Source organism: Acidobacteriota bacterium, assembly GCA_034211275.1.
Taxonomy (GTDB): Bacteria; Acidobacteriota; Thermoanaerobaculia; order Multivoradales; family JAHZIX01; genus JAGQSE01.
Genome location: JAXHTF010000022.1, coordinates 1 through 56,045 on the forward strand (window position 1 = coordinate 1; position 56,045 = coordinate 56,045).

The window sequence follows — 56,045 nt, forward strand, 5'->3', positions numbered from 1 at the left end:
GCATCCCCAGCAAATTGGGGCGTTACGAAGTGATGGAGGAGCTGGGCAAGGGCTCCATGGGCGTGGTGTACCTCGCCCGGGATCCGCTCATTGGCCGGCTCGTGGCGCTCAAGACCTTCCACGCCACCCACAATGTGGCGGACGACGAGCTGGAGCAATTCCAGGCTCGCTTCCTGCGCGAGGCCCAGAGCTGCGGGATTCTCAACCATCCCAACATCGTCACCATCCACGACATCGTGGTGCCGGCGGACGGTGGCGACGTCTTCATCGCCATGGAGTACGTCCGGGGCACCAATCTCAAGCAGCTCCTGCACCGTTCCGGGCAGCCGGCCCTGGAGTTCACCTCCGAGATCATCGGCCAGATTGCCAGCGCCCTGGATTACGCTCATTCCAAGGGCGTGGTGCACCGCGACATCAAGCCCGCCAACATCCTGCTCACCGCCGACAACGAGGTGAAGATCACCGATTTCGGCATCGCCCTGCTCAACACCTCCAATCTGACCCAGGCGGGGCAGATGTTGGGTACCCCCAACTACATGGCGCCGGAGCAGGTGCGGGGCGAGGAGGTGGGGCACCACGCGGACATCTTCTCCCTCGGCGTGGTGCTCTACGAGATGCTCACCCGCCGCAAGCCGTTCCCCGGAGACAACCTGACGGCGGTCACGTACCGAATCGTCAACGAGGCCTTCGAGCCGCCGGAGCGGTACATCGGCGCGCTGCTGCCGGGGCTTCGTTCGGTGCTCGAGCGGGCCATGGCAAAGGCGCCGAGCGACCGCTATCAGAGAGCCGGCGAGCTGGGGGAGGACTTGCGCCGAGTGTTGCCCGTCACGGTGAAGACCGGGGTCGGGGAGCAGACTCAGGATTTGATGGCGGAGACCATGGCGTCGGTGATCTCGGCGCCGCCGGAGAACTTCGAATTGCCGGAGGTCTCGCCCCCGCCGCCGGATCCCCCGGGCACTTCCGACACCAGACCTTCTGAGGCCGGGTCTTCTGAAGCCGAGTCTTCTGAAGCCGAGTCTTCTGAGGTCGGGCCTTCCGAGAGCGGGTCTTCCGACGGGCAGCCCGACGTCGCCGTGTCCGGCACCGACATCCTGCCGGCAGCGGATCCCGACAGCCTCGAGCCGCCGGCGTTGCCGGACCTGCCTCCGCCACCGGCCATTGACGGGGCGGGCAAGAGCCCTTCGTCCCGGCGGGCTGGAGCATCCAGTGCGGGGGCATCCAGCTCGGCGCCTTCCAGCGCGGCAGACGAGATTCTGCGGTCCATTTCGGATCCTTCCTCCTCCCCCCGGGCCTTCGGTGGGAGCAAAGAGGACGACTTCGACGATTCCGGCACCGCTCCCCCGGCCAACGCCCCCCCGGTCTCCGCCACCGCGTCGCTGCCCGGTGGCCTCGGCGGCCGGCGCTCGCTCTTGCTGGCCGGTGCGGTGGCGGTGGTAGCGGTGATTTTGTTGGTGCTGGTGATCAACGGTTTGCGCGGCGGTGGTCCGGATCCCGAGGAAGCCTATGCCGCTCAGCGGAGCCAGGCCGAGCAGACCCTCGAGCAGCTGATGGCGGAGGGCGCGGCGTTGCTCCAGCAGGATCGCGTGGACGAGGCGGAGGAGCGTTTCGCCGAGGCCGCGGAGCTGGCGGAGCAGCGGCGCAACGTGGTGCGCGGTGAGTACCGCGACCTGCTGGCGGAGGAGAACCGGGATCGGGCGGCGCTCCGGGCCACGGAGCTGGAGTCCTTGACCGGCGTCCTGGAAGTGAGCGCACGGCAGCGGGAAGAGGCAGACCAGCGGCGCCTGGCGTTGCATATTTCCCAGACTCGCCAGAGCCTGGTGATGGATCGCCTCGAGGAAGCCCGAGCGGCTTTGGATGAAGAGCGGTACGGTGATGCTTTCCGCGCAGCGCAGGCGGTGTTGGAGGCGGACCCCTCCCGCGCCGAGGCCTACGACGTGCTGGCGGCGGTGCAGCCGGAGCTGAGTGTGTCCCAGCCGGAGCCGACGACTCGCCGGGTCGCCCCGCCGCCCCCACCGCCGCCTCCTCCCCCCGAGCCCCAGTCGACGGAGCCCGTCACCACCACCGCTCAGCTCCCTCCGCCGCCGTCCCGGCCGGCGGTGAATCACGCGACCCTGTGGGTAGAGCTGATCTCCGACCTACCCAAGGGCGTGCTGCTGATCTACATCAACGAGGATCAGCTGATGCGGGAGAGCTTCCGCTTCACCGAGAAGTCCGGTGGCTTCTTCAGCCGTTCCAAAAGCTACACCGGCCACCTGGAGCGTAGCTTCAAGGTGGATACCGGGACCAACTCCCTCAAAGTCTACGTTTCCGGCGCCCGCAACCGTCCCACCGAGGTCGAGCAGCTGGACGCCAACTTCCCCGCTGGCAGCGAACGCCGTCTGATACTCCAGGTGGACGAGGACGGAAACCTCAACGCTTCCCTGCGCTGAGGTGGGGGGGCTATCCCAGCGGCCCCACGAGGGGTTGAAACCCCTCGCTACTCTACAGCGGCCTCCCGTCGGGAGGACGCCGCCCGCACCCGCCCCGGAGCCGGCTACAAGCTGGTGCTCCCAGGGGAAAATCCACAGTTGGGCTGGCTCCGACGCTCCAGCGTCGGAGCAACCGGGGGACGCTCTAGCGTCGGGGGGTGGGGGGCTAGCCCCCGTTTGAGACCTTCGGCGGGGGCTCGTGGACGAAGACCTCCCCCAAGCCTTCCACCTGCGGCTCCAGCGCTTCCCGAGGCCCAACCAGCACCACCACGGCGCGCTCGGGCTGGAGGTATTGGCGGGCGAGGGTGAGGAGATCCTCGCGGGTGGTGGTCTCGATCTCCCGCAGATAGCGCTCGTAATAATCGGCGGGAAGGCCATAGAGGGCCAGGGCGCTGAGGCGGGCGGAGAGCTCGTCGATGGTCTGGAGCTGGCCGACGAAGGCGCCGCGAAGATAGCTCTGGGTGTCCGCCAGCTCTTCCTCGCTGACCAGATCTTCCTGAATACGCCGGATCTCGCCCAGGGTCTCCCGCACCGCCGCGCCGGCAACCTCGGTTTCCACCGCCGAGGAGACCTGGAAGGGGCCGGGGCCGAAGCGGCCGATGAAGCGGCTGTGGGCGCCGTATGTGTAGCCGTGGCGCTCGCGCAGGTTGAGGTTGATGCGGCTGGTGAACTTGCCGCCGAGAATGGCGTTGAGCACCTGCAGACGGAGATATTCGGGGTGGGTGCGGGAGATGCCGACGTGGCCTACCCGCATCTCGGTCTGGGCCGCTTGGGGGCGGTGTACCAGGTGGATCTCGACGCCGTCCAGAGAGCGGGGCCCGATCTCCGGCATGGGGGGTGGCTGGTGCCGCGGCATGCTGCGGAAAGCGCTCTCCAGGTGCTCCACCAAGGCGTCGGGATCGAGATCGCCCACCGCAACGATGGCGGTGCCGGGGGCGGTGACGTGGCGGCTGTAAAACCCGCGCACGTCGCCGCCGGTGATGGCCTGGGCCGAGGTCTCGTCACCGATCAGCGATCGTCCGTAGGGCGAGTCTCCGTAGATGGCGGCGGAGAAGCGCTCCTGGGCGAGGGACGAGGGGTCGTTGCGGCGCTGCAGCAGATCTCCCAGCCGCTGCCGGCGCAGGCGCTCCAGCTCGTCGGCGGGAAAACTCGGTTCGAGGACCAGCTCCGCCGCCAGGTCCACCGCCGTGGGCAGATCCTTGGCCAGCGCCGAGGTGCTGGCGTAGATGGCGTTCCAGCCGGCGCCGGTGATCAGGCTGCCGCCCAGCTGTTCCACCAGCGCGGCGATCTCGGTGGCGCTCCGCTGGCGGGTGCCCTCGTCCAGCATGCCGGCGGTGAGGGTGGCTAGCCCCGGCAGCTCGGCAGGGTCGTACTGGCCGCCGGCGGGAATGTAGAGCTCCAGGGTGACCATGGGGACCCGCGGCAGGCGGGCCAGCAGCACCTGGATGCCGCAGCTCAGCTCCCGGTGCTGGAACGGGGGGAAGGAGAAGGGGCGCACCGGTCCGGGTCCCGGGGGCTGGGAACGGTCTACGGGGCGGCCGGCGGCGGTCATGATGGGCTCATCGGTCAAGGAAATCTCGATCTACTGGCAGATTGGGTGGGCGAGTTGCTCCGTCGTCGGGTTCGTCAGGTTTCGGGTACGTCAATCGGAGGGAACGAAGGTCAAAACCACCCGCTGCTCCGGCTGCAGATAGCGGCTGGCGAAACTCTGCAGGTCCTCGGCCTCGAGCTGGAGGTAGCGTTCCGGCTCCTCCCGCAACAGCTCCGGGTCGTCGAAGTAGGTGGTGAGCTCGGAGAGCCGATCCGCCCGGCCGTCCAGGGCCTGCAGCTCGCGGTAATAGCCGGTGAGCTTGTGGTTGCGGCAGCGCTCCAGAGTGGCTGCGCTCACGGCCTCCGACGAGAGGCGTTGCAGGTGCTCCGCCAGAGCCTCTTCCAGGGCTTCCGGCTCGACTCCCGGTTTGCAGGTGGCGACCAGGTAGCAGGTGGCGGCGATCTCCGTGGGCAGCACGTAGGCTCCTACGTCCTGAGCCAGCTGGCGGCGGTAGACCAGATCCTCGTAGAGCAGGCTGGCTTTGCCCTGGGCCAGCGCCGAGGTCAGAAGGTCGGCGGCGTACCAATCGCGCTCGCCATAAGCTGGTACCCGATGGCCCAGATAGACCCGCGGCAGCCGCACGTCGTCTTCGATGCGCTGGCGCTGTTGGCCGTTCTGGGGTGACGGCGAGGTCTTCACCGGCGGCGGCTCGGGGCCCCGCGGAATGCCGCCGAAGAAGTGCTCCACCTCCATCAGCGCGGCGTCCGGATCGAAATCGCCGGCGAGGGTGAGCACCGCATTGTTGGGAGCGTAGTAGGTGCGGAAGAAGCTCTGGACATCCTCGAGGGTGGCGGCGGCGATGTCGTCCATATAGCCGATGACCGGCCAATGGTAGGGGTGGTCCTTGGGGTAGAGGAGCTCGTGGAGCCGTTCGTGGGCGATGCCGTAGGGCCGGTTGTCGATGCGCTGGCGTCGCTCGTTCATCACCACGCTGCGCTGATTCTCCAGCTTCTCCGGGGTGATGGCGGGGAGCAGGAAGCCCATGCGGTCCGACTCCAGCCACAGCCCCAGGCGCAGGAAGTGGGAGGGCAGCGTTTCGTAGTAATTGGTGCGGTCGTACCAGGTGGAGCCGTTGACCAGCCCGCCCACCTGCTGGATGTAGCGGAAGTGATCGTTGGTGCCGACGTGCTCGCTGCCCTGGAAGAGCATGTGCTCGAAGAGATGGGCGAAGCCGGTGCGTCCCGGGCGCTCGTTCTTCGAGCCCACGTGGTACCAGAGGTTGAGGGTCACCAGGGGCAGGGTGGTGTCCCGGTGCAGCACGACCTGCAGCCCGTTGGCCAGTCGATGCCGTTCGACGGAAAGATTCTGGACTAGAGGAGAAGCGACAGTACTCATAGTGGGAGGGGCCGGTGCGACGGCCGCTAGCCGGCAGTCTATTGGCGGCTAGCAGGGGTGTCAACCGCCGGCACGCCCCATCCGAGGATCTGGCCGGGGCCTTCGAGATCCCGGCGGGGCTCTTGACTTACGCTCTTTTACCGCCTACCATGCAGCCATGGCCAAGAAGCAAGCCCGCTACCTGACCGAGCGCCAGAAGGCGATCCTGGAGTTTATCGAAGACTTCCAGGGTCGCAAGGGCATCGCCCCCACTCACCGCGAGATTTGTGAGCACTTCGGCTACTCGTCCTACGGCACCGTTTACAAGCATCTGAAGCTGCTGGAGCAAAAAGGCTATCTGACCCGTGACTGGAATCAGAAGCGCGGCATCCAGCTGGTGGAGGAGCCGTCGGAGGACGAGGCGCCGGACCTTCCCTTTCTGGGCCGCATCGCCGCCGGCCGCCCCATCGAGGCGATGTCCGGCAACGAGCGGCTGGAGGTTCCGCACCATCTCCTGAGCCGCCGCACCGGCGATCATTACGTGCTGCAGGTGGTCGGCGACTCGATGATCGCCGAGGGTATTCACGACGGTGACCTGGTGGTGGTGCTGCGGCGGGAGAAGGCCGAGGCGGGGGAGATGGTCGTGGCTCTGGTCAACGACGAGGCGACCCTCAAGCGCTTCTACCCCGAAGGCGACAAGATCCGCCTGCAGCCCTCCAATCCCGCCATGGATCCGATCTGGGTCGCCGCCCGGGATCTCACCATCCAAGGCGTGGTGGTGGGTCTGATGCGCAAATACCTCTGATTCCAGCGTCCCAGCCCGCGGTGACTTTTGCCACGGGCTGCTAGCAATGCCGAGGCCCCAATACTAGGAGCGGGGCGGATTCGAGCTAGGATGCTGCCGATCTTCCCGAACGGTGTGCGTCGGCGGTGAAATGGTGTATCTTTGGCGGACCGCACCGGCAAAAGATCCGTTGTTTTAGCAAGTCGGGCAACGAAGACGGATGAGAGATTACGGGTATGGATCTTGACGCGCTACTGAAGTTCATGACCAAGAAGGGGGCTTCGGACCTTCATCTGAAGCCGACCCGTCCGCCACTGCTGCGCATCAACGGCAAGATCATCCCCATCGACCTGGATCCCCTCAAGCCCGACGACATCGAGGAGATGCTGCTGCGCATCCTCACCCCGGTGCAGAAGAGCCGGCTGGAAGAGAATATGTCCATCGATCTCGGTTACGGGGTCTCGGGCCTGGCGCGATTCCGCGGCAATCTCTACATGCAGCGCGGCACCCTCGCCGCCTCCTTCCGGCGCGTGCCCTACGACATCCTCACCGTCGAGGATCTGGATCTGCCGGACAGTCTGATCGATTTCTGCAAGGTCCCCATGGGCTTGGTGTTGGTCACCGGCCCCACCGGCAGCGGCAAGTCGACCACCCTGGCCGCCCTGATCAAGCACATTTCGAGCCATCAGCCGAAGCACGTCATCACCATCGAAGACCCGATGGAGTTCCTGTTCACCGACGGCATCGCCACCATCTCCCAGCGCGAGGTGGGGACCGACACCACCAGCTTCAAGGAGGCGTTGCGTAACGCCATGCGCCAGGATCCGGATGTGATCATGGTCGGCGAGATGCGTGACGCAGAGACCGTAGCGACGGTGATCACCGCGGCGGAGACGGGGCATCTGGTGTTCTCCACCCTGCACACCAACAGCGCTCCCCAGACCATCGACCGCATTCTGGACAGCTTCCCGGCGGATCAGCAGGGGCAGGTGCGAGCGCAGCTGGCCCAGGTGCTCAAGGGCGTGGTGTCCATGAAGTTGGTGACCCGCGCCGACGGCGGCCGGGTGGCGGCGCTGGAGATCATGAAGGCCTCGCCCAAGATCTGCCGCATGGTGGAAAAGGGGGAGACCTCTCAGATCCACGAAGAGCTGGAGTCGTCCGTCGGCTACTACCGCATGCAGTCGATGAACCAGAGCCTCATCGCGCTGCTGGCCTACGGCACCATCACCCTCGAGGAGGCGATGAAAGAGTCGCCGGACCCCGAGGATCTTTCCCTCAAGCTGCGCAAGATGTTCCCCAAGATCGAAGAACAGGGAGGCGAAATGGCAACGTCTGACTTCTCGCAAATCGTGGAGCTCCAGGAGTTCCGGCGTCTGTACGAAGAGCAGGAGGAGAAGGTCAAGATCCGCCTCGGCGAGAAGGACGAGGTCATCGAGCAGCTCAACAGCCGCATCGCGGACCGCGACCAGCAGATGGAGGCCCTGCGCCAGCAGATCCAGTCGCTGCAGGAAGAGCAGGAGCGCATGAGCAACGACTACGGCCGCCTCAAGCAAGAGGCCCAGGAAAAGATCGACAAGCTCATGGAGCGCATCCGCCAGCTCAACCAGCGCTTGATCAACGAGCCCGAGTCCGGCGGCGGCAAGAAATCCGGCATCTTCCGCTGATCTGATTTCCCGCTTCCGCGCTCCCTTTTCACGCCGCCTGCAGCGATGCGGGCGGCGTTGCGTTTGCTTGCAACCCCCTTTGAGAGCTAAGATTTCACTTTAGGGTCATGGCTCTAACTATCGACGATGTCAGGAAAGTTGCCTCCTTGGCACGTCTCCGTTTGGACCCTCAGGACGAGCAAGCCATGGCTCGGGAATTGGGTACCATCGTGGAGTACATCGACCTGCTGAAAGACTACGACGCGCCGCCTCCGCCGCCCATGGATTCGCCGGTGGAGGATCTGGAAGCCGATGACCCGTGGGTGCTGGACGATCAACCCCGATCGTGTCTGCCCCGGGAGCTGCTGCTGGCCAATGCGCCGGCGGCGGTGGACGGCCAGGTCGCGGTGCCGAGGATGTTCGCCGACCGGGGAGAGGATCAGGATGACTGAGCTCTTCCGATGCTCCGCGGAGGAGCTGGCCCGGCGCGTGCGCTCCGGATCGCTCAGTGCCCGGGAGGTTGTGGCAGCGCACCTGCGCCGCACCGAAGCGGTGGAGCCGCGGATCCACGCCTACCTGTGGCTGGATCCGGAAGGGGCCCTGCGGCGGGCGGACGAGCTCGACCGACGGCTGGCGGCGGGGGAGGATCCCGGACCGCTGGCGGGAGTGCCGGTGGCGATCAAAGACAACCTGGCCTTGGCGGATGCACCCATGACTTGCGCCTCGCGCATTCTCGAGGGCTATACCGCTCCGAACCATGCGGCGGCGGTGGAACGTCTGCTGGACGCCGGCGCCGTGGTGCTGGGCAAGACCAATTTGGACGAGTTGGGGATGGGCTCCTCCTGCGAGTATTCCGCCTATGGGCCGACCCACAACCCGTGGGCGCTGGAGCGTTCGCCGGGAGGATCCAGCGGCGGTTCGGCAGCGGCGGTGGCAGCGGGAAGCGTCCCCCTGGCGTTGGGTAGCGACACCGGCGGTTCGGTGCGTCAGCCCGCCGCCTGGTGCGGCCTGGTGGGTCTCAAGCCGACCTATGGCCGGGTTTCCCGGTGGGGGTTGGTGGCCTTCGCCTCGTCGCTGGATCAGGTCGGCCCCCTGGGACGCTGCGTACGCGATGTGGCCCTGGCCCTGGAGGTTATGGCGGGACCGGATGATCGGGATGCCCGCAGTGAGACGCCGAGCTCGACCACGGGCTCAGCGGGAGAGGACTTCTTGCGCGGATTGGAAGACGGAATCGACGGCCGGCGCTTCGGCGTCATCCGGGAGCTGCCCCTGAGCCAGGGGACGGCGGGGCAGGGCTCCGCTAGCACCCCGGGGGAGCCTCTCGACCCGCAGGGCGAGAAGATCTGGCGGCACAACCTGGCGCAGCTGGAGGCTCTGGGCGCCGAGGTGGTGGACGTCTCGGTGCCGGCGGTGAACGCCGCCCTGGCGATCTACCACGTGCTCGCCAACAGCGAGGCCAGCTCCAATCTGGCGCGCTTCGATGGCGTGCGCTACGGCGGCCGCCGCCCTGAGTCTCGGGAGGCTGGCGGCGGCCAGGGGGAATCTCTCGAAGAGCTCTACCTGCGCAGTCGTAGCGAGGGCCTGGGGCGGGAAGTGCAGCGACGGATTCTACTCGGCACCTTTGCTCTCTCGGCGGGGTACCGGGAGGCCTACTACGAGCGAGCGCAGCGCGTCGCGGCGCTGCTGCGGCAGCAGATGGAAGCGGCGTTGGAGATGGTGGACTTTCTGGTCTCTCCCACCACCGCCACCGCGCCCTTTCCGCTGGGCTCGCGCACCGATGAGCCGTTGGCCATGTACCTCGCGGACCGCTTCACCTGTCCCGCCAGCCTGGCCGGATTGCCGGCGGTGGCGGTGCCGGCGGGGAGCGACGACGCCGGGCTGCCGCGCTCGCTGCATCTGGTGGGCCGGCGCTTCGGGGAGGCCGAGCTCTTGAGCGCCGCCCGCGCTTTCGAAACTCAGGTCGGATGGGAGGTGCGTCCTGCGCTGGCCGATGCTGCGTAAGCCGTCCCTCCGTCGCCTGCAGCTGCCCGGGCATTCGCTCTGGCTGTGGGCGCTGCTCGGGCTCTTCGCCGCCCTGCCGGCGTGGGGAGACGAGGTGCGGGTGCGCCTGACTGCTGCGGAGGGATCCCAGGCGGCCGTGCTCTCCGACGACAACGAGGTCTATCTGGAGGTCCAACCCTTGCGAGGGGAAGGCTTGCTAGCGCTCTGCCGGCGGGTCAGCGGCACCAACGACGTGGCGCCGGCGGTGCGCGAGGCCAACGGCGGTCAGACTCGTCTGCTCGCCGGTCACTCGTACCGGGTGCCGCTGGAATTGCTGTCCCAGGAGTACCGGCGGAAGGTCTTGCAGGCGCTCTTCCCGCAGGATCGGGCCCATCCCCAGGGTTGGAAGCATCGGGTCCAGCGCTTCCGGGACATGCCCGCCGAGACGCTGTGGAGGGTGGCGGAGCGCTTTACCGGCCGGGGCGCCAACTACACGGCCATCCGCGCCGCCAACGCCTTGCCGGACAACGATGTCGACGCCGGGCAGGAGCTGCTGATCCCGGCGTCCTTGCTGCTGCCGCCGTTCCATGCGGAGGTGGTGGCCGCCGGGGGGCCGGTGGCGCTGGACCCGCGGCCCCGGGAGCCCAGCGTGCAAACCGCCGCAGCCAGCGCTTCAGCGGTGGCGGTGCCGGCGGTGCAGACCACCACTTCGCCCAAGGTTTCGGAGGCGGTGCCCGCCAAGGTGACGGTGCCGGAGCCGCTGGCGGTGCCGGCGCCCAACGTCAAGAATTCGGATCAGGCGCAGCTGCAATATGGCAAGGACGCCCAAGGGGAGTACGCCGTTTATCGGCTGAAGCCCGGGGAGGCTCTGTACTCCAGCGTCGTGGTGCGCTTCACCGGTCGTATCTACGCCGTGGACGTCAACGCTCTGGCGGCGGACATCGCCCGCCGCAACGGCGTGAAGGATGTCACCGACATGCCCATCGGCTTTCCGGTGAAGATTCCCTTCGACGTCTTGCAGCCGGAGTTCTTGCCCCCGGGCCATCCCCGGCGGGTGGAGTACGAGGCCAATCTGCGCGCCAGCGCTCGCTTCAGCAATCCGGTGCGCTCCACCGACCTGGCGGGAATCACGGTGATCCTCGACGCCGGCCACGGCGGCCGGGACATGGGCACGTCGAAGCTCGGAGTGTGGGAGAGCACCTACGTCTACGACATCATGCTGCGCCTCAAGCGGCACCTGGAAACCTACACCTCGGCGCGAGTCTTCACCACCACCCGGGACGGCGACCATTACCGCATCGACGATCGCGACGTGCTGCCCTATTCCCGGGAGCACGTGGTCCTCACCGACCCACCCTATGACCTCAAGAACGGCGACAGCCGGGTGGGGGTGCATCTGCGCTGGTACCTCGCCAACAGCATCTACCGCCGAGCCCTGGAGCAGGGCAGCAAGCCGGAGGACGTGGTCTTCATCTCCATCCACGCCGACTCTCTGCATCCTTCGCTGCGTGGCGCCATGGCCTACATCCCGGACGCGGAGCTGCGCCGCGGCAGCTTCGGCAAGAGCGGCACGGTCTACACTTCCCGCCGGGAAGTGCGGGAGGACCCGCGGGTGAGCTACACCTGGCGCCAGCGCACCCAGAGCGAGGGCCTGTCTCGGCAGCTGGCGGAGGAAGTGATTCGCTCCTTCAGCGAGCGCAATCTGGCGGTACACCCCCAGAAGCCGGTGCGCCAGCAGATCTATCGCGGCCGGCGGCCGTGGGTGCCGGCGGTACTGCGTTACAACGCGGTGCCCGCGGAGCTGCTGTTGGAGGTGGTGAATCTGGCCAACGACCAGGACCGCAAGCTCCTCCAGAGCCGCATCTTCCGCCAGCACGCCGCTACCGCCATCGCCGACGGCCTGCGCAGCTACTACGGCACCGGCTCCAGCGCCACCACCGTCGCCACTGCCGGGCGCTGATGGTTCTGCAGCGGCGGGAACTTTTTTTGCCGGCGTAGAGTCCAAGTCTCCAAAGGCCGGTCGTACCGGTGAGTAAAAAGAAGAACATGGAGGCCGCCGAGACATCCGCCGCTCCCCTGGTCCAATCCGATTGGGATCTGGTCCAACGGCATCGGTACGGAGATCCGCAGGCTTTCGAAGAGGTCTATGAGCGCTATGGCCAAATGGTGTTCAATCTCGCCTACCGCATGTGCGGCGATCGGGAGCTGGCGGCGGATCTGACCCAGGACAGCTTCCTGCGGATCTTTCGCGCGGTGGATCGTTTCCGGGGGCGTTCGAGCCTCAAGACCTGGATCTACCGCGTCGCCCTCAACGTGTGCCGCAGCCGCCTGCGGCGCAAACGGTGGAACCTCCAGCCGCTGGCGGAGGACGACGGGCCGGGGGTGGAGCTGCGGGATCCGGGCCGCGGGCCGGAGCAGCGGGCCATCGCCCGGGACCAAGGCCGCCGGGTAGCGCAGGCGCTGCTTGAGGTGCCGGAGGTCTTTCGCTCGGCGGTGGTGCTCTGCGACCTCCAGGGCTTGAGCTACGAAGAGATCGCCGAGGTACTCGGCATCCGCTTGGGCACCGTGCGCTCGCGCATCGCTCGGGGCCGGGATCGGCTGCGGGTGATCCTCGAGCGGCAGCAGGAAGAGGACGACGCCGGCGAGGAGACGAGATCATGAGCCGTCATGCGACAGCTGCCCAGCTCTCGGCCTATCTGGACGAGGAGCTGCCACCGCCTCAGCTGAGGCTGGTGGAGGATCATCTGGAGGAGTGCCCGGACTGCCGGCGCCAGCTGGAAGGGCTGCGGCGGGTCGTGCGGGGGCTACGGCGTCTGGAAGATCTAGCCCCGCCCCCCACCCTGGGCCAGGATCTCGCTCGCCGCATTCGTCTGGAGCCCCAGCCGCGGGATCTGCTCCAGCGCCTCGAAGGCCGCATCCAGAACACCCCCATGCAGTCCACCGTGGGTTTCACCTTCGCTCTGGTCTTCTCCCTGGCGGTGATTCTCTTCCTGTTTCTGAATTGGGTGGATGAGCGGCGCCAGACTCATCAGCCGGTGCTGGTGGCCCCCTCCGAAATCCTCGACGCCGAAGACTTCACCTTGCCGGAGGAGCCGGTGCCCACCCGCACGGTGAGCGCCGCGTCGGAGGAAGCCCAGCGCTGGATCGCAGCGGCACCGGAGCTGGGGCGCCTGTTGGACCGAGGCGTGCCGGTGACCTGGACTTGGGAGGGAGAAGTGGTGGAGATCGTGCCGGCGGCGGTTGGCGACGAGCAGGCCGGCGACGGGGAGGCAGCGCGGGGAGCGCCGGAGGGGGAGTAGGAGTCTCTCCTGTTGCCGTCCTCAACGCTCTAAGTCGTTGAAAAATATGGGACCAACAAGTGGGTCCCCCGTGTTGGTTGCTTACCCAATCGGCTCAGCAGAGCCTCAGAGATCGCTCTCCTGCACCGCCTCGATGGATTCCACCGTGTAGGTGGTGCCGCCGGCGGTGGCCTCCTCGCCTTCCTTCTTGCCCAGCAGCGCCTTCGCTAGCTCCGACTCGTAGGACACGATGTGCTTCTCCGGCTCGCTTTCCCACGGGCCGAGGATGGTGAGGGTGCGCTCTTCGCCGCCGTCGGTCTTGAGCTTCAATCGGGTGCCCACCCGGACTTCCGACGACTCGCTGAAGGAGAGGTCGATAGGTTGCACTCGGGAGAGGTCGTGGTTGAGCCCCGCGACCCGCGCCGACAGGTATTCGTGGCGCTGGCGGGCGGATTTGTATTCGAAGTTCTCCCGCAGGTCGCCCATGGCTCGGGCTTCCTCGATGGCTTTGCGGTTGGCCGGCAGCTCGACGCTCTTGAGGTGCTGGAACTCCTTGCGCTTCTCCTCGATCTTGTCGCGGGTCGCGTAGAGCGGCGCCTCGGTTTCCTTGCGCAGGGACGAGAAGCGCAGCTCCAGAGCGCTGGTCAGTGCGCTGCGCTGGTACTCCTCGAGGCCGGGAGCCCGGTCCACGGCGGTGGCAGCCTGCTCCGCCTGCCCTTCCTCCAACATCGGGATCAGCCGCGGCACCGTGCCGCCGCTTTCGAAGAGGGGCATCAGCCGCGCCGCTCGATAGGAAGCGAAGTTGTCGTCCTGGAGCGAGATGAGCAGCTGCTTGAGGAAGCGGAGGGGGTTGCGCTGGCGCAGCTCCTCGTTTTCCACCGCCCGCTCCGCCATCCATACGAAGGCCGCCGGATGCTTGCGGGGCTGACTCAGCACCTGTTCGAGGAAGCGGTTGAGCTCCTGGGGATCTTCCTGCCCCAGGCTCTCCGTCAGCCGGTCCAGCAGCCGAGGGTCTTCCTCCTGCAGCAGCCAATGGGCGAAGACCTTCGGCCAGTCCTCTCGATGCTCCTGCACCAGCTCGGCGGCTCGCTCCCGCAGGTTGCGGTCTTGGACCTCGGCGATGCTCTTGTGGGCGGTGTCGGTGCTCAGGATGTCCGGGGCGCCCCAGGGCAGATCGTCGGGTAGATCGCCGCCGCGCTCCAGGGCCAGCCAGATCTCTAGGGCCAGGCCCGGCTCCTGCATCAGGGCACCGTTGCCCGCCGCCGCCAGGGAGCGCACCATCCGTTGCTTGAGATCTTCGTCGCGGTCTGCGTTGCGCTTGTAGAGGTCGACCTTCTCCCGTGGCGGGGCGGATTCGAAGGATTGCCACACCGCCTCGAAGGCGTGGGCGCTGGTGGCGGCCCAGCGGTACGAAGCGCGGCCGCTGGTCTCGGTGATCACCTGCGGGTGCTTGCGCGCCGCATTCCACCAGGAGGTCCAGCGTTTGGGGGTGACGACGCCCGTCAGATCCTGCTTGATCTGAGCGGCGGTGCGCTCCTCGTTGTAGCTCTGGAGCACCAGCCGCAGGAGCTCCGGCGGATCATCCTTGGCGAGCTTCTTGAGCTGGTCCGGCTCGTCCATCTTGCGCCGCAGGATGTGCCCTTCGGTGAGGGCGATGAGCATCTTGGCAGCGGCTCGGAAGCCCACCATCAGTCCCGGATGCTTGGGGAAATCCACCTTGAAGGTATCCAGCTGGAGATTGATCTCCTGGATCTTGCCGGCGCCCTTGCCCTTCATCAGCACCACGGTGCCGACGTCGAAGCCCATCAGGGACTCGAGCCGCTCCGCCTTCTCCCAGGTCTTGGAGATATCCCGGATGGCTTTGTTGAGACCGAGCTTGTCGACCATCAGCTCGTACATGCTGTGGTCGCCGTGGATCTCTTTGAGCGTGGCTAGGATGGCTCGGTGCATTTCCTCGTCGTCGTAGATCAGGGCCCTGGCCCGGCGCAGCATCTTCAGCCGCAAGCGCCACAGACCGCGGTCGCTGATCTGGTCGTCGAGGAGCTCCAGCAGGGTGCGGGCGCGATCCGCCTGCCCCTGGCCCTGAAGAGCCCGGGCTACTCCGATGAAGTAGTCCAGATTCTCCGGGTCCCGGCCGCTCTGGGCCAGCCACTCGTCTTCAATGGAATCGAAATCGCCCTTGGCGATGTAGTTCTGGGTCGTCTTGGAGATGGCCATAGCAGTGCATGAAGATAGCAGACTTGGCGGCGTCGTGGCAGGCGGTAAAGTAATGAGGTGAAATCAAGGGAGTCCAGAGACCGCGCCGGGGCGGACCAAGAGCCGCGTCATCAAGAGGGTTTGGAGGAGTTGCGGGCTTTCATCGCCGGCGACTTGGAAGAGGCGGATGTGCCCCTGGTGCGGCGTCTGCTGCGTCATCCTTACGCCGATCAGGAGCTCGTGGAGGCGGTGATGGCACGGCCCCGCTTGCTCACCAGCTACAAAATACGCCGGGACATCGCGCGCCATCCGAAGTCGCCGCAGGTGCACGCCATGCGCTTCTTGCCCGGGCTGTACTGGCGAGATCTCCTCGAGCTGTCGGTGGATACCCGCCTGCTGCCGGTCCTGCGCCGGAGCGCCGAGCGTCAGATCCTGGAACGGTTGCCGGGGCTCAGCCTGGGGGAGCGCATGGCCATCGCCCGGCGCGCCGGCCACGGCCTGCTCATGCACCTGCGCCACGATGGCCACCAGCGGGTCATCGCCGCCATGATGGAGAACCCGCGCATGACCCAGGGCGTGATCATGCCCTTGGTGGCCAGCGATGGTGCCGCGCCGGAGATCCTGCGCCTGGTGGCGGCGAATCGTCGCTGGGGCCGCTTGTACATGGTGCGGCTGGCGCTGGCGCGCAATCCTCGCACGCCGCCGGTGGTGGCCTGTGACCTGCTCTCCGGATTGCGCAAGAACGATATCCGGGCGGTGAGCGGGAATCAGCGTCTGGCGCCCCAGGTGCGCCGCCGTGCCAAGCTCCTTCTGGGTGAGGGCTGAGGGTTTTTTGGGCCCGCTCTTCGGTCGTGGGGTCCAATTCGCCTCATCGTCGTCGGTACAGTACAATTCCTTAGATTACGGGGGCTTACGAGACGGCCCCACCACGTCGAGATTTCGAACCGCTTGAAGTGAGGATATGACCAGCGCAGAGCGCTCCAACACTCGGCAACCGCCTTGGGTAGGTCCCGAGTCGGAAGGGACGACCTTCGGCTCCTGGCTCCGTCAGCAGCGAGAGGTCCGTCAGATCGGCCTGCGGGAGATTGCCGACAGCAGCAAGGTGAGCCTGCGATACCTGGAGGCCTTCGAACAGGATCGCTTCGACTTGTTGCCAGCCTCGGTTTTCGCCAAGGGTTTTCTCCGCCAATACGCCGAATATGTAGGCCTCGACGGAGACGAGGTCATCAACCACTATCTGTGGGCTCGCCAGGAGGGTTCGCCGAGCCTTCCCGAGGAGCGCGTGGAGGAACGTCCAGGGCCGAGCCCGAGCGCCCGGGAGTCCCGCGGGCTGTGGCCGGTGCTGCTCATCGCCTTCCTGGTGCTGGCGGTGATCGTGGCGCTGGTGCTGCTGCTGGCGGAGCGCGATCGGGATCAGCCCGTCGAGCAACAGCCCCGCCAGGCGTTCGTGCCGCCGGTGTCGCCGCCGGTGCCGGTGTCGCCTCCCGTGGAAACCCCTGGGGAGCCAGACTCGGCGGCGGAAGCGGCGGCCCAGGAGCCCGCGGTGCCCCTGCGGGTGACGGTGGAGTTCATCCGCGACTGCTGGGTGGAGGCGGTGGTGGACGGCGACCAGCGCATCGCCCGGGAGTACTCCCAGGGAGAGTCCTTGCAGATCGACGCCCAGGAGCGGGTGGTCTTCCGCAAGCTGGGCAACGCCGGCGGGGTGAATCTGGAGGTCAACGGCGAGCCACTGCAGCTGGACGGCGTCGACGGCCAGGTGCTGTCCAATCTCACCATCGATCTGGAGACCGCTGCGGCCTTGGGGGTCGCGGAACCGTCGGAGGCGACGCCGTGAGCGCGCATCCGCTGGTGGAGCAGGTTCGCTCCGGATCCAGCCGAGAGCTCCAGCTGATGGCCGCCAGCGGATTGCTGCCGGTGGAGCCCCACGAGCTGATCCCGTTGCAGGTGGACCTGGCCCGCTGCCCCGACACGGAGATCGCCGAGGTCGCGGCCCGTTCGCTGCGCGAGCTCGACGGCAAGGTTCTTTCGTCCTTCCTGGCCGAGGACGCGTCCCCCCGAGAGCTCGGCTATTTCGCCTTGGAGGCCTCCGAGCACCGCGTGTTGGAGACCATCCTGCGGCGCCGCGATGCGCCACCGGAGCTGCTGGTGGCGGTGGCGCCGAGCCTCGAGGAGGATCTGCAGGAGGTGCTTCTGCTACGCCAGGACATCATCGTCGAGCATCCGCAGATTCTCGATGCCCTCACCTCCAATCCCAACCTCAGTCGCTACAGCTCTCGGCGCATCAAGGAGTATCGGCAACATCTGTTGCCCAAGGAAGCTCCGGAGAAGCCCAAAGAGAAGCCCGGCAAGATCGAGGAGGCCACGGACGAGGAGGTCAAGGAGGCTCTCGACGCGGCGCGGGCGGAACGGCCGGAGGGAGTGGACGAGGAGGTGGAGGAGACCACCGGCCTCACCGACGCCCAGATTCGCAGTCTGCCGACACCGGTGCGCATGAAGCTCACCCGCGGAGCCAGCCGAAGCCTTCGGGGCCTGTTGCTCAAGGACCCCATCTCCGTGGTGGCACTGGCGGCGTACCATAACAACAATTTTTCCGATCAGGAGATTGAGCAGGCTTGTCTGGGGCGCAATACTCACGAGGACGTCTTGGCGGCCATCTCCCGGGACCGGCAGTTCGTCACCCGTTACGCCATCGTTTTGGCGCTGGTCAAGAACCCTCGGGCGCCGGTGGGCAACGTGGTGCGGCTGATGCCCCGGCTCTCGGTGCGGGACCTGCGGGATATCCGCAAGGATCGCAACGTTCCGGACCCGGTCCGCAAGACCGCTGATCGACTGTATACAATCAAAGTAAGCTAGGTAACGTCATGGCGACGAACTATTATTCGATTTTGGGCGTTCCAGAGAACGCCACCGGCGAGCAGATCCGGAGCCGATTCTTGGATCTCGCTCGGCAGCTGCACCCGGACCGCTTCCAGGGCGAGCGCAAAGAACAGGCGGAGAGGGACTTCCAGGCCATCACCGAGGCCTTCAACGTGCTGTCCAGTCCTACCCGTCGCCGGGAACACGATTTGGAGCTGGCGCGGCCGGCGGCGAGCTCGACCCCCGGTTCTCCCGAGCAGCTGCTGAAGGTCTACATGCAGCGAGGCGTCAAGGCCTACAAGGAGAGTAATTTCTCCGCCGCCGCCGACAACTTCGATCACGCCACCAAAACCGATCCCACCAACGCCAAGGCTTTCTTCCACCTGGCTTTGGCCTGCGGCAAGGAACGCCGTTGGCTGAGCCGCGCGCTGCAGGCGGCGCGCCGGGCTTCCGAGCTCGAACCGTTCAATTCCAAATACTCCAAGCTCGCCGGCAAGCTCTTCGCTCAGGCGGGCAATCTGGAGCAGGCGGAGCACTACTATCTGCTGGCGCAGAAATGGGGCGAAGAGGATCCCGCCGTGACCGAGGCCTTGGAAGAGGTCCGCCGCAAGGCGAAGAAAGGTCGCTCCGGCCTCTTCGGGATGGGGAGCTGATGCTGCAGATCAAGGCCTGTGGCCTTTCGGACGTCGGCCTGGCGCGAGCCCACAACGAGGATTGCTTCGGCATCGATTCGGAGCATCGGTTGGCGGTGGTGGCGGACGGCATGGGTGGCCACAGTCATGGTGAAGTGGCTTCCCGCATCGCGGTGCAGTCCATTCGCTCCTACGTTGACGAGCACCTTGGCAACCATCATTCCCGTCCTCCCGAGGAGACGGGGGAGTGCAGGCATGCCGAGCTGCTGGAAACCGCCGTGCGCGACGCTCACCAGAAGGTTTTGGGGGCGATTCGGGAGGATGGCGCCCTGTACGGCATGGGGACTACGGTGGTGGGCTTCTTGCTCTGCGGGACCACCGCTGCGGTGGCCAACGTCGGTGACAGCCGGGTCTACCGCATCCGCGAGGGCCGGCTGGAGCTGCTGACCCAAGATCACACCTGGGTCAACGAGCAGGTGGTGGCCGGCTTCTTGTCGGCGGAGCAGGCGCGGGTGCACCCGCTGAAGAACGTCATCACCCGAGCCCTCGGCGGCGACAACGAGATCAAGATCGACATGCTCGAAGTGACGACCCAGCCGGGAGATCTCTACCTGCTGTGCTCCGACGGCCTCACCACCATGCTCAGCGATCCGGAGATCCAGTCGGCTCTGGAGGACCGCCGGGGCTTGGAGCCCACCTGTCGGCTGCTGGTGGACGAGGCCAACGCCCGCGGCGGCCTGGACAACGTGACGGTGGTGCTGGTGGAGATCGAAGAGAGTGTCGACGACGCCGACGCCTCCGAGGCCCGCACTGCTGAAGTCGTCACCGTCGACGACTGATTCTCCGCCTCAGTTACCCCTCCGAGTCGTCCCCGAAGCTGTAGCCGGAGCGGGCGCTCACCTTCCACTTCGGATTCTTCAGGCTCACCTTGACCTTCTGATAGCCCTCCTTGCCTTCCGGATGGCGGCTGCGGTAGCTCAGCAGGTAGTAGCCGTTGGTGGCCTCCGACACGCGCCGGAGGGGCTTGATGAAGTTGCTGTGGGTGAACATGTACTCACCACCGGTGTCCGCCGCCAGGTGACTCATGGCGTCCTCCAGGCTGTGGCGCACGTTGGGCGGGCTCAGATCGATGGTGTAGACGGCCACGTTGGCGTCGTTGAGGGCGTGCATCATGGGCGGGTAGTAGCGGGTGTCCGGAATGTAATTGCCGAAGCTGTCGAGCTCACCGAAGCCGAGGGTGAAGAGCAGCAGGTTCTTGCGGCCCTGGATCGGCTCGGTAGCTTCCGCCAGCACCCGCAAACCCTTGTAGATATTGCCCGTGGCCTTGCGGAGCTCCTTGCCCGAGGGCATGTTCCCGGCCAGAGCGGGTCCTTCGTCGCCGTCCTGGCGGGACGGCCAGTTGGCACCGTCGGAACCCTTGACGGCGCGGTCGATGGCGGAGAGCAGGGCCTTGCGGTCCTGGGTGAAGTCCTGGTGCAGCTTGAGCTTGACGTCGTAGCTGACCACTGCCACCCAATCTCCCGGCAGCATTTCCTCACGCACCCAGTCCTGGCTCTGGCGGCCGGCGTTGAGCTGGCGCTCGACGATGCGGAAGGCACTGCCGCTGTTGATCCGCTGGTCGTGGAAGAAGAGGATGAAGTAGCGGTCCGAGGGCTGGTCGTCGACGGAGACACCGGCCTCCGCGGCGCCCTCGTCGTCGGGCTCTACCAGGCGGTTGCTGTAGAAGCTCACCGAGTCCAGCTGCACCGGCTCACCGTCTTCCTCGACGACGAAATCGTCCGGCTGGAGACCGAGGATGACGTTGCCCTTGCGGTCGGTGACCAGAGCGTCGAGGACGACCTCGGTGACGTTCACCTGCTCTTCGAAGGTCTCCTGAGGCGCTGCTTCCGGAGCTTCTTGAGCGACGGCGGCGGGAGCGAGGACCAGGGTGCTCAGAAGCGCTAGAAGGAGAGCACCGAGGGTCGGTCGAAGTAGGGGGGAAGAATTCTGAATTGCGCGCATGAATGGACTCCTTTCCTGACTATCTTCTCAAAGAAGTTGCAAAGACCGGGCCAGGTGGGGCGTGTCCTGGGTTCAGTCCACTCCAGCGTGGGAGCTTGGAAACGAGGGGTTTGGTAGGGCCCAGCGCGTAGGAAGTAGGGCGGCGCTGTCCTCCCTCGGGGACGCGGAGAGCCACGAACAGGTCGCCGAGGGCTGTCGGGAGAGGATCAGGTGCGGTAGAAGCCACCGGCGGCGGCGAAGCCGCGGAGGGCGTCGGAGGGGCGGAAGCGCTCGCCGACGACCCCCGCCAGGCGTTCCAGGCCTCCCACCACCGAGTCCAGGCCGCGGTGATCCGCCCAGCGGCATAGGCCGCCGCGGAAGGGCGGGAAGCCGGCTCCCAGGATCATCGCCAGGTCGAGGGTCTCGGGGCTGTCCACCACTCCTTCTTCGAGGCAGCAAGCGGCTTCGTTGATCATCGGCAGGATCAGGCGCTCGGCGGCGTCGTCGAGATCCGGGTCCGGATCCCGGGCACCGAGACCGAGGTGGCCGTAAACCTCCCCATCGACGGTGCGCTTGCCGCCGGAGCCGTGACGGAAGAAGCCGCGGCCGGACTTTTCCCCCAAGTGGCCGGGGTCCAAGAAGGTCTCCTGCCAGCGCAGCTTGGGCATGTGCACCCGCTGCGGATAAGCCTCTTCCAGATGCTCCGAGACGGCAGCGGCGATGTCCAGCCCCACCCGGTCGAGAAGGGCGAAAGGACCCATGGGGAAGCCCCACTGCAGCAGGGCGCGGTCCACCGCTTCCACCGGCCAGCCCTCGGCGATCAGCCACAGGGACTCGGTCAGGTAGTAGATGAGCACTCGGTTGACCAGGAAGCCCGGACTGTCCTGCACCGCTACCGGCGTCTTGCCCAGCCGGCGGACGAAGGCTGCGGCTCGCTTCAAGGCCTCCGGGGCGGTGTGGCGGCCCGCCACCACCTCTACCAGTGGGATGCGGTGCACGGGGTTGAAGAAGTGCAGCCCCAACACTCGCTCCGGTTCCGGGATGGTCTCGGCGATGGCGTCGATGGACAGGGACGAGGTGTTGGAGGCCAGCAGGGCATCCTTCGACACCGCCTCCGCCAGCTGCCCGAAGACCTTCCGCTTGACCTCCAGCCGTTCGGTCACCGCCTCGATCACCAGGTCGGCACGGCGGAAGCCCTCCAGGTCGAGGGTGGGCTGGATGCGGGCCATGGCCTCCCGGGCCTCGGAGCGAGAGATGCGGCGGCGCTTCATGCGGTTGTAGACCAGCCGGGAAGCGTGGGTCATGCTCTGCACCAGGGCGGCGGGGCTGCGGTCCAGGATGCGCACCGCCATGCCTCCGGAGACCGTCACCTGGTGGGCGATGGCGCCGCCCATCAGGCCTGCTCCGACGACTCCTACCAGCCTTGGGGCGGGTCCCGCCGCCGGCTCCGTTCCGTGGCTCTTGACGCCCTGGGTGAGGGCGAATACGTGTTGAAGGTTCTTGCTCACCACGCCGGCGGCGAGCTCTCCCAGGGCGCGGGCTTCGGCGTCGAAACCGGCGGCGGGGCCCTCCTCGACGCCGATGCGGATCACTTCGATGGCCCGTAGCGGTGCCGGATATTTGCCGCCGGTGCGGGAGAGGGTCTTCTTGCGCGCCTGATCGAAGACGATCCGCCGACCCAGGGGGTTCTTCTCCAGCAGCAGCTCCCGCAGGTCCCGGTCCGCCTTGCGCGGCCGCCGGCCGTGGATCACCTCCAGAGCGAAATTCCGCACGTGGTGGAGGAAGTCGTCGTGGGGCAGGAGCTCGTCCGCCAGCCCGACCCGCAGGGCCCGGGCACCGCTCAGACTCTTCCCCGCCAGGATCAGGTCCAGAGCGTCCGTCAGGCCCACCACCCGGGGCAGCCGAACACAGCCGCCCCAGCCCGGAAGGATGCCCAGGCGTACCTCCGGCAGCCCCACCCGCAGATTCTCGTCATCGCTCACCAACCGGAAGGTGGAGGCGAGGGAGATCTCCGTGGCGCCGCCCATGCAGGTGGCGTGGATGGCGGCGATGGTGGGGAAGGGCAGCTCCTGCCAGGCGCGGAAGAGCTCCTGGCCGGCGCGGGCGCCGCGTTCGCCCTCCTCGGCGGTCTCCAGCCCACCGATGAGCTCCACGTCGGCGCCGTGGCAGAAGGATTTGGCCTTGCCCGAGAGCAACACCAGGCAGCCGATGTCGTCCCGCTCCCGGAGCTCCTCGATGCGCTCTCCCAGCTGCTCCAGAGCCTGGCGGGTGAAGAGGTTGACCGAGCTTCCGGGCAGGTCGAAGCATAGGGTGGCCAGACCGCTGGAGGCTACCTCCAGGCGGAAGATCTCCTGCGCCGACTCCGAGGCCTCGGAAGCTCCCGTCACCGTTTCTCGGCGCGTTCGTACATGGCGTCGATGCGATCACCATGCTTCTGGTTCACGATCCGGCGCTTGACCTTGAGGGTGGGGGTCATCTCGCCGCCCTCGATGCTCCACTCCTCCGGCAGCAGCTCCCAGGCGTGGACGCGCTCGTACTTGGCCAGCTTCTGATTGACCTCTTCGAGCTCGTTGCGGAACAGCTCCTGCACCGGCTCCTGAGCCAGCAGAGCTTCCATGTTGCTGGAGTCGAGCCCCTTGGCGGTGGCCCATACGGCCAGAGCTTCGAAGTCCGGCACGACGAGGGCTGCGAGGAATTTGCGCCGGTCCCCCACCACCATCACCTGGCCGATGTAGCGGCTCGCCTTGATCGCGTTCTCCACCGGCGCCGGCGCCACGTTCTTACCGTAGGCGTTGACGATGATCTCCTTCTTGCGGTCGGTGATGCGCAGGAAGCCTTCCTCGTCGATTTCTCCGATGTCGCCGGTGTGGAACCAGCCCTCGCTGTCGATGGCCTCAGCGGTGGCCTCCGGCAGGTTGTGGTAGCCCTTCATGATGTTCGGGCCCTTGGCGAGGATCTCGCCGTCCTCGGCGATCTCCAGGGTCACTCCCGGCAGCGCCTTGCCGACGGTGCCCATCTTCACCCGCCCCGGGGCGTTGACGCTGAGCACTGGCGAGGTCTCCGACAGGCCGTAGCCTTCGTAGATGGGAATCCCGGCGCCCCAGAAGAACTCCGCCACGTCCCGAGCCAGCGGCGCGCCGCCGGACATGGCGTAGACGAAGCGTCCGCCCAGGCGCTCGCGGATCTTGGAGAAGACCAGCGTGTCCGCCAGTCCCAACTTCAGGCCCAGCAGGCCCGGCGGGGCTTTGTCCTGGAGGCGGTAGGGGAGAGCCTCGTGGCCCACGGAAACCGCCCAATGGAAGATCTTCTGCCGCAGGGCCGGCGCCTTGGCGATATTTTCCTGCACTTTTGCCAGCACTTTTTCGTAGACCCGAGGGACGGAGACGAAAATGTGCGGCCGCACCTCCTGGAGGTTCTGCGCCACCGCCTGCACTGATTCGGCGTAGGCGATGGTCACGCCGCGGAGAAAGTAGAAGTAGTCCACCGTGCGCTCGAAGGAATGGGAGAGGGGCAGGAAGGAAAGCGCGGTGTAATCCCCCTGGATGTCCAAGACCTCCAGCGAGCCCTTGATGTTGGACACGATGTTGCCGTGGCTGAGCATCACGCCCTTGGGGTTGCCGGTGGTGCCACTAGTGTAGATGAAGGTCGCCAGATCGTTGGGCTGGTTGAGGGCAGCGCGCTGTTGGAAGTCTTCGGCGCTGGCCCCCTCGCCCCGCTCGAAGAGCTGATCGAGGGTGGTGGCTCCGGAGATCCCGTCTCCGATGAGCACCAGCTGCTCCATGTTGGGCATGCTTCCCTTCTGGCTCTCGAGACCCTGATAGCGCTCAACACCCTCGGCGAAGACGATCTTCGAGCCGCTGTCGTTGACGATGAAGGCAGCCTGTTCCGCCGTCAAAGTGGGATAAACCGGTACCAGGACCGCACCGATGCACACCGAGGCAAAGTCGACGATGGGCCAATGGGGGCCGTTCTCCGCCATCAGCCCGACCCGGTCGCCGCGTTCGACGCCAGCGTCCACCAGGGCTTTGGCAAGGCGTTGGACCTTGTCCACGACCTCGGCGGTGGACAGCGGGACGAACTGGCCATCCACCTTGTGTAAAAGGCATTCGGTCTTGTCGTGGTCGGCGGCGGTGAAGAAAAGGTCGGACAGAGTTTCGAGCGGCATGGAATGGAATCCCCTTTCTGCGCTGCGTTCTTCCGGACTGCGTGTCTCCGGACTGTGTGTCTCCGGACTGCGTGTCTCCGGACTGCATTCTCCCGGTGGGCCGGGCTTCTGGTTGCCGGGTCTGGGCGGGTGCAGATCTCGGCTAGTTTATACCCCGGGAAGCCCTTCGGGACATGCCGCGGAGCGGCAAAGTCACTTGGTTTTTGCCACAAAGCGGCATGCTAGTGGTATCGTATCTTCCTTTCAATTCGGCGCGGCCCTCCCAGCGGACCGTCCGAGGGGCGGCGCCATGACGTGGAGAGATGGCTATGTCCGGTACGCGGATTGAAGATTCCACCACCCCTTCCCGAGCTCCCGACTCTTCCTCAGACTCGGAAGGTCAGGCCCTCTCTGGTCTGCGCGAGGCTATCGACGGCCTCGATCGGGAATTCATCCAACTACTTTCTCGCCGCATGGAGCTGGTCCGAGACATCGGTGGCTTCAAACGCGACAATCCTCTGGCACCGCTCCGGGACGAAGATCGCGAGCACGAGATCTTCCAGGTCTGGGCCAAGGAGGCGGAAGAGGCCGGGTTGAGCCCGTACTTCGTGGGGCGTGTGCTGCGGGAGGTACTCAACTACTCGCGCCGCGACCAGGAGCGCCAGCTCCACCGTCCCCACGAAGGAGCCGCCACCGCCGCCGTGCGCGTAGGCTACCAGGGGGCCCCCGCCTGCTACAGCGACATGGCCATCACCAAGCACTTCGCCAGCCGCGACGCTCAGCGGCTGGAGCGGGTGGGCTACCCGGACTTCGGAGCCGCGGTGGATGCGCTGGAAAGTGGGCAGATCAATTACGCCCTGCTGCCCATCGAGAACACCGTCGCCGGCAGTATCAACGAGGTCTACGATCTGCTGGCCCACCGCCAGATCACCATCGTCGGTGAGGAGGTGTGGATGGTGGAGCATTGTCTGCTGGGGCTGCCCGCCGCCAAGCTCGAGGACATCGAGCTGATCCGTTCCCACCCGGTGGCCCTGCAACAGTGCACGAAATTCCTCGGTGGTTTGGTGGGCGTGCGTCAGGAGTCCTACTTCGACACCGCCGGCGCCGCCCAATCGGTGGCCCACCAGAAGAGCCTCGCTATCGCCGCCATCGCTTCCGAGGAGGCTGCCCGCTATTGGGGTCTGCGGGTGCTCCGGCGGGGAGTCTCCGATCGCGCTCTCAATCTCACCCGCTTCCTGCTCATCGGCAAGGAACCGGAGCCGGTGGATCCCCGCCGGCCGGCCAAGACCTCCTTGGTGATGGTGCTGCGGCACCGCCCCGGTGCGCTGGTGGAATGTCTCAAGGTCTTGGAGGACCACGGCGTCAACCTGACCAAGCTGGAGAGCCGGCCGCTGCCGGAGAAGCCTTGGGCCTATCGCTTCTATGTCGATCTGGAGGGCCACGCCGAAAACGACGCGGTGGCCTCGGCGCTGCACGAGCTGCGGCGCCACACCAACCGCATGAAGATCCTGGGCACGTACCCGCGGCATATTGACGAGTGGGAACAGGTGGAGACTCCTCGGGGCGAAACAGCCAGATCCGAGGCTGCCAACTCCGAGACCCCCAGCTCCGAAGCTCCTGAGGAGAGCGCCGAGGGCGAGCAGACCACCGGGGCTTCCGTCGCGGTCCCAGCGGACGTTCCGCCGCCCGCTGCCGAGGCCCCCGCCGCTGCTGCGCCGGCGCCGACCCTGCCGGAAGGTGCCTGCCCCATTCCTCAGAAACCGAAGGGGCGCAAGCTCATCGAGCCCGCCTTCGAGGGCGAGCGTCGCCCGGTGCACGTCGGCCAGGTGGAGATCGGCGGCGACCGCTTCGTGCTCATCGCCGGTCCCTGCGCGGTGGAGAGCAAGCAGCAGATTCAGCAGTCGGCGGCCATTGTCCAGGGCGTCGGCGGCCGGATTCTCCGCGGCGGTGCCTTCAAGCCCCGCTCGTCTCCCTACTCCTTCCAGGGCTTGGGCTTCCCCGGCATCGAGCTGCTGGCGGACGCCGGCCACGCCTACGAGCTGCCGGTGGTCACCGAGGTGCTACAGCCGGAGGACGTGCAGCAGGTCGCCGACGGCGCCGACATGCTGCAGGTGGGCGCCCGCAACATGCAGAATTTCTCCTTGCTCAAGGAAATCGGCAAGTGTCACAAGCCGGTGCTCCTCAAGCGCGGCCTCAGCGCCACCATTGAGGAGCTGCTGATGGCCGCCGAGTACATCATGGCCGGGGGCAACCACCAGGTGGTGCTCTGCGAGCGCGGCATCCGCACCTTCGAGACCGCCACCCGCAGCACCCTCGACGTCAGCGCGGTGCCGGTGCTCAAGGAGCGCACCCATCTACCGGTGATCGTCGACCCCTCCCACGCCGCCGGTCGCCGGGATCTGGTGATTCCCCTGGCCCTGTCGGCGGTGGCGGTGGGCGCCGACGGTCTCATCGTCGAGGTTCATCCCAACCCCGACGAGGCCCTGTGCGACAAGGACCAGGCCCTCACCGAAGAAATGCTCCAGGATCTGGTCAACGGCGCTCAGCCGCTGATCAAGGCCCAGGGCCGGAAGTTCTGATTCCGCTCTTCCCATCGAAGCAGAGCAAGGCGGAGGCCCTCGGGGGCTTCCGCCTTTTTTGCATTCTGGAATCCAGTTCGACGAGTTAGGCTTCATGGCTACTTGATATTTTGTGTGGATAGGGAGTCTTTTGTTCCCCTCATCCGAACGTGATATCAAGTATCGTCTTGATGCTTCGTGTGGATGAGTGGTATGGTCTTACCCTTAACAAGACGAGATATCAAGTCATGGAGCCAACCACTCGATTCTTCCGATCCCATCCAGTCTTCAATCTCAACGAAGCCCAACGTGGCTTGGGGTTGCAGGGAGAGAAGGCGACGACTCTGGAGCGATTGAAATACCACCTCGGGCGGGGTCGGATTCGCTCCGTGGCTCGGGGTGTCTACGCCACGGTGCCGGCTGGCGTAGATGTTGAGGGTTTTCATGCTGATCCTTTTCTGGTGGCGGCGGCGGCCCGGCCGGACGCGGTCTTCAGTCATCATGCAGCCCTGGAGCTCCTGGGGGCTGCCCGCTCTGCATGGAGAGAGGTGACGGTCTACACCAAGCGCCGGCGGCCACCGCTGGATCTCCGAAGCGCGCGGATCCGCTTCTTGGATCATCCCAAGGCCCTGGTGGAGGCAGGGCAGGAGGAGCTGGGACTGCGCCGGATGAGTAGGGAGGACCGAGTCCTGCGGGTGACGGGGCCGGAGCGTACGCTGGTCGACGGCTTTCGCCAGCCTGCCCTTGCCGGCGGAGTCGAAGAGCTGGTCGGTTCGGCGGCCAGCTTTCCCGTCCTCGATCTCGACTTGTTGGGGAAAGTGCTTGCGGCCTACGACTCGAAGAGTCTGTGGGCGGCTGTCGGTTGGTTCTTGGAGCGCTACCAAAACGCCTTCTACGTCCCCGACACCTACCTGGAAGAGCTCGAGAAGCAAATCCCTGCCTCACCTTATTACCTGGCTCGTGGAACACGGGGCGGGGACTTGCAGGGCCGCTGGAATCTCATCGTGCCGGAAAGTGTAGGAAGCGGCAGAGAGCCCGATGAGCCTTGAGCATCTGAGGCTCGAAGAGCTCGTGGCCGAAACCGGATTTCGGCCTGAGACCCTAGAGAAGGTGATCCGCCTTGGTGACTTGGCAGGGGATATTCACCGTCACCCTCTTCTTGGAAGGGTCCTGGTGCTCAAAGGGGGGACGGCGCTCAACCTGTGTTTCGGACCCCCGCAAAGGCTCTCCGTAGATCTGGACTACAACTACGTAGGAGCCTTGGATCGGGCTGCTATGCAGGAGGCTCGGCCGGAGGTGGAGGGGGCGCTGGAGGCCTTGGCGGAGCGCAAGGGGTTCCGCCTTCAGCGCTCGCCTCGAGACCACGCCGGCCGCACTTTGTATCTCGGCTATCGTTCCTCGATCGGTGTTCCCGATCAGGTTCAGGTGGATGTCAATTACCTGTTTCGAGAGCCGTTGGTTGTGACTGAACAATGCTCTCTATGGCAGCCAGGTCAGCTAGAGCGGCCCGCAACTCGGATCGTCGGTCTCGAAGAACTCTGTGCCGGCAAGATTTGTGCGTTGCTGAGCCGTCGGGCTCCTCGGGATCTCTATGATGTCGCGTTCCTGCCCTCGAAGGTCGGGGAGCTATGGCACAAAGCCCGGTTCCGGAGATTCATCGTCGCTTTCTCCTCCATCCTCACCCATCCGATGAGCAGTTATGGGTTGGAGCGTCTCGACGAGATCGATGATCAAAGTGTCGAGTCGCAGCTCTTGCCGATGCTCCAGCAGGGGCGGTCCATCACCGCAAACCGATTGCGGGAGATGGCCCGCGATGCGCTGGAGCCGATCTTGGACCTTTCACCACAGGAACTGGATTTCGTGCAACGTGTGCAGCAGGGCGAGCTTCGTCTGGAGTTGCTCTTCGATCCCGCGGACGAGATAGCGGATCGCTTTCGGCGTCATCCTGCCGTGCAGTGGAAGATCCGCAACGCGCGTGCTCATCAAAAGCGGGGAGTTTGAGCCGTGCCCGCTCGCAGGGTGGGCGAACGCACAGAGCCACTGGCTGGCTCGCCTGCAGCTGAATGAGGTGGAAGAACAGGAAGATTGGTCGGGGCGAGAGGACTTGAACCTCCGGCCTCACGCTCCCGAAGCGTGCGCTCTACCAGGCTGAGCTACGCCCCGACTCTTGAAATCTGGCTGGGCGAGGAGTTGCTGATGCCTCAGAGGCGGCCCCCTCGCAGCGTGGAAGCGAGAGAATAACCCCTGGTGGGGCAGTGGTCAAGCTCTTTGGTTGGTTTCTCGGATCCTGGTGCCCATGCTCCGGCGTGGACACTCCGGCGTGGACACTGTGGGCTCTCGTTCCTGAGGCGATCCCCCGCCCACGACGCTGGAGCGTCTCCCCTGGCTCCCACGCCGCAGCGTGGGAGCGAGAACCTGTCGTTGAGCTGTGAGCTTCCCCCTCTACCGGCAGGTGGGGTGGGCGGCTGGGAGAGGGGGATCGAGGGGGTGAGGGCCACTTTCACCAGGGCCCTCTCTCCGCACGCCAGGAAGTCACGCCGGCAGCTTCTCCCAATCCGAGTCCGGGGCGTCCATGGCGATGGCGAGGCCGCCGTCGGAACCGACGTAGACCGGGTCCTTGACCACCCGCACGCGGCCGCCACCGATTTCCTTGAGCTCCTCCTGGAGCCGGGCGCCGAGGCCGGAGATGAGGGCGGTGCCGCCGGAGAGGATGATGTTCTGGCGCACCTTCGCCTGATACTCCGGCTCCACTCGGCCCATGAGGTCGACCATGGTCTCGGACACCGGTGGCAGCAGGCTTTCGCAGGCGTAGCGCATCTCCTCGGTGATGTCGAGATCCGTGGGGCGTCCGGCTACCGGCACGTTCACCATCACCGGCTTCTTGTTGTCGCCGACGAAGCTGTGGTTCTCCTTCCACTCCCGCACCATGTACATGGAGAAGCGCGCTTCCGGATGATGCTCCCGGACGCCGGTGGCCAGCAATTCGTCCACCGAGTCGCCGGCGTTGGTGAGGGTGCGCTGGTCCTCCTCCCGAGGGTAGCGGCCGTTCATCACGCAGAAGTCGGTGGTGCCGGCGCCGATGTCCACCACCATGGAGTGCAGCAGCTCCTCCAGGCCGTAGGCGACGGCGAAGGGCTCGGAGACGATGATCAGGCTGTCCACCAGCCCCTTCATGGCGTTGCGCAGATTCTGCTTGTTGACCCGCAGCGCCTCCGCCGGCACGCCCACCACCGCGCGCACCTTGCGCTCGCTACGGCTTTCCTCGGTGACTCCCACCAGCGCCAGCAGGTGCCGCAGGAGCTCGCGCACCGCCTGGTCGTCGCGCTCCGAGCCTTCCTTGATCAGGCCGCGCTCCAGGGGGCGGTGGAGATCGAGCATGGGGCGGTTCTCCAACGCCTCGCTGCCGATGAGGACATCGCGCTTGAGGACCTTGCGGGCCACCATGTCCACGGGCCAGCCGACGTAGCTCTCGACCACGTGGCGTTCGCCGGTGGAAGCGGAGACGGAGCTCCGCGAGGTGCCCAGGTCGATTCCGACGTGGAGGTCTCCGTTACCGTTCTTATCGCTCATCAAGCTCTCCTAGAAACGTCTGTCGCCGGCTAAAAAGCGGCCAGGGTAGGGGTCTGGGTCAGAGATTCTTTGGCTAGGGCGGGCTGATCTTCAGCTCGGGCGGCGCTGGCGGCCTGGGGTAGCGTTTCCGCCAATGGGGAGTCCGGTGGTGTGGGCTCCGCTTCCAGGGTGCGGGCATAGGTCTCGATACCGTCCACCAGGGCGCGGGCGATGAATTCCCGATAGCGCGGCTTGGCCAACATCTTCGCTTCTTCGGCGTTGGACAGGCAGGAGACTTCCACCAGCACCGCGGGCATCTCGGAGGACACCAGCACCACGAAGGGAGCGGTTTTGACGCCGCGGTTCTGGAGCGCCGGGTTGACCCGCCGCAGGGAGAAGAAGAGCTCTTCCTGCACCGCTTCCGCCAGCCGCCGAGACTCGTCCTGGCGGACCCCGGCGTAGACCTGCTCCACCAACTGACGGAAGTCCGCCAGGGAGTAGCCGGAGCCCCTGTTCTCAGCGGCGGCCTTGCGGTTCAGGTAGGGATCGTCGGTGGCACCGAGGAAATACGTCTCGACGCCCCGTACTTCCCGCTCTTCGATCCAGTTGACATGGATGGAGACGAAGATGTCCCCTTGCTCTTCGTTGGCGAAGCGGGTGCGGTCCTGAAGCTCCAGGGAGCGGTCGTCGTCGCGGGTGGTGAGCACGCGGAAGGAGCGCTGTTCGAGCATCCGCTGCAGCCGCAGGGCGATGTCGAGGGTGAGCTCTTTCTCCTGCAGGCCGCCGGGGGCGGTGGTACCGGTGTTGTCGCCGCCGTGGCCGGGGTCGAGGATCACCGTACGCACCCCGAGGCTGAGCACCGAGGGCTCGATGGGGCGAGGCTCTGGCAGGTTGAGGAATTCGACCGGTGGCTCCGCGGCGGAAGGCTGGCCTTCGCTGGGGCCGCCCGCCGTGCCCGGGTCCATGATCTGAGTGATGATGACGGTGTCCTCCGGCGAGGACACGGCGATGGACAAAACATAGGACGATGCGCCCAGGGCCATCAGCGGCAGCAGGACGAAGAGCAGACGCCGGATACGGAGTGCTAGGGGGGTGGTGACGCGGCGGCGCGGAGCTCCCGAGAGGGTGGCCAGGTTGTCCTCGATGGCCTGACGCAGAACTTTCTGTTTGAGTCGCCGGGAGCTTGCCATGATCTTGAGCTGCTAGATCTCTCGTCTTGAGGGCAGCTTGAGGGCCGTAAACCCGGATGATGACCGGCGAATTCCGGTCTGCAAATGCCCGGGAACCAGCGGCTTGGAACGCTGCCAAGGACTGAGAATGCTAGCACAGCAAGGGCTGCCAAGCGTCAGGCAGAGGGCGGGATTCCCACCCCTTGAAGGTTGAGAATCGGACTGGATGAGTGTCTCGGGAAGTCTTTGAGAGGGAGATTCGGGGAGCCGCCGGGCATTGCCGACGGCTCCCCGCGGGATCAGTTGATTCCGCTCATCAGACGCCGCACGGGCTTGACGATGAGCAGCATCACGATGGTCGCCAGCATCGTCGTGCCGAAGATGGCGCCGAAGAGCAACGGCAGCGGTAGGGACTCGAAGAAGCCCGCCACGATGCCGCCGATGAAGTTGCCGATGGCGGCGCCGAGAAACCAAACGCCCATCATCTGCCCTGAAATGCGCTTGGGGGCCAGCTTGGTCATGGTCGACAGGCCCACCGGGCTGAGGCAAAGCTCGCCCAGCGTGTGCAGCAGGTAGACCGAAAGCAGCCACATGGGACCGACCCGGGCGCCGTCCGGACCGGAGACGATGGCGCCGAAGGACAGCACCGCGAAGCCCACGCCCAGCAGATAGAGGCCGACGGCGAACTTCATCGGGCTGGCAGGCTCGCGGCCGGCCTTGGCGAGCTTGACCCAGCCCCAGGCGAAGGCCGGAGCCAGCAGCACGATGAGCAGAGCGTTGACGGATTGGAACCAGCTGGAGGGGTAGGGGAAGCCGAGGAAGACGTTGAGGGTGAAACGGTCGGCGAAGAGGTTGAGGCTCGTCCCGGCTTGTTCGAAGGCGGACCAGAACACGGCCGCGCCGAGGAAGAAGACCGGGATGGCGTAGATCCGCTTGCGCTCGGTCTCGTTCCAATCCGGTCGGGTGAACAATCGGGCGAAGTAGATGTATGAGAACACCGGCAGGGCGTAACCCACCAGGCGAACTACGAGCAGCGCGACGGTGGCGTCTTCGATGCGGTCCAGCTTGGCGAGGAAGAGGCCGGCGGCGACGGCGACGCCGACGATGCTGTAGATCTTCTGGCCGCGGAGGAAGACCCAGGCGGCGTGCCCCAGGACGAGCAGGACGCTGAGGATCAAGCCGGCGAAGAGGATGTCGTGGCGTGGAGCTAGCTCTCCGCTACCGGACTCGGTGATGGTGTAACCCGAGTAAACGCTGATGGTGACCAGGATCAACGTTACCAGGGATCCCAGGGCTCCCCACTTCAGGCTTTGACGGATGGCCTTGTTGGCCAGCACGTGGGCTAGCAGCCAGCAGACGTGCAGTAGCACCACCGCTCCCGCCACGAGGGCGCCGAAGAGCATCAGGGGGCCGGAGAACTGGGCTAGCTCGCCTTCTACGGTGACGTCGCTGGTGCCGGAGACGAAGAGCATGAGCAGGAGAAAGCCGCACAGCAGGCCGACCGCTAGCCAGCGGAAGAACACGCCGCCGCGGGTATCGCCGAGGACGTATTGGATGACTCCCAGCCCCATGCCCACCGCTGCGGCACCGAAGCCCCAATGCCAGGAGGACGTCGGGTCCATGCCCCAGCCGGCGATGAGGTTCTGGAAGGAGGCGTGCTGAGCCAGCCAGCCGCAGACCAGCGGCGAGGCGAAGGCGCCGACATTGATGCCCATGTAGAAGATGGAGAAGCCGGCATCGCGCCGGGCGTCATTCTGCTCGTAGAGACCGCCCACCAGGGCGCTGATATTCGGCTTGAGGAAGCCGGTGCCGACCACGATCAGGAAGAGGCCGAAATAAAAAGCCCCGAGGCCGTGGAACATGAGGCTGACGTGGCCTGCGGCGATGACGATGCCGCCGAGGAGCACGGCGTTGCGTTGACCGATGAATTTGTCGGCGATCCAGCCGCCGGGAAGGGCCGTGACGTAGACCATGGCGGCGTAGAGACCGTAAATCGGCCCCGCCTTGTCCGCCGGCCACCCCAGGCCGCCAATGCTCACCGGAGCGGTCATGAACAGCGTGAGGATTGCTCTCATGCCGTAGAAGCTGAAGCGCTCCCACATTTCGGTGAAAAAGAGAGTTGCCAGCCCGCTGGGGTGGCCAAACCACGTCTTTTGCGTCGCTGAGGCGTCGCTCATTCCGTTCCTCCGATCCTCGGTCTGCGGATCTCGAACCGCGCATCCATGGGTGTACCTTCCAGCTACAGAGTGAAGGTTCCGTGTCGAGTCTGTCCTACGGTGCTTTGCAAGCTCCGTTCCCGCTACTCTGTACGCGGTGGGCGCAAGAAGTTCCCGGGAATCGTCTCCGACGTGGCGATGATGGGACGCCAGTCCTCGAACCGAATCCCTTGGCGAGACGCCTACGGGCTCGGGACTTGTCTCTCGCCGAAATAGCGAGAGGAAGGATACGGGCAAATAGAGGCTGGTCGCAACTCGGCTCTGTAGGGCGGTGTGTTGGGCGACCGAGTCCGGCTCCTAGGTCTCGTTTTGGCTGCGGGGCCAGGGTAGGTAGAGGGGGGCTCCAGGAATGGCAAGTCGCGCGAATCGTCGAGTAGGTATTTCCTGCACCTCTAAGTAGCTTGCTTGCCGTCTCTTATCCTCGACTTGTTGCTGTCCCGTTGGTATGATCCGCGCCAAGACGGAACAATCTCCGTTCGGTGAAGCATCGCGGCGATTCCGCACCTGCCGCTCGCCGGGACTTCGGTAGGCCGAGCCCCTACCGGCTGCCAGCTGCTGACGGTCTACCGTCGTGAGTAGATCTGCGCTTCCAATACCGCCCCGGTGACCGTGGGCGCCTGGAGAAGCTGGGCTTTGGAAAGGGTTCGACCTATGTGGAGTAGATGGACTAGACGTCTCGGACGTCGAGCTGCCCTTGGGATGCTGGTGATGCTCTCTCAGAGCTTCACGCTGGCCGCCTTCGGCTCCGGCGAGACAGTTCCGCTCAACAACTTCGACCTTCCTGCCGGCGGGTCCGTCACCATCACCTTCCAGGTGGACGTGGACTCTCCTCTCGGCACCTGCGCCGGCGCAGTCTCCAACCAGGGTACCGTCAGCGGCGACAACTTCGCGTCGCTGGTCACCGACGATCCGGACACCGGGGCCGCCGACGACGCCACCGTCACCGCCCTCGACCTGGTCGATCTCGGGATCACCAAGAGCAACGGCACCGCGTCCTCCACGCCTGGGGGGATGACCACCTACACCATCCTGGTCACCAACGCCGGTCCCAACGATGCGGTGGCAGCCTCGGTGGCGGATAGCTTCCCGGCGATCCTCAGCGGCGTGACTTGGACCTGCAGCGCCTCCGCGGGCTCGAGCTGTACGGCGGCGGGGAGCGGCGACATCGCCGACTCCGTCACCATTCTCGCCGGCGGCATGCTCACCTACACCGCCACCGGAACCATCGACGGCGATGCCTCCGGCAACCTGATCAACACCGCCACGGTGACCGCTCCCGCCGACAGCCTGGAGTGCAACACCGCCAACAACAGCGCCACCGACACCGACACGCTGGATCCGGAGACGGACCTCGCGGTGACCAAGAGCAACGGCACCGCCTCCTCGGTGCCCGGCACCATGACCACCTACACCATCACCGTGACCAACAACGGGCCCAGTGACGCGGTGGGAGCTTCGGTGACGGATACCTTCCCGGCAAGCCTCAGCGGTGTGACCTGGACCTGTAGCGCCTCCGCGGGCTCGAGCTGTACGGCGGCGGGGAGCGGCGACATCGCCGACTCGGTGAATCTGCTGGTGGGGGGGACCCTCACCTACAGCGCCACCGGCACCATCGACGCCGCCGCCACCGGCAGCCTGGCCAACACCGTCACCGCGGCACCGGCGGCGGGGGCCACCGACCCGGTGCCGGCCAACGACAGCGCCACCGACACCGACACCCTGACCCCGGAGACGGATCTGGCGGTGACCAAGACCGACGATGTGGATCCCCCGATGCCGGGGCAGAACGTGGTCTACACCATCCGGGTGGACAACCTGGGGCCCTCCGACTCCACCGGCTCCACCGTCACCGACAACTTGCCCGCGGGGATCACCCTGGTCGCCACCACCGGCTGCGCCGAGGATCCCAACGGCGTACCCACCTGTACGTTGGGGGCCATCGCCGCCGGCTCCTTCACCACCTACACCATCGAGGTGTCGGTGGATCCCTCGCCGCCGGCTTCGGTGGACAACGAGGCCTGCGTTAGCGGCGATGAGACCGATCCCAATGCCGCCAACGACTGCGATACGGAGACCACCACCTTCGACGCCACTGCCCCGACGGTGGATGTCGTCGCCTTCCAGCCGCCCAGCGGTGACGGCGAGGTGGACGAGTGCGAGACCATCCAGACCGAGCTTCTGCAGCTCGAGCTGACCTTCAGCGAGCCGATGAACATCGTCTCCCCCATGGACGCCGCCAGCGCTACCAACCCCGCCAACTATCGGCTGGTGGCGCCGGTGTTGGGCTCCGACTTCGACACCGTGGATTGCATGGGGGGCACCGGCGCCGATGAGGTGATCTCCATCGACGGTGTGAGCTACGACGGCGGGACCGACACGGCGACCCTGACCCTCAACGGCGGTGACGAGCTAATCAACCAGCAATACCGGCTGGTAGCCTGCGGCACCCTCGAGGATGAAGCGGGCAACGCCCTGGATGGCGGCGGGGGAGCCGGGATGAGCTTCCTGCGCACCTTCCGCGTCGACGTCGGCAACCTCTTCGCCGACGGCCACTTCGACGACTTCGACCCGGTGGCCTGCACCCTCGATGCTTGGGACAGCACCAACATCGCCCAGGTGGAGCTCTCCTCCGAGGACGTGGATGCCTCGCCGATCTCCGGCTCGGCCCACAACGCCAGCCCGACGGCGGGCTTCGACCTCACCCAATGCGTGGCCCTCACCGGCGGGCAAAAGTACCGCTTCGATCTGTCCTTGCAGGTCGGCGCGGCGGTGGGAGAGGCAGTGGCAGTCCAGCTCGCCTGCGAGTTCTTCGATCAAGTCGCCTGCGGCGGGAGTAGCCTGGGCACCGCCGGCGCCGCTCAGGCGGTGTTCAGCACCGGCATGGCCTGGCAGCCGCAGGAGTCCACCCTGATGGCTCCGGCGGGAACTCTCTCGGCGCGTTGCGGCATCGAGCTGTCGCCGGGCAACGCCATGACCTTCGACGCCAACTTCGACAACCTGTTCCTGGGGCTCAGCAACGAGATCTTCACGGACGGCTTTGAATCCGGCGACACATCCCGCTGGACGGAGACCTTCCCATGAGGCAAGAGATGAACCATCGCTGCGAAATGCCCATGCTCATTCCAATGTTTCACCGCATGCCCCACCGGAGGCCCAACCGAAGGCCCAAGGGACTTCGTGCCCTCGCCGTTCTGCTGATCCTCGGCCTCGGAATCGGCCTCGCCGGTTCCGCCGCGGCCTGGGAAGGGACCTTCGAGCTGCGTTCAGCGCCGACGGCGGAGCTGGCGCCGCCGCTGCCGCCCACCGATCTCTTCCCGGTGCAGCTGCTCCTCGACGATGATTTGCAGGAGGGTGCCTTCGGCGTCACCGGTGCCGGTGGAGCCCTGCAATTCCTGTGGTTCAACCGCTTCACTCGTCCGCCGGGGGTCGAGGATTTCGACCTGGCGGAGATCTGGGTGCTTTTCCCCGGCGTGCCGGAAGTGAGCGTCGGCGATCCGATCCAGCTGGTGGTGTACCGCGATCCCGACGGCGACCCCACCAACGGTGCCGAGCTGCTGGCGGCCTTCGACGAGACGGTGCAGGTGGCCGACGACCTGAGCTTCTCGGTCTACTCGCTGCCGGCGTCGGTGTCCGTGCCCGCCGGCGGGGACGTGCTCATCGGCGTGGTCAACCGCTTCGTCACCAGCGGCGTCACGCCGCCGGTGAGCCCGGCGACCCTCGACCTCACCGCCAGCCAGGGGCGTTCCTGGTTCGCGCTGTGGAGCGCCGATCCGCCGGATCCGCCGACCCTGCCCGGGGATGTGCTGACCACGCGCATCGACGACTTCAATCCGAACTTTGCCGGCAACTGGATGATCCGGGGCTTCGGCACCGGCCCCGGGGCCTTGGAGATTCCCACCGTCAGCCCGTTGGGTCTTGGGCTGTTGGCGCTGCTGCTGACGGTCGCCGCGGCGGTCCTGCTGCGTCGCCGTCGGGGCGGATTGGCGGTGCTCGCGATCTTGACCTTGGTCCTCGGCTTGCCCGCCGCCGCGCAGACGACGGTGGATGATTTCTCCACCAACCAGGCGGAGATCACGGCGCCTCCCACCGCCACCAGCACCGTGGCCGGAGCTGGAATTCTGGGGGGCAACCGAGACCTACTGGTCAGCGCCACCGCCAGCGCCGGCTTGACTTCCGGCAGCGTTCCGGAGGGAGCCTCCTCGGCGGCCCGGGTCGACGCCGGCGTGCTCAATTTCGATGCCCTGCCCAGCGGTCCCCGCACCGTCCAGGTCACCTGGGACGGCGACAGCGATCCCGACGCGTTGGATCCGGTGGGCCTCGGCGGGGTCGACCTCACCACCGGTGGTGCCTCGGCCTTCGTCTTCGCTCTGGCGTCGACGGCGGACATCCAGCTTGAGGTAGAGGTCTTCACCGACGGTAGTAACAGCTCCTTCGCCGCCCGGTTGGTGCCCATGGGCGCCGCCGACATTTACGTCGATTTCAGCGAGATGGCGCCGGCCCAGGGCACGGGAGCGGATTTCACCAACGTCGGTGCCATCGTCCTCACCCTTCGCCTGGACAGCGCCGCCGCCACTCTGGATTCGGTGCTCACCGCCGTGCCGGATCCAGCGGCCCTCAAGACCGATGCTCTGACCGTCGACGGCGACAGCGACGGCGACGCTGATCCCGGTGACCGGCTGACCTACACCATCATCATCACCAACAACGGCGCCGAGGCGCGCACCGTCGACGTGGCGGATACGGTGGACGGGAACACCACCCTGGTGATGGGGTCGGTGGACGCCACGCCGGTGGCCAAGGGTGATCAATACCGCGCGGTGGGCAATGTCACCCTGCTGGTGGACGGCACCCCTGGCAAGCCCGGTCTGCTGGCCAACGACACCGATCCCGACGGGGGAGCGGTGATGGTCGCCAGCGTCGACGCCATGTCCGCCCAGGGCGGCAGCGTGAGCAATCTCAATCCCGCCACCGGCACCTTCGACTATGTGCCGCCGGCGGGTTTCCGCGGGGTCGACTCCTTTGGCTACATGGTGCAGGACGACGAAGGCAATATGCAGCCCGGCGTCGCTACGGTCAGCGTCACCGGCATCGTGTGGTTCGTGGACAACACCCACGCCGGACCTTTCGAGGGCACCCAGGCCAATCCCTTCGACACCATGAAGTCCGCAGAGATGGCGTCCGCCCCTCGCGACATCATTCGAGTGCGGGAAGGGGACGGCACGGATACCGGTCACAGCCTGGGCTTCATCTGCAAGCCCGGTCAGCGCATCGTCGGTGGCGCGGCGGATCTGATCATCGGCGGTCAGCTCATCGAGGCCGGGGCCGGCTACTCTCAGCACAGTCACGGCGCCGGCAACGTCTTCGACCTGGCGGGGGATCACATCATCGAGGGCGTCGAGCTCAACCCCACCACCGGCCATGGGTTGGGGGGCACCGGCACTTCCGAGGTGGTGGTGGACAACTCCATCATCAACCCCGCGGGGAGCGCCGACGCCGTCCGCCTGACCAATCACAGCGGCGTCTTCACCTTCTCCAATAGCTCCATCACCGACGCCAACAGCTCTACCGGCGTGGCGGTGCGGGTGGTGGGCGGCGGCGGCACTTTCAACTTCACCGGTAGCCCCATCGCGCAGCAGGGCGGTGGCTTGGTGCACGTCAGCGGCACCACCAACGCCGACTTCGACTTCATCGGCTCGGCGCCGACGTTGAGCTCCGGCACCGACGACGGCCTGAATCTGCAGAACAACACCGGCGGCGATTTCCTCTTCGACAATCTGGGGACCATCACCACCACCGCCGGCAACGGCATTCTGGTGGCCAACAGCGGCACCCTGCGGCTGGATCAGGTTTCCGCGGTGAGTGCGGTAGGCGGCGCGGCGGTGAACATCACCGGCACCACGGTGGTCAAGGTGACGCCGCTGGCGCCGCCCCTGCGCGGTGGTGCGGACATCACCTTCCCCAGCCTGACCTCGAGCAACGGCGCCATCGGCGTCAACCTCGTCGGCGTGGCGCCGTCGGTGGCCGTGAGCGGCACCACTTCGGTGACCAACTCCGGGGCTGGGGTGAACCTCGAGAGCTCCGGCGCGGTGACCTTCAACTCGTTGACTGTGAATACCACCGCCGGCGCCGGCTTGCGGGCGAATGCCACCGGCACGGTGACGGTGACGGACAACACCAGCACGGTGAGCGCCACCGGAGGTCCCGGAGTCGACATCACCGGCACGCCGGTGAACATGCTCCTCGCCACCCTGAGCTCTACCAACAGCACCGGCCGCGGGTTGAGCTTCAGCGGGGCTTCCGGCACCCTCAACGCCGCCGGTGGCAGCATCACCGGCGTTCCCAACGGAAATCGCGGTGTCTCCGTCAACGGCGGTAGCCTGGGCCTGACCTACGGCGGCACGGTGACCTACACCGCCAACGACTACGCGGTGCGCATCCAGGACACGTCGGCAGGTTTCGCCACCTTCAACGCCAAGGTCAGCGGTGCCGCCTCGTCGTTGGGGATCTACATTTCCAACGCCGACAGCAACGCCACCTTCGCGGATCTCGATCTGGGAACGAGCGGCAGCCCGATGACCAACACCGGCGTGCAGCTGATCAACGGCAGCCTCGGAACCTTCTCCTTCGCCGACACGCAGATCTTCACCAACGGGGCCCAGGGCATCGTGGCCAACAACGGCGGTGTGGTGCAGGTCACGGGAAGCGGTAACCGGGTCTCGGCGACCAACGCCCGGGCCATCACCTTCGAGAGCGGCACCACCATCGGTGGGGCGGGAGTGACCTTCGAACGGGTGGATGCCAGCGGAGCGGACCGTGGCATTCGCCTGGCCGGCGCCGGTAGCGGTTTTACCGTCACCGGTGACGGAGTCAATGGAACCGACGGTTCCGGCGGCACCATCGCGAGTATCACCCAGCGAGGAATCGAGGTTCTATCCACCAACAGCGTGACCCTGCGCAACCTCACCATGAACAACGCCGCCACCACCGATGCCCCTTCGGATTGCACCAACCTGGTGAATACCGGCTGCCACGCGGCCATCCACCTCGGCACCGTGACCACCGCGGTGCTCGACAACGTGGATATCGACGGCAGCGTTCAGCAGGGCATCAACGGTGCTGGGGTCGACGGGCTCAGCCTGCAGAATTCCACCGTCACCGCCGCCGGTGACGAGGTCAACGAGGGGTGCTTCCGCATCATCGGCCTGACCGGGACTTCGGACATCACCGCCTCGGATCTCAGCTTCGCATCGGAGCGAGTGGCGCTGGTGGAGAATACCGACGCAGCCAATCTGGCGCTGACGGTGACCGGCAGTACCTTCCGGGATACCCAGAGCTCCGGCGTTGGCGCCGACGGCCTGGAATTGAACTTCCTCGGCTCTTCGTCGGCCACCATCGATGTGGTCAACAGCTTCTTCCTGCGCAACCGCACCAACGGTCTGCAGGTCTTCTCCCAGGGCACCTCAATTGTCGGTGCGGACATCACCGGTTCGACCTTCGACCGCGGTGCCGGCATCGGCATCGGTATGGATCTGGCCGCTTCCGACACCGGCAGCCTGACCTTCAACGTCATCGGCAACCCGGTGATCAACAGCAACGGCGGTAGCTCGGTGAACGTCTTTGCGGACAACTCCAGCACCATCGCCGGCCGCATCAACAACAACCCGAATATTCAGGCCGGCGGTGGGATGACCAGCGGATTCGGCATCTCGGTGCAGGTCAACGAGAGCGCCAGCGGTGTGGTGGAGATCTCCAACAACGTGGTGAGCAATATCGGGGTCGACGCCGGAATCCGGGTGATCTCCCGGCTGCTCGGCGGCCCCGCCTGCGGCACCACTTGCACCGACGGCCGGTTGGACGCCACCGTCGTCGGCAACAGCGTCACCATCGGGTCCGATGGGCTCTACGACGTCTGGGTCCAGGCCAACGACAGCAACACGCTGTGCGCCGACGTGCGCACCAACGCGGGCAGCGGCGCCGGCATCGCCGCCTTCCGGGAGCGCACCAACGCGGCTGCCTCGACGGTGCTCCTGGAAGGCTTCGTGACCGATGCCGCCGCTACCTGGGCCGCCAACGGCAACACTCCTGCCGGCTCGGTGAGTTCGAGCAACAACGGAACCCTGCAGGGCGGCACTTGCACGGACGTGAGCCACCCCATGCCCTGACCCCGGCTCACCCTACTCGCGAACCCATCCCGGGCGCCCGATCCTCTGGCGCTCGGAACTGGAACACGGAACCAACCCAATGGAGGAACAGGATGTCAGAGCCATTCTTGGCGGAAGTTCGGATGGTAGGTTTTAACTTTGCTCCACGCGGTTGGGCCTTCTGCGATGGTCAGATCCTGCCGATCAACCAGAACCAGTCGCTGTACTCGCTCCTCGGCACCACCTACGGCGGCGATGGACGGACGACCTTTGCCTTGCCGGACCTGCGAGGGCGGGTTCCGATCCACGTAGGCCGCAGTAACGGGGGCCAGCATCACACCGAGGGACAGAAGTCCGGAGAAGAAACCCACACCCTGTCGGCGAACGAGATGCCGCAGCACAGGCACGTGGTCCAGGCCACCTCGAATATCGATCAAAGCGCCATTCCTGCATCGACGCGGGTGCTGGCGGACACAGCGCCCAACGAGCTCTATACCAGCCCGGACGCACTGGTGAACCTCCACTCCGGCACGATCACCAACGTCGGTGGTAGCCAGGCCCACGACAACATGCAGCCGTATCTCGCCGTCAACTTCTGCATCGCCTTGCAGGGATTGTTCCCCTCGCGGAACTAAGAGGAGATTGCAATGTCAGAACCTTTTGTAGGCGAGATTCGCATGTTCGCCGGCAACTTCGCTCCGCGGGGCTGGGCCTTTTGTGACGGCCAGCTGCTGGCGGTTTCTCAGAACGACGCGCTCTTCTCTCTGCTCGGCACCATCTACGGGGGCGACGGGCGAACCACTTTCGGTCTGCCCGATTTGCGCGGCCGTCTTCCCATCCACGCCGGTCATGGGCCGGGTCTTTCCGAACGCCGGCTCGGAGCCAAAGGCGGTGAGGAGAAGGTCACCTTGACGGTCAATCAGATGCCGTCCCACGGTCACCCCCTCAAGGGCTCGTCCAATCTGGCCACGGTGCCGAATCCTCAAAGCAACGTCGTGGCTACGTCGACCAGCGTCGACGCCTACATCAACGAGCAGCCGATGCAGAATCTTTCGAGCACGGCGGTGACCCACGTCGGCGGTTCTCGGTCCCACACGAACCTGATGCCGTTCCTCTGTATCCACTTCATCATCGCCCTGGTCGGCATCTACCCGTCGCGGCACTAGGAGGCATCATGTCGGAACCTTTCGTTGCTGAAATCCGCATCTTCGCTGGCAATTTCGCTCCCCGCGGCTGGGCCTTCTGCAATGGCCAGTTGCTGCCGATCGCCCAGAATACGGCGCTCTTCTCGCTCATCGGTACGACCTATGGCGGGGACGGGCGAACCACCACGGCACTGCCCAATCTCGAAGGGCGAGCGCCCATGCACCCGGGGCGTGGCCCGGGCCTGACCGACCGACGCCTCGGGCAGAGGGGTGGGGTGGAGACGGTGACCCTCAGCGAGGCGCAGATGCCCAATCACAACCACTCCTTCATGGTCTCGCCGACTCCGGGGGAGACTCCCGGACCGAATTCCGGAGGCAATGCCAACGCGCTGGCTCGATCCGTAGGCGGTGCGATCTATGGGAACGCCGCCAACGAGGTTCCGATGGCGGAGCAGTCCATGCCGGACGCCGGCGGCAGCCAGGCTCACAACAACATGCAGCCGTACCTGACGATGAATTTCATCATCGCGCTGGTGGGGCTCTATCCGTCCCGCAGCTGATCACTAGCCGCTGGTCGGCTTTTTGTCGTCCTCAGAGCCAGATCCCGGTTCGGCCCCGCAAGGCGGGTCGGCCGGGTTCTTTGTTTTGTCGGGACGAGGAAGAGCGGCAACGAGGAAGAGAATGAGCGACAGCGTAGAGCTACGGCCCATCACCGCCGAGGACGAGGCCTTCCTGATGCGGGTCTACTTCAGCACGCGGGAGGAAGAGTTGCGGCCGGTACCGTGGAGCGACGAGCAGAAGGCGGCGTTCCTGGAGCAGCAGTTCCGAGCCCAGCACGACTTCTACCGGCAGCAATTCCCCGACGCTCGGTTCGATCTGGTGCTCCACTACGGCCAGCCCGTGGGGCGTCTCTACGTCGACCGCCGGGAGGACGAGATCCGCATCATCGACATCGCTTTGCTCACCGAGGCGCGGGGCAAGGGTTTGGGTGGTCGGCTGCTAGAAGAACTGTTGGCGGAGGCTCGGGAGGCAGGCAAGGCCGTGCGCATTCACGTGGAGCGCAACAACCCGGCCCTACGGCTCTACCATCGTCTGGGGTTCGAGAGCATCGAGGATCAGGGGGTCTACTACCTCATGGAGTGGCGCCCCGAATCCGACGATTGAAGCAGGTTTCTAGGTAAAGACCGCCTCATAGCGCACGCCCTCGCGGTCCGGGCCCAGCGGAACGAGGAAGAGGTCCAGGTCGCCGAGGTCCTTGTGGGTCACCCGGTAGATGGCCTGGGGCAGGATGGGCTCCTGGGGGCCCCGAAAAATCACCGAAAACGGTCCGCGAGCCGATTCTCCAAGGCTTGCGGTGGCCATCTCCGAGGCCTCAACCACCTCGAAGTCGTAGGTCTGGGCACCCGCCAGAACCTTCACCTCTTCGTTGACATGGTCCTGGAAGTTCTGGATCGTGAGCTTGTCGAGCATCGTCATCTCCAATGATTTGAATGGGTTTGCCGCATTGTCCGTGGCCCCGGTGTCCGAGGTCAAGGAAAAGCCTCAAGGAAGGGCGCTGTCGTCGCCGGGCGAAGCTGGAGCACTCTCGGACTTCGCCGGGGCGGGGCCTTGCAGCCGCAGAATCTCCGTCAAGCGGCGCTTGGCAGCTGGGTGGAGGATCATCTCGAAATGCCCGCCGCGGATGTGCAGCGGCTCGCCCTGCAGCATCGCCTGCTCTCGGGGAGAAAGCCACAGCTGGCTCTCCCGGGTGGCATGCTCGTCCCCCGGGGCGCTGAGGCGATCCTGGAGCTCCGGATAGGCGCTCAGGGCTCGGTCCCCGGTATAGAGAGCGTGCCAGTCGCCGTCCCGCTCTCGCACCACCAGTGACCGATGAGCCGTTGGCGTGTAGATATTCTGGATCAAATGGATCGGTGGCGGAGCATAGCCCTCCGGATCCCGATGCAGCAGGCGATGGAACTGCCGGGCTTCGCCCAAGACCCGATCGAGGTAGGCGTCGCGGGCCGCGGCGTCTCCAAAGAGGCTCTCGTCGCCGAGGCGATCCAGCCGCTGCTGGACCTCCGGCCGATAGATCCCGAGTTCGTAGCGGCGCCAGGTTCGGGGGTCGAAGATGTCGTCTTGCAACTCGTTCCCCGCTGCATCGATGAACGGCTGGGGGTTGTAGGCCGGAAGATCCTGATAGAGACCGGGGAAGGTGAAAAGGGCCTCGGCGGACCAGTGGCGCCCTACGGGATGGAGATAGGTCCGCCCCCGATCCAGTAGCCGCAGCACCCGCAGGCTGCCGCCGTTGGCGGTGCCCACCAGGATCAGGCGGGTGAAATGGATGCCCTCGGGGAGAGACCGCTCGCCGGCGGTGGCCTCGGCGAGGCCGGCGTCGCCGTATTTCATCGCGTAGCGGCAGATGCTCGCGCCGTTGCTCTGGCAGATGAGGGCTACCTCCAGCCGCGGTTGCTCGAGGTCGCGCCGCAGCTGCTCCAGGTGCCGGGCCAGCTTCCTCGCCGAATCGACGTTGGAGCGCCGCCAGTCGTAGGCGAAGGTGAAGAGTCGCTCGCCAGGTCGGGGGGCATCGAGGTCTCCCCGGGGGTAGCCGTGATCCTCCAGCCAGCCGAGGACCGGGCCGTAGACGGCCTTGGTGAGGACGCCGAAGAGTGAGAGGCGCTGGAGTAGGTCAGCGGGCTCCAGCCGCTGGCGCCGAGGGTCCTCGGGATTCAGCGGCAAGGCGAGAGAGTAGCCACCATCCCGGGGTCGCAGGAGGGCTCGGCCGGTGCCCCAGATCAGCTCGCCGGTCTGCCGGTTGCGCAGCTCGGTGCCCGTAGTTCCCGGCACGAAAACCACCACCATGGGAACGTCGGGAAGAGCCATGAGCTCTGCCACTGGACGGGGGGTGCCGGTGCCACATCCGGCGAGGCTCAGCGCGGCGGCTGCCAGCGCTGCCACCACCGTCCCCAGGCCCAACCATGCCAGGGGACGATGGCGGCGGGATAGGGATGGATCGAGGAGGCTCGCCATGGAGGATCGTGGGGCTCTGGTGCAGGTGGGTTCACCGCGCAGTCTACCAGCCGTCGCAGGGTGTCGGGGAGGAGGGCGAAGGCCCCCTCCGGCGGCCGGCGATAGTGGCCCAAGACTTGGCATCGCAGGGCTCAGACCATAGTCTAAGAAGCGCATGAAATCGCCAAAAAGCTGGAAAGGCCTGAGCAGCTGGAAAGGCCCGAGGAGCTGGAAGGGTATCGCGGCCTGGTGGCGCGGAGGCCTGAGCTGGACTCACCTGGCGCGGCGGGTGGCGAGTCAGGTGATGGACGACGACGTGGTAGGCATCGCGGCTCAGCTCGCCTACTACTTCCTCTTCTCGCTCTTTCCCCTCCTCTTGGTCCTCACCACGGTCCTCGGCTACTTCGCCGATGATGCGGTGATTCGTCAGAAGATCTTCTCCTTCTTGGCCGATCTGGTGCCCAAGGAGGCTGCGCTGGAGTTGCTGCAGTCAACCTTGGAAGAAGTGGTCAGTGGGCGCGGCGGCGGCAAGCTCTCCTTCGGTCTGTTGGCGACCCTGTGGGCCGCTTCCGCGGGCATGGCGGCATTGATTCGAGGGCTCAACGCCGCCTTCGACGTGGCGGAGGACCGGCCCTGGTGGAGCAATCGCTTGCGGGCCCTGGGCTTCGTGCTGCTCCTGGGGCTGCAGCTGGGCGTCGGCCTGACCCTGATCTTCTACGGTTCGTCCTTGGGGGAGCAACTGGCCCAATGGCTCGGGCTCGGCGCCTACTTCGCTCCGGTGTGGGCGGTGACCAGCTGGTTGGTGGTGCTGGTGCTGCTCACCGTCACCTTCGATCTGCTCTACAACCTGGGCCCCAACCTCGAGAGCTACCGCTGGCGCTGGATGACGCCGGGAGCGGTCGTGGGGGTGTGGCTCTGGTTGGCGGTGTCCTTGGGCTTCCGGACGTACCTCAATTTCTTCGATTCCTACAGCCGCACCTACGGTTCCTTGGGGACGGTGATCATCCTCCTGCTGTGGTTCTATCTCACCGGTATCGCGGTGCTGATGGGAGCCGAGACCAACTCGGAGATCTACAAGGCCGAGCGCGGCCGCAGTTCCAGTGAGTCGCCCGAATAGGCAGGGACGAAGCGGACGGGCGAGGAGAGAGCTAGAATGTCCCGGTCTGCCAAGAAGAGAGGAGCAATGGTTTGGACGAGAGCTTGAACGTCAAAGAACCCGTCAACGTGGTGATCGATAAGCTGCAGGGCTGGTACGAGCTGCTGCTCTTCAACCTACCCAACATCGTGGTGGCGGTGGTGGTGATGCTGATCTTCGGATTGCTCGGCCACCTTACCCGCCGACTCGTCAGCCGCGCCTTTGGCCGCGTCTCGGACAACCGGACGCTGGTGGGGCTAGCGGCCAAGATCACCTCCTTCATGGTGGTGATGGTGGGCTTCTTCATCGCCCTGGGCATCCTCAACCTCGACAAGACGGTGACCTCCCTGCTCGCCGGTGCCGGCGTCTTGGGCTTGGCTTTGGGCTTCGCCTTTCAGGACATCACCGCCAACTTCCTTTCCGGCATCTTCCTCTCCGTGCGCCGCCCCTTCGTCATCGGAGACGTGGTGGAGCTGTCGGGCTACTTCGGGACGGTCCAGCGCATCGATCTGCGCAACACCGTCCTGCGCTCGCCGGAAGGCAAGCTCCTGCTGCTGCCCAACCGCGAGGTCTTCGAGAATCCGATGGTCAACTTCACCAACAGCGGCCAGCTGCGCATCGATCTGGCCTGTGGAGTGTCCTACGCCTCGGATCTGGAGAAAGTGCGCCAGGTGACCTTGGATGCGGTGTCCGCCCTGGAAGACCGGGTCCAGGAGCGGGACGTGGAGTTCTTCTACACCGGTTTCGGCGGTAGCTCCATCGACTTCGTGGTGCGGGTGTGGATCCCCTACTCGCGGCCCATGGACGGGGCGCGTATCACCAGCGAGATGGTCCTCGCCATCAAGCGGGCTTTCGACGCCGAAGACATCACCATTCCCTTCCCGATCCGCACTCTGGACTTCGGTATCGAGGGGGGCGAGCGCCTCTCCGCCATGATCCCGGAGCGCTGGAGCGAGACACCGGCGGCGGAATGATCCGGCGCGGGGATGGGGCTACATCACCCGCACCTTCATGGAGCGTAGCTGGCCGGTTTCCACGTCCAGCTTGAGGCTTTTGTGTTTGGCGACGGCGCTGACCTCGTCGTTGAGATAACCGAGGGTGACGTTCCACACTCTGTCGCTGTCGGCCAGCTCCACCTCCACCAGATGTAGATCGGTGATGGTCTCCTTCTCGTGCAGCGCCATGAACAACTGGCGTGCTCGCCGAACCGCTTCTTCTACGTCGATCATGATCGTCTCCACCCTGGTTCGCGCCGCCCTCTCGGCGTGCGATGAGTCCATTGGAGCGGCTCGAGGCCACCCATCCTGCTGTCCGGACGATTGTAGCGGTCGCGCCGAGCCCGGAGGCGCGCTACAGTAAACCTTGAGAAGATTCGAGGAGGTCTCGGGAACGCTCCCAGGCCTCGGTTGACAGCTCGCTGGAGCCCGCACATCATGAGACCGCCGTCGCCCCTTGCAGACCTCGGGCGCGGCCCGAACTGGATGAATTGATCGGCTTCCTCGGGAAGCTTTGAAGGAGATCGAGAGATGACGGATTTGCGCATCGGTATCAACGGCTTCGGCAGAATCGGACGCTGCGCGTTCAAGCAGGCTCTGGCCACCGAGGGCATCGAGGTGGTGGGGATCAACGACCTCGCCGACAAGGACGACCTGGCCTATCTGCTCAAGTACGACTCGGTGCACGGCTGGTATCCGCGCAAAGTGGAGACCGACGAGCGGGGCTTCGTGATCGATGGCAAGAGCATTCCCTATTTCTCCAGCCGCGAGCCGGCGGGGATCCCGTGGGGCGAGGTGGGAGCCCAGGTGGTGCTCGAAGCCACCGGCCTGTTCAAGAGCCGGGAGAAGGCCGCCGGCCACATCGAGGGCGGTGCTCAACGGGTCATCGTCTCGGCGCCCTCCGGGGATACCGATGGCACCTTCGTCCTCGGGGTCAACGAGGGGCAGTACGACCCGGCCCAGCACCGGGTGGTGTCCATGGCCTCCTGCACCACCAACTGCCTGGCGCCGGTGGCCAAGGTCCTCCACGAGAGCTTCGGCATCGAGCGGCTGATGATCACCACCGTCCACGCCTACACGTCCAGTCAGGCGCTGATGGACACCCCCAAGAGCAAGCGCCGGCGGGGTCGTGCGGCGGCGGTCTCCATGATTCCCACCACCACCGGGGCGGCGAAGGCCACGGAGCTGGTGCTGCCGGAATTGGAGGGCCGCATGGACGGCATGGCGGTGCGCGTGCCGGTTCCCGACGGATCCCTCACCGACATCGTCGCCACCCTCGAGCAGGCCGCTACCGTGGAGACCGTCCACCGCGCCCTGGAGGCGGCGGCGGAGGGTCCGATGAAGGGCGTTTTGCGGGTCAGCGACGAGGCCTTGGTGTCGCGGGACATCATCGGTGATCCCCACTCGTCCATCATCGACGCCGAGAGCACGATGGTTCTGGGGGAGCGCATGGTCAAGGTTCTCTCCTGGTATGACAACGAGTGGGGCTACTCGTCCCGGCTGGTGGACTTCGCCAAGCTGATGGCGGAAAAGGGGATCTGATCATGATGCGGAAGATGGGGGAGACCAAGGAGATGGGAAGCTTCAATTTGTCACGGCTCGCTGCGTGTTGGACTGCCGGCTTGATGCTGACGATACTGTCGGTGCCCGCCGTTGCCGACGAATCCGCTGGTGAGCTACGCCAGCCCGGTGAGAAGCATCTGGAGGAGATCGTTCAGCTGACCTTCGGTGGCGAGAACGCCGAGGCCTATTGGTCTCCGGACGGCGAGGAGCTGGTCTTCCAATCCACCCGTCCGCCCTATGGTTGTGACCAGATCTTCCGCATTCCCGCAGACGGATCCGGCGAGGCCAAGCTGGTCTCCACCGGCCTCGGCCGCACCACCTGCGCCTACTTCACCGCCGATGGTGAGCGAGTGCTCTACGCCTCCACCCACGAGGCGGACACCGCCTGCCCGCCGCCGCCGGATCGCTCCCAGGGGTACGTCTGGCCGCTTTACGACGGCTACCGCATCTACTCTGCGAAGCTCGATGGCAGCGACGTCCAGGCCCTCACCGAGGGCGGTGCCTACGACGCCGAGGCCACCGTCTGTCCGGTGGACGGCTCCATCATCTTCACCTCCACCCGCGACGGTGACCTCGAGCTCTACCGCATGGATGCCGACGGTGGCAACGTCCAGCGTCTCACCGAGACGCCGGGTTACGACGGCGGTGCCTTCTTCTCCCGGGATTGCTCCAAGATCGTCTGGCGGGCTTCCCGACCGGCGCCGGGGGAAGAGCTGGAGGACTTCCAGCGGTTGCTGTCCCAGGGCTTGGTGCGCCCGGGCGAGCTGGAGCTTTGGGTTGCGGACGCCGACGGCAGCAATGCCCGGCAGGTGACTTATCTGGGGGCGGCGACCTTCGCTCCCTATTTCTATCCCGCCGGTCAGCGCATTCTCTTTTCTTCCAACTATGGCGACAGCCCGCGGGAATTCGAGCTCTGGGCGGTGAACGTGGACGGCACCGAGCTCGAGCGCGTGACCCACTCGCCGGGCTTCGACGGCTTCCCGATGTTCTCTCCCGACGGCAAACGGCTGGCCTTCGCCTCCAACCGCAACCAGGGGAAACCCGGGGAGACCAACGTCTTCGTCGCCCGTTGGGTGGACGGGGAGCCGATGGTGGAGGAGGAGAGCGCCGCCGACCGCTATCGCGCCGACGTGGAATGGTTGTCGGCGGACGAGCGGCAGGGCCGAGGCCTGGGTACCGAAGGGCTGGACGAAGCAGCTCGTTGGATCGCCCGTCGCTATGCCGATCTCGGTCTCGATCCCGCCGGTGACGAGGGCAGCTTCCTGCAGCGCTTCGAGGCGCCGGTGGCGGTGTCGGTGGAGGAGGGGACGGCCCTCACCGTGGGCGGCGAGACCCTCGCCTGGAACGCCGAGGCGGAGAGCTTCCGCCCCGCCTCCTTCTCCGCCGAGGGCTCGGTGACCGCGCCGCTGGTGGACGCCGGCTGGGGCATCACCTCGGAAGAGCACGGCATTGACGACTACCAGGGGTTGGACGTAGACGGCAAGGTGGTGCTGGTGCGCCGCTTCGCCCCCGACATCGAGGAGCTGCAGGACGAGGACGTTCGCCGCCGGCTCAGCGATCTGCGCTACAAGGCCTTCAACGCCCGCGAGCACGGCGCGGCGGCGGTGCTCTTCGTCGACCTGCCGGTGGGGGCGCCGGCGGAGGGCGGTTCCGGTGAGCCTGCGGCGGAGGAAGCTCCGCTGCCGGCGCTCACCGTCGACTCCAAGGGCGACGCCGGACTACCGGCGGTGCATCTACGCCGCGAGCTGCTCGACCGTCTCGATCCAGGCCAGGCGGTGACCGTGACCGTCGATCTGGAGCGTCGCATGACCACCACCGCCAACGTGGTGGGACGCCTGAGCGGTTCGGGGGAGATGGAAGGCTCGACGGAGGGAGCCCTGGTCATCGGTGCCCACTTCGACCATCTGGGCATGGGAGGCGCCGGATCCCTGGCGCCGGACTCCCACGAGCCCCACAACGGTGCCGACGACAACGCCTCCGGCGTGGCGGCGCTGCTGGAGGCCGCTCATATCCTCGCCGGTCAGCGGGAGCAGCTGGGCAGCGATGTCTACTTCGTCGCCTTCTCCGGTGAGGAGTCGGGGCTCTTGGGGTCCACCTACCTGACTCGCCACATGCCCGCCGGCTTGGCGGTGGAAGATCTCCGGGCGATGCTCAACATGGACATGGTGGGCCGCCTCCGGGACAACCAGCTAGCGGTGTTGGGCGCCGACTCGGCGGAGGAGTGGTCCGACCTGCTGGAGGCACATTGCGCCGAGTTGGCCATCGGCTGCAAAGGCAGTGGCGACGGCTACGGTCCGTCGGACCAGACCCCCTTCTACGCCGCCGGCGTGCCGGTGCTGCATTTCTTCACCGGCGCCCACGAGGACTACCACAAGCCCTCCGACGACGTGGAGGGCATCAACGCCGCCGGCGGAGCCCGGGTCGCTGCCCTGGTGGCGAGCTTGGCGGGGGATCTCAGCGCCAGCTCCGAGAGCCTGACCTACAAGACCGCCCCGGCGCCGGCGCCCCAGGGTGATACTCGCTCCTACGGCGCCTACCTGGGCACCATCCCGGACTACACCGGCGGTGAGGACGAGGAGGGCGGTGTGCTGCTGGCCGGCGTGCGGGAAGGCAGCCCTGCGGAAACCGCCGGCTTCCAGCGCGGCGACCGCCTGGTGGCCTTGGGGGAGACGGAGATCGGCGATATCTACGACTTCGTCTACATCCTGCGTCAGGCCAAGCCGGGGGACGAGACCAGCGCGGTGGTGGAGCGGGAGGGCGAGCGGGTAACCCTTGACGTGACCTTCGGCCGCCGCCGCTGATCGCACGCCATCTCGCCGGGGGCTCGTCTCTCGGTTTGTGCGGCGTACTGGTGTACTCCTCCGTCCCTCGTTCCTGTGCTGCGACGATCTGACGCACGCTCAGCAGCGGTTCTCCATGGACGGTTGAGAGATTCGGAGGTTGGCTGAGAGATGAGCTGGTAGATGAGCTTCACTGGGCATTTCTACACCCTGCGGGGCCGCCTGCGCCGCTGGCCGGAGCCGGCGGGAACGGTGCCCTGGGAGACGGTGGTGGAGGATCCGGACCTCGGGCCGGTGCGTCTCAGCGGGCGCCTGAACCCCGAGGGCGAGGACCTGGTGCTGCTGGTCCACGGCCTCGGCGGCTCGGCGGAGAGCCGCTATATGTGCTACCTGGCGGAACGGGCTACCGCCCGGGGTCTCGCCTGTCTGCGCCTCAACCTGCGGGGCTCGGATCGTCAGGGGGAGGACTTCTACCACGCCGGCCAGAGCTCCGACTTGGACGCCGTGCTGGCCTCCGAAGAGCTAGCCTCCTACCGCCGGATCTATCTGCTGGGTTGCTCCCTCGGCGGGCACCTGGCGTTGCTTTGGGCTGCCCGTTCCGCGGGCTCCGGCTCGGCTGATCCGCGGGTGCAGTCAGTAGCGTCCCTATGCTCGCCGGTGGATCTGGAGGCGTCCTCCGGAGCGCTTCTCAAGCCGTTCCTCTGGCCCTATCGACGCTACCTGATGAACAGCCTGATGCAGATCTACCGGGCAGTCGCGGAACGCCGCCCGGTGCCTCTGCCGGTGGCGCAGGCGGCGGGGATCAACAATCTGGTGGATTGGGACGACCACATCGTGGCCCCCCGCTATGGCTTCGACGGCGCCGCCGACTACTACCGCCAAAGCACCGTGGCGCCGATCCTCGGCGACGCGACCGTGCCGATCCTCTACGTCGGCGCCGAGGACGATCCCATGGTCCCGGCCAACACCGTCCAGCCCGCCCTCCAACGAGTCGGCCCCACCGTCGAATCCCGCTGGCTCCCCCGCGGCGGCCACCTCGGCTTCGACCCGCACCAGGATCTGGCCCTGTCTGCGTCCCGAGGATGGGCGGATCAGGTGTTGGATTGGCTGCAGGGGCGGTAGGAGGCTCTTCAGGAATCCAGGTGCGGAAGGTCTTCAGGGCCTCAACCACCAGCTCATCGAAGTTCGCTCGGTGCTTCTGCGGCAGATTGTCCGGGTGATCAAGCCACAAGTGCCGGGTGCGGCTGAGCCTCTCGTCGCCCCGCTCGCGCAGCGCCCGGTTCTCCTTCCGCCGCACCTGATCGACAGCCTGGCCAGGAGCATCGCTACTTGGAACTTGTCGAAGGAGATCTTCCGATCCGGCTCCGTCCAGGGAGCACGGATCGTCCACGATGCCGGAAGAGCCTCCTGAAAGTCCTAATCTCTCGCTCTATTGAGTTTCGATACTGGGATCCCCCAAGCTCTGCTTCATGGTCGGAACGCCTGCGCTGGTGACCGGTGTATTTGTACTCCTGCTCGTCGTCCTGGCCCGGGGCGTACCCGGTGCCGTAGGGGTAGTAGTGGTGCTTGCCGGTGAGGGTGCCGAGGCCGCTGGTCAGGACCCTCGGGCTGCCCAGGTGATCGGCGAAGAAGAAGGGGGCGCCGCCGCCGTGGGTGCGGGTGGCGATGAGGCAGAGGGAAGACCCGGGTCTAGATAGTGTTCCTGACAGGACAAGCTCTCCACGATGGAGAGGCAACCGGTGTAGGAAGCAGTCCCCTGTCCTGGAATTAGAGTACCCTGCCTTAGCGAAAAGCCCCTTGCCAAACCTCTGTAATTCGCTGGCGGAGGTCGCTTCCGGAGCTACTACTCGATCCAATGAACAGAGTCTTCTCGAAGAGCTCTACGATCTGCGACCCTGACAGCTCCTCAACCGAGCCCCGGAATGTCTCATTGAAAAACCAACCTCCGATGCGTTTCGGCTCGGCCTTGCATAGCAGGAGCCAAGCCTCGCCGTCTTCCCAGACGTGAAAAGACACACGAGTTCCTCGGGCCCCCAATTGAGTTACTTGAACTCGGACCAGCTGTAGCTGGAGTCCTTCCTCCTCATCGTCAACGGTCTCTGAGTCCAACTCCAAGGAGAAATCTTGCACGTGGTATTTAATGGCTTTTCGCCGCCTCGTGAAAGCGCCCAGGAGCTGATTCAGAAAGGGCTTAGGGACAACTGGTCCAAGTGCCTTAGGGGGCATAGAAGGCCTTGTTAATACGAAGATGAATCATGTTTTGTGAAGAGATCTCGAAGAGCCACTGCTAGGCGCAATTTCCAGCTGCTACGCATTCCTCGAATGTCGGCGGACGCTCGCCGGTTGCAGCGAAGAACGCTCTCTCGGAGAAAGACATCTTGCGTCCGAGGTCTGCTTCTGCTCCTTGTGCTTCCAGGGTCGTGAGAACCATGTCCAGAATGAGCAGGATACCACTAACGCGAGCACCAACACCTCGCGCTCCTCTCCCTCCTCTGCCCTTTGGAACTCGAGTGTGCTCCTCGCCATCGAGTCCAACGTTCCTCTCACGGTGCCTCCCTCCTCGACGAGAGTCCGTATCTCCGGAAGGTCCCCTGTTCGCCTGCTCGCGATCCCGAAACCCTTCCCCGCTACGGTTCTGATTGGTTTCTTCTCTGCTGGCATTCTCTCGCCGCATCTGTCTCTGTTTTCGCTGCTTGAGCATGCGTTTTCTATCAGCTTCATTCCTCCGACCACCGTTCGGCCCCCTCTCCGAAACTGAGCAGTCTGATTCCGAGCTACAGGAAGCTGCTTGTCCGTCAGGATCCAGGAACTTCAGGGGATTCCCCCCCCACGTACCCATACAAATTCCACCCATCCCTCCCCGGATCCACGCTCATAAACCGCTGCAGCGGAAACGCACACGTCCGCCCCCGCATGTAGTCCGAGAGACCGTGGGTGTCGCGC

The 56,045-nt window shown here is 65.8% G+C and carries 39 protein-coding genes and 1 tRNA gene; 27 read left to right on the forward strand and 13 right to left on the reverse strand.

All coding sequences use genetic code 11. The features are described from left to right. On the forward strand, window positions 1-2,429 hold a 2,429-nt coding region (locus SX243_05955), incomplete at its 5' end, for a serine/threonine-protein kinase (protein MDY7092503.1). 205 nt (window positions 2,430-2,634) lie between these two features. On the opposite strand, the gene SX243_05960 is transcribed toward SX243_05955, so the two are convergent. After that, window positions 2,635-4,038 (reverse strand): pitrilysin family protein, encoded by a 1,404-nt coding sequence (locus tag SX243_05960; GenBank protein MDY7092504.1) that lies wholly within the window; start codon window positions 4,036-4,038, stop codon window positions 2,635-2,637. Window positions 4,039-4,110: 72 nt separating this feature from the next. Beyond that, entirely contained in the window at window positions 4,111-5,394 is a 1,284-nt protein-coding gene (locus SX243_05965) for a pitrilysin family protein (protein ID MDY7092505.1), read from the reverse strand. A 157-nt stretch (window positions 5,395-5,551) separates the two neighbouring features. Between SX243_05965 and lexA the strand changes: the two genes are divergently transcribed. From lexA to SX243_06000, 7 genes are all read left to right on the forward strand, one after another. Next, entirely contained in the window at window positions 5,552-6,178 is a 627-nt protein-coding gene (gene lexA, locus SX243_05970) for a transcriptional repressor LexA (GenBank protein ID MDY7092506.1), read from the forward strand. 215 nt (window positions 6,179-6,393) lie between these two features. Continuing rightward, the gene (locus tag SX243_05975; protein MDY7092507.1) at window positions 6,394-7,821 is read left to right on the forward strand and encodes a PilT/PilU family type 4a pilus ATPase; all 1,428 of its coding nucleotides are present in this window, start codon (window positions 6,394-6,396) and stop codon (window positions 7,819-7,821) included. 146 nt (window positions 7,822-7,967) lie between these two features. Beyond that, window positions 7,968-8,252 (forward strand): Asp-tRNA(Asn)/Glu-tRNA(Gln) amidotransferase subunit GatC, encoded by a 285-nt coding sequence (locus SX243_05980; GenBank protein MDY7092508.1) that lies wholly within the window; start codon window positions 7,968-7,970, stop codon window positions 8,250-8,252. Next, window positions 8,245-9,801 (forward strand): Asp-tRNA(Asn)/Glu-tRNA(Gln) amidotransferase subunit GatA, encoded by a 1,557-nt coding sequence (gene gatA, locus SX243_05985; protein MDY7092509.1) that lies wholly within the window; start codon window positions 8,245-8,247, stop codon window positions 9,799-9,801. Before SX243_05980 ends, gatA begins: the two co-directional genes overlap by 8 nt. Continuing rightward, entirely contained in the window at window positions 9,791-11,740 is a 1,950-nt protein-coding gene (locus tag SX243_05990) for an N-acetylmuramoyl-L-alanine amidase (protein MDY7092510.1), read from the forward strand. Before gatA ends, SX243_05990 begins: the two co-directional genes overlap by 11 nt. A 68-nt stretch (window positions 11,741-11,808) precedes the next feature. Next, the gene (locus SX243_05995; protein MDY7092511.1) at window positions 11,809-12,441 is read left to right on the forward strand and encodes a sigma-70 family RNA polymerase sigma factor; all 633 of its coding nucleotides are present in this window, start codon (window positions 11,809-11,811) and stop codon (window positions 12,439-12,441) included. Beyond that, entirely contained in the window at window positions 12,438-13,079 is a 642-nt protein-coding gene (locus SX243_06000; protein MDY7092512.1) for an anti-sigma factor, read from the forward strand. The genes SX243_05995 and SX243_06000 overlap by 4 nt, the downstream gene beginning before the upstream one ends. Window positions 13,080-13,184: 105 nt before the next feature. Here SX243_06000 and SX243_06005 read toward each other — a convergent pair whose 3' ends face one another. After that, window positions 13,185-15,275: a GreA/GreB family elongation factor gene (locus SX243_06005; GenBank protein MDY7092513.1), complete on the reverse strand. Its 2,091-nt coding sequence runs from the start codon at window positions 15,273-15,275 to the stop codon at window positions 13,185-13,187. 57 nt (window positions 15,276-15,332) lie between these two features. Between SX243_06005 and SX243_06010 the strand changes: the two genes are divergently transcribed. The 5 genes from SX243_06010 to SX243_06030 all read left to right on the forward strand — a co-directional run bounded on the left by SX243_06010 (window position 15,333) and on the right by SX243_06030 (window position 19,581). After that, window positions 15,333-16,079 (forward strand): hypothetical protein, encoded by a 747-nt coding sequence (locus tag SX243_06010; protein ID MDY7092514.1) that lies wholly within the window; start codon window positions 15,333-15,335, stop codon window positions 16,077-16,079. A 136-nt stretch (window positions 16,080-16,215) separates the two neighbouring features. Then, the gene (locus SX243_06015; protein MDY7092515.1) at window positions 16,216-17,088 is read left to right on the forward strand and encodes a DUF4115 domain-containing protein; all 873 of its coding nucleotides are present in this window, start codon (window positions 16,216-16,218) and stop codon (window positions 17,086-17,088) included. Further along, on the forward strand, window positions 17,085-18,107 hold the full coding sequence (locus SX243_06020; GenBank protein MDY7092516.1) for a hypothetical protein: 1,023 nt from the start codon (window positions 17,085-17,087) through the stop codon (window positions 18,105-18,107). The genes SX243_06015 and SX243_06020 overlap by 4 nt, the downstream gene beginning before the upstream one ends. Window positions 18,108-18,115: 8 nt before the next feature. Then, entirely contained in the window at window positions 18,116-18,763 is a 648-nt protein-coding gene (locus tag SX243_06025; GenBank protein MDY7092517.1) for a J domain-containing protein, read from the forward strand. Further along, window positions 18,763-19,581: a Stp1/IreP family PP2C-type Ser/Thr phosphatase gene (locus SX243_06030; GenBank protein ID MDY7092518.1), complete on the forward strand. Its 819-nt coding sequence runs from the start codon at window positions 18,763-18,765 to the stop codon at window positions 19,579-19,581. Before SX243_06025 ends, SX243_06030 begins: the two co-directional genes overlap by 1 nt. A gap of 13 nt (window positions 19,582-19,594) precedes the next feature. Here the strand turns inward: SX243_06030 and SX243_06035 are convergent, their stop codons facing one another. The 3 genes from SX243_06035 to SX243_06045 form a co-directional block, all read right to left on the reverse strand. Further along, window positions 19,595-20,743, reverse strand: a complete 1,149-nt coding sequence (locus tag SX243_06035) for a VWA domain-containing protein (protein ID MDY7092519.1) — start codon at window positions 20,741-20,743, stop codon at window positions 19,595-19,597. Window positions 20,744-20,949: 206 nt separating this feature from the next. Further along, window positions 20,950-23,109 (reverse strand): 3-hydroxyacyl-CoA dehydrogenase NAD-binding domain-containing protein, encoded by a 2,160-nt coding sequence (locus tag SX243_06040; protein MDY7092520.1) that lies wholly within the window; start codon window positions 23,107-23,109, stop codon window positions 20,950-20,952. Then, window positions 23,106-24,887 (reverse strand): long-chain fatty acid--CoA ligase, encoded by a 1,782-nt coding sequence (locus SX243_06045; protein MDY7092521.1) that lies wholly within the window; start codon window positions 24,885-24,887, stop codon window positions 23,106-23,108. The genes SX243_06040 and SX243_06045 overlap by 4 nt, the downstream gene beginning before the upstream one ends. Window positions 24,888-25,195: 308 nt before the next feature. Here SX243_06045 and aroF point away from each other — a divergent pair, with 308 nt between their 5' ends. The 3 genes from aroF to SX243_06060 all read left to right on the forward strand — a co-directional run bounded on the left by aroF (window position 25,196) and on the right by SX243_06060 (window position 29,425). Continuing rightward, window positions 25,196-27,445 carry a 3-deoxy-7-phosphoheptulonate synthase gene (aroF, locus tag SX243_06050; protein MDY7092522.1) on the forward strand — a complete coding sequence of 750 codons (2,250 nt, stop codon included), beginning with the start codon at window positions 25,196-25,198 and terminating at the stop codon, window positions 27,443-27,445. A 227-nt stretch (window positions 27,446-27,672) separates the two neighbouring features. Then, complete coding sequence (locus SX243_06055; GenBank protein ID MDY7092523.1) at window positions 27,673-28,473, forward strand: hypothetical protein; 801 nt, start codon at window positions 27,673-27,675, stop codon at window positions 28,471-28,473. Further along, a complete protein-coding gene (locus SX243_06060; GenBank protein MDY7092524.1) occupies window positions 28,463-29,425 on the forward strand; it encodes a nucleotidyl transferase AbiEii/AbiGii toxin family protein in 963 nt (320 codons plus the stop codon). The genes SX243_06055 and SX243_06060 overlap by 11 nt, the downstream gene beginning before the upstream one ends. A gap of 85 nt (window positions 29,426-29,510) precedes the next feature. On the opposite strand, the gene SX243_06065 is transcribed toward SX243_06060, so the two are convergent. The 4 genes from SX243_06065 to SX243_06080 all read right to left on the reverse strand — a co-directional run bounded on the left by SX243_06065 (window position 29,511) and on the right by SX243_06080 (window position 34,319). Beyond that, window positions 29,511-29,587 (reverse strand) — tRNA-Pro (locus SX243_06065). Window positions 29,588-29,956: 369 nt separating this feature from the next. Beyond that, window positions 29,957-30,994 carry a rod shape-determining protein gene (locus SX243_06070; GenBank protein MDY7092525.1) on the reverse strand — a complete coding sequence of 346 codons (1,038 nt, stop codon included), beginning with the start codon at window positions 30,992-30,994 and terminating at the stop codon, window positions 29,957-29,959. Window positions 30,995-31,023: 29 nt separating this feature from the next. Further along, window positions 31,024-32,163: an N-acetylmuramoyl-L-alanine amidase gene (locus SX243_06075; GenBank protein MDY7092526.1), complete on the reverse strand. Its 1,140-nt coding sequence runs from the start codon at window positions 32,161-32,163 to the stop codon at window positions 31,024-31,026. 278 nt (window positions 32,164-32,441) lie between these two features. After that, entirely contained in the window at window positions 32,442-34,319 is a 1,878-nt protein-coding gene (locus SX243_06080; protein MDY7092527.1) for a peptide MFS transporter, read from the reverse strand. Window positions 34,320-35,066: 747 nt separating this feature from the next. On the opposite strand from SX243_06080, the gene SX243_06085 reads away from it, so the two are divergent. From SX243_06085 to SX243_06110, 6 genes are all read left to right on the forward strand, one after another. After that, window positions 35,067-37,439, forward strand: coding sequence for a hypothetical protein (locus SX243_06085; GenBank protein ID MDY7092528.1), 2,373 nt, complete (start codon window positions 35,067-35,069; stop codon window positions 37,437-37,439). Window positions 37,440-37,447: 8 nt separating this feature from the next. Next, window positions 37,448-42,520, forward strand: coding sequence for an Ig-like domain-containing protein (locus tag SX243_06090; GenBank protein ID MDY7092529.1), 5,073 nt, complete (start codon window positions 37,448-37,450; stop codon window positions 42,518-42,520). 92 nt (window positions 42,521-42,612) lie between these two features. Next, window positions 42,613-43,134, forward strand: a complete 522-nt coding sequence (locus SX243_06095) for a tail fiber protein (GenBank protein ID MDY7092530.1) — start codon at window positions 42,613-42,615, stop codon at window positions 43,132-43,134. Window positions 43,135-43,146: 12 nt separating this feature from the next. Continuing rightward, complete coding sequence (locus tag SX243_06100; protein MDY7092531.1) at window positions 43,147-43,665, forward strand: tail fiber protein; 519 nt, start codon at window positions 43,147-43,149, stop codon at window positions 43,663-43,665. A gap of 8 nt (window positions 43,666-43,673) precedes the next feature. Then, a complete protein-coding gene (locus SX243_06105) occupies window positions 43,674-44,204 on the forward strand; it encodes a tail fiber protein (protein ID MDY7092532.1) in 531 nt (176 codons plus the stop codon). A gap of 121 nt (window positions 44,205-44,325) precedes the next feature. After that, a complete protein-coding gene (locus SX243_06110; GenBank protein MDY7092533.1) occupies window positions 44,326-44,808 on the forward strand; it encodes a GNAT family N-acetyltransferase in 483 nt (160 codons plus the stop codon). A 9-nt stretch (window positions 44,809-44,817) separates the two neighbouring features. Here SX243_06110 and SX243_06115 read toward each other — a convergent pair whose 3' ends face one another. Both SX243_06115 and SX243_06120 read right to left on the reverse strand, forming a co-directional pair. After that, complete coding sequence (locus tag SX243_06115; GenBank protein MDY7092534.1) at window positions 44,818-45,114, reverse strand: hypothetical protein; 297 nt, start codon at window positions 45,112-45,114, stop codon at window positions 44,818-44,820. 72 nt (window positions 45,115-45,186) lie between these two features. Next, on the reverse strand, window positions 45,187-46,650 hold the full coding sequence (locus tag SX243_06120) for a hypothetical protein (GenBank protein MDY7092535.1): 1,464 nt from the start codon (window positions 46,648-46,650) through the stop codon (window positions 45,187-45,189). A gap of 154 nt (window positions 46,651-46,804) precedes the next feature. On the opposite strand from SX243_06120, the gene SX243_06125 reads away from it, so the two are divergent. Then, a complete protein-coding gene (locus SX243_06125) occupies window positions 46,805-47,746 on the forward strand; it encodes a YihY/virulence factor BrkB family protein (protein ID MDY7092536.1) in 942 nt (313 codons plus the stop codon). A 71-nt stretch (window positions 47,747-47,817) separates the two neighbouring features. Further along, window positions 47,818-48,738, forward strand: a complete 921-nt coding sequence (locus SX243_06130; protein MDY7092537.1) for a mechanosensitive ion channel family protein — start codon at window positions 47,818-47,820, stop codon at window positions 48,736-48,738. A gap of 18 nt (window positions 48,739-48,756) precedes the next feature. Here the strand turns inward: SX243_06130 and SX243_06135 are convergent, their stop codons facing one another. Next, the gene (locus SX243_06135; protein MDY7092538.1) at window positions 48,757-48,993 is read right to left on the reverse strand and encodes a hypothetical protein; all 237 of its coding nucleotides are present in this window, start codon (window positions 48,991-48,993) and stop codon (window positions 48,757-48,759) included. 297 nt (window positions 48,994-49,290) lie between these two features. On the opposite strand from SX243_06135, the gene gap reads away from it, so the two are divergent. The 3 genes from gap to SX243_06150 all read left to right on the forward strand — a co-directional run bounded on the left by gap (window position 49,291) and on the right by SX243_06150 (window position 54,224). Continuing rightward, a complete protein-coding gene (gene gap / locus SX243_06140) occupies window positions 49,291-50,301 on the forward strand; it encodes a type I glyceraldehyde-3-phosphate dehydrogenase (protein MDY7092539.1) in 1,011 nt (336 codons plus the stop codon). Window positions 50,302-50,384: 83 nt separating this feature from the next. After that, complete coding sequence (locus tag SX243_06145) at window positions 50,385-53,123, forward strand: M28 family peptidase (GenBank protein ID MDY7092540.1); 2,739 nt, start codon at window positions 50,385-50,387, stop codon at window positions 53,121-53,123. Window positions 53,124-53,285: 162 nt separating this feature from the next. Beyond that, the gene (locus SX243_06150) at window positions 53,286-54,224 is read left to right on the forward strand and encodes an alpha/beta fold hydrolase (protein MDY7092541.1); all 939 of its coding nucleotides are present in this window, start codon (window positions 53,286-53,288) and stop codon (window positions 54,222-54,224) included. The last annotated feature ends 1,821 nt before the right edge of the window (window positions 54,225-56,045 follow it).

What these genes read in the sequence shown, in the direction of transcription:
- SX243_06115 (MDY7092534.1), bottom strand. Translation starts at nt 45,114, where the DNA reads ATGCTCGACAAGCTCACGATCCAGAACTTCCAGGACCATGTCAACGAA.
- SX243_05990 (MDY7092510.1), top strand. Translation starts at nt 9,791, where the DNA reads ATGCTGCGTAAGCCGTCCCTCCGTCGCCTGCAGCTGCCCGGGCATTCG.
- gap (MDY7092539.1), top strand. Translation starts at nt 49,291, where the DNA reads ATGACGGATTTGCGCATCGGTATCAACGGCTTCGGCAGAATCGGACGC.
- SX243_06060 (MDY7092524.1), top strand. Translation starts at nt 28,463, where the DNA reads ATGAGCCTTGAGCATCTGAGGCTCGAAGAGCTCGTGGCCGAAACCGGA.
- SX243_06070 (MDY7092525.1), bottom strand. Translation starts at nt 30,994, where the DNA reads ATGAGCGATAAGAACGGTAACGGAGACCTCCACGTCGGAATCGACCTG.
- SX243_06090 (MDY7092529.1), top strand. Translation starts at nt 37,448, where the DNA reads ATGAACCATCGCTGCGAAATGCCCATGCTCATTCCAATGTTTCACCGC.
- SX243_05975 (MDY7092507.1), top strand. Translation starts at nt 6,394, where the DNA reads ATGGATCTTGACGCGCTACTGAAGTTCATGACCAAGAAGGGGGCTTCG.
- SX243_06145 (MDY7092540.1), top strand. Translation starts at nt 50,385, where the DNA reads ATGCTGACGATACTGTCGGTGCCCGCCGTTGCCGACGAATCCGCTGGT.
- SX243_06110 (MDY7092533.1), top strand. Translation starts at nt 44,326, where the DNA reads ATGAGCGACAGCGTAGAGCTACGGCCCATCACCGCCGAGGACGAGGCC.
- gatA (MDY7092509.1), top strand. Translation starts at nt 8,245, where the DNA reads ATGACTGAGCTCTTCCGATGCTCCGCGGAGGAGCTGGCCCGGCGCGTG.
- lexA (MDY7092506.1), top strand. Translation starts at nt 5,552, where the DNA reads ATGGCCAAGAAGCAAGCCCGCTACCTGACCGAGCGCCAGAAGGCGATC.
- SX243_06095 (MDY7092530.1), top strand. Translation starts at nt 42,613, where the DNA reads ATGTCAGAGCCATTCTTGGCGGAAGTTCGGATGGTAGGTTTTAACTTT.
- SX243_06025 (MDY7092517.1), top strand. Translation starts at nt 18,116, where the DNA reads ATGGCGACGAACTATTATTCGATTTTGGGCGTTCCAGAGAACGCCACC.
- SX243_06035 (MDY7092519.1), bottom strand. Translation starts at nt 20,743, where the DNA reads ATGCGCGCAATTCAGAATTCTTCCCCCCTACTTCGACCGACCCTCGGT.
- SX243_06075 (MDY7092526.1), bottom strand. Translation starts at nt 32,163, where the DNA reads ATGGCAAGCTCCCGGCGACTCAAACAGAAAGTTCTGCGTCAGGCCATC.
- SX243_06125 (MDY7092536.1), top strand. Translation starts at nt 46,805, where the DNA reads ATGAAATCGCCAAAAAGCTGGAAAGGCCTGAGCAGCTGGAAAGGCCCG.
- SX243_06055 (MDY7092523.1), top strand. Translation starts at nt 27,673, where the DNA reads ATGGAGCCAACCACTCGATTCTTCCGATCCCATCCAGTCTTCAATCTC.
- SX243_06150 (MDY7092541.1), top strand. Translation starts at nt 53,286, where the DNA reads ATGAGCTTCACTGGGCATTTCTACACCCTGCGGGGCCGCCTGCGCCGC.
- SX243_06030 (MDY7092518.1), top strand. Translation starts at nt 18,763, where the DNA reads ATGCTGCAGATCAAGGCCTGTGGCCTTTCGGACGTCGGCCTGGCGCGA.
- SX243_06135 (MDY7092538.1), bottom strand. Translation starts at nt 48,993, where the DNA reads ATGATCGACGTAGAAGAAGCGGTTCGGCGAGCACGCCAGTTGTTCATG.
- SX243_06005 (MDY7092513.1), bottom strand. Translation starts at nt 15,275, where the DNA reads ATGGCCATCTCCAAGACGACCCAGAACTACATCGCCAAGGGCGATTTC.
- SX243_06085 (MDY7092528.1), top strand. Translation starts at nt 35,067, where the DNA reads ATGCTCTCTCAGAGCTTCACGCTGGCCGCCTTCGGCTCCGGCGAGACA.
- SX243_06000 (MDY7092512.1), top strand. Translation starts at nt 12,438, where the DNA reads ATGAGCCGTCATGCGACAGCTGCCCAGCTCTCGGCCTATCTGGACGAG.
- SX243_05965 (MDY7092505.1), bottom strand. Translation starts at nt 5,394, where the DNA reads ATGAGTACTGTCGCTTCTCCTCTAGTCCAGAATCTTTCCGTCGAACGG.
- SX243_06045 (MDY7092521.1), bottom strand. Translation starts at nt 24,887, where the DNA reads ATGCCGCTCGAAACTCTGTCCGACCTTTTCTTCACCGCCGCCGACCAC.
- aroF (MDY7092522.1), top strand. Translation starts at nt 25,196, where the DNA reads ATGTCCGGTACGCGGATTGAAGATTCCACCACCCCTTCCCGAGCTCCC.
- SX243_06100 (MDY7092531.1), top strand. Translation starts at nt 43,147, where the DNA reads ATGTCAGAACCTTTTGTAGGCGAGATTCGCATGTTCGCCGGCAACTTC.
- SX243_06080 (MDY7092527.1), bottom strand. Translation starts at nt 34,319, where the DNA reads ATGAGCGACGCCTCAGCGACGCAAAAGACGTGGTTTGGCCACCCCAGC.
- SX243_06015 (MDY7092515.1), top strand. Translation starts at nt 16,216, where the DNA reads ATGACCAGCGCAGAGCGCTCCAACACTCGGCAACCGCCTTGGGTAGGT.
- SX243_06120 (MDY7092535.1), bottom strand. Translation starts at nt 46,650, where the DNA reads ATGGCGAGCCTCCTCGATCCATCCCTATCCCGCCGCCATCGTCCCCTG.
- SX243_06105 (MDY7092532.1), top strand. Translation starts at nt 43,674, where the DNA reads ATGTCGGAACCTTTCGTTGCTGAAATCCGCATCTTCGCTGGCAATTTC.